The sequence below is a fragment of the Sphingomonas sp. HF-S4 genome, assembly GCF_032911445.1.
Taxonomy (GTDB): domain Bacteria; phylum Pseudomonadota; class Alphaproteobacteria; order Sphingomonadales; family Sphingomonadaceae; genus Sphingomonas; species Sphingomonas agrestis.
This window is the reverse complement of sequence record NZ_JAWJEJ010000001.1, coordinates 1,944,607-1,998,788: the sequence shown is the minus strand read 5'-3', so window position 1 is coordinate 1,998,788 and position 54,182 is coordinate 1,944,607. Positions and strand designations below refer to the sequence as shown.

The following is a 54,182-nucleotide window of genomic DNA, read 5'->3' as shown; positions in this document are numbered from 1 at the left end:
TAAAGTGTCCTCGTTCAACTGAAGCCGCTCGCGCGCGACACCTCCGAACACCATGGCGCCCGCACGGCCATTTCCGACCGGTAGCGCCTCCGTCCATTTCACGGCCGGCTGGCGGTACCAAAGGCGATGCGTATCGGCGTCGTGCGCCTCGCCCGGTGCCGAGGACGCCGGCATGGAAAGGCCGGCTGCCATCGCCGCAGATCCCCCGAGCAGAAATCGACGCGTCACGCCTTCTCGACGCTCGGCTTCTTCCCGAGATTCCATCGACGCTTCCTCTCCGTTTTTCGCAGCCTATCGCACGATTGATAGCGCTACCAGAGCTGGATGCGTCAGGTCAGGCGAGTTCCTCGTCCGGGAAGGTTTCGGTGCTTACCTGCACCTGCATCGGCCGGGGATAGCGCGCGCCACGGATCGCGCCGGAGGCGAAGATCGCCTCGGCCCGCGCCAGCGCCTCGGCGGGCACTACGATCGTTGCGGCGGCGATGTCCTCTTCAAGATGCTCGATACGCGTCGTGCCGGGGATGGGGACAACATGCGGCGCGCGGGCCAGCAGCCAGGCGAGCGCGAGCTGCGCCGGGGTGATGCCAATGTCGCCGGCCAGGGCCTCGAACGATCGCACTGCAATTAGATTGTGCGCAAGCGTGTCGCCGGTGAAGCGCGGCATCGCGGCGCGGATGTCGCCTTGCGCATACGCGTCGTCGCGTACGCTGGCGGCGAGCAATCCTCGCGCGACTGGCGAGAATGCAACGAAGCCGATGCCGAGTTCGGCGCAGGTGTCGAGCACGGCGATCTCGGGATTGCGCACGGTCAGCGAATATTCGGTCTGCACCGCTGCGATCGGATGCACGGCATGCGCACGGCGGATCGTCTCTGCCGACATCTCCGACACGCCGATTGCGCCGATCTTGCCGGCCTCCTTCGCGCGGACGAGCGCGCCGATCGACTCCTCGATCGGCACGGCGGGATCGGGGCGATGGAGATACATCAGGTCGATATGGTCGGTCCCCAGCCGTTCGAGCGACCCTTCGATCGAGGCCGTGATGGCCTCGGGCGATCCATCGAGCACGCGCTTGCCGTCGCGCAGGCCGAGCACGCACTTGCTCGCGAGCGTGAATGCGCCGCGGCGATGCCCGACCGCCGCGCCGATCAGTCGCTCGTTGTTCCCGCCGCCATACAGCGCAGCGGTGTCGAGCATCGTCACGCCAAGGTCCAGAGCGCGGTTGAGCAGGCGCTCGCTATAGTCGGGCGGAGGCGGCGCGGAATACGCATGGCTCAGGTTCATGCACCCGAGCGAGACGGCAGAGACAGTGAACGGACCGAGCGCGCGTTCGGGTAGGCTCAAAGCGGCAATCCCACATAATTCTCGGCGATTACGCGCTGCATCGCCTCGGAAGAGGCGACATAGTCGAGTTCGGCCTGTTGCATGCGATGCTCGAAACGTCCGTCCTCGGGGAATCGATGCATCAGCTTGGTGAGATACCAACTGAAGCGCTCGGCCTTCCAGATCCGCGCAAGCGCCTTCGCCTCGTATCCCGCGAGCGCCGCATCGTCTCCGTGCCGGTAATGCGCGATCAGTGCATCGGAGAGATAGGCGACGTCGGAGGCGGCGAGATTGAGACCCTTGGCCCCGGTCGGCGGCACGATATGGGCGGCGTCGCCGGCAAGGAACAGGCGGCCGTGGCGCATCGTCTCGAATACGTAGGAGCGCAGCGGCGCGATCGACACTTCCAGCGCTGGGCCGCCCGTCACGCCGTGCTCCGAGATCGGGTCGAAACGCTCTGCGAGCTCGTCCCACAGCCGCGCCGCCGGCCATTGGTCGAGCGTGTCGGTCAGCGGCACCTGGATATAATAACGGCTGCGCGTCGTCGATCGCATCGAGGCGAGCGCGAAGCCGCGCGCGCCGTTGGCGTAGATCAGCTCGGGGTGGCAGGGGGGCACGTCGGCGAGGATGCCGAGCCAGCCGAACGGATATTCGCGTTCGAATTCGCGTGCCTGTGCACCCGGTATCGCCTTGCGCGAGGGGCCGTGAAAGCCATCGCAGCCGGCGATGAAGTCGGCCTCGATCCGATGCTCGACGCCGTCCTTCAGATACGTGACCGAGGGTCGATCGCTTTCCAGATCGTGGAGCGCAACCTCCTTGGCCTCATAGACGATCTGCAGCCCGCGCTCGGGCGCCGCGTCCATCAAGTCGCGCGTGACTTCGGTCTGGCCATAGACGACGACATGCTTGCCGGTGAGCCGCGTGATCTCGATGCGGATCAGCCGCTCGCCGTCGGCCAGGTTGAAGCCTTCTTCGAGCAGACCCTTTGCCTTGAGCCCGGCATCGATGCCGAGCTGCTCCATCAGGCCGGTCGTCACCGTCTCGAGCACGCCGGCGCGGATACGGCCGAGCACATAGTCGGGCGATTGCCGTTCGACGATCACGCAGTCGATCCCGGCGGCGCGCAGCAAATGGCCGAGCAGCAGGCCGGAAGGGCCGCTGCCGATGATCGCGACCCGGGTCTTCACGGGGCGAGCTGCTTCTCGAGCGCGTCGAGAACGCGGTAGCAGGGCAGCACCTGCTCGACCGAGCTGTTGGGCTCGCGGCCTTCGCGGATCGCCGCAATGAACTCGCGGTCCTGCAGCTCGATGCCGTTGCTTGATACGGCGACGCCGGAGAGGTCTACCGGTTCTTCCTTGCCGGTCACCAGATCGTCGTACCGCGCGATCCAGGTGCCGTTGTCGCAGATATAGCGGAAGAAGGTGCCGAGCGGCCCGTCATTGTTGAAGCTGAGCGACAGCGTGCAGATCGCGCCGCTCTCGGCCTTGAGCTGGATCGACATGTCCATCGCGATACCTAGCTCTGGGTGGATCGGCCCCTGCAGCGCATTGGCCTGCACGATCGGTCCGGCCTGATAGGCGAACAGGTCGACGGTGTGCGCGGCGTGGTGCCAGAGCAGGTGATCGGTCCACGACCGCGCCTCGCCCTTTGCGTTCATGTTCTTGCGGCGGAAGAAATAGGTCTGGACATCCATCTGCTGGATGGCTGCCTCGCCGTAAGCGAACTTGCGGTGCAGATACTGGTGGCTCGGGTTGAAGCGGCGGGTGTGGCCGCCCATCGCGACGAGGCCGGTTTCTTGCTGCTTGGCGAGCACCGCCTCCGCATCCGCCAGGCTGTCGGCGAGCGGGATCTCGACCTGGACGTGCTTGCCCGCCTCCAGGCACTGGATCGCCTGTTGCGCATGCATCTGCGTGGGCGTGCACAGGATGACAGCGTCTATGTCCAGCGCGAGACTTTCGGAAAGCTGGGTCGTGACATGGTTGATCCCGTATTTGTCGGCGACCGCCTGGGTCGCGTCTAGCCGGCGGCCGACCAAGCTTACCACCTCGACACTGTCGATATTCTTCAGCCCGTCGAGATGCTTTTCGCCAAAGGCGCCCGCGCCCGCGATAGCAATTTTCATTCTGTATCTCCGAGTTCGGTAATGGGTTCGAGCACGATGTGCCCGACCGCGGTATTGCTGGCGGGAACGTGATAGTGGCGATGCAGCGCCCGGGTGGTGCGGCCCAGTGCGCCGCGCATCACCAGCCACATCACCATCTCGATGCCCTCGGAGCCGGTTTCGCGCAGATATTCGATATGCGGGATGTGGCGGAGCGCATCGGTGTTGCCTTCCAGCCGGTCGAGGAAGCGATTGTCCCATTCGGTGTTGATCAACCCGGCGCGCGGCCCCTGCAGCTGGTGGCTCATCCCGCCGGTGCCCCAGACCTGGACGTTGAGGTCCTCCGGGAAGCTTGCGACGGCACGGGCGATCGCCTCGCCGAGCGCCCAGCAGCGGTTGCCCGAGGGCGGCGGATAGGTGACGACATTCACCGCGATCGGGATCACCTTCGCCGGCCATTGATCGGGCTGGCCGAACATCATGCTGAGCGGCACGGTGAGGCCGTGATCGACGTCCATCTCGTTGATGATCGTCATGTCGAATTCGTCGAGGATAAGGCTTTGCGCAATGTGCCAGGCCAAGTCCGGATGGCCATGCACGACCGGGACCTTGCGCGGGCCCCAGCCTTCGTCGGCGGGCTGGAACTCTTCAGCACAACCGATCGCGAAGGTCGGGATGACCCGCATGTCGAATGCCGAGGCATGGTCGTTATAGACCAGGATGACGACGTCAGGCTTCTGCTCGGCCTCCCACGCCTTGGTCCATTCATAGCCGGCAAAGGCGGGCTTCCAATATGCCTCCTCGGTCTTGCCCAGGTCGGTCGCGACACCGAGCGCGGGGATGTGGCTCGTCGCCACGCCTGCGGTGATCCGGGCCATCAATATTTGTCCTTGAGCGAGCGAAGGCCCGTCGGCGAACGGCCGCCGGCGAGCATCATCGCCTGATAGTCTTCGAGGCTCATCCCGCTCATCGTGGAGACCGCCTGGAGGAAACTCTGGCCGTCGGTCGAGAACACCTTGGCCATGAAGTAGATATTGCCGCCCAGATCGAGCAGCCGGTTATAGTCGCGGTCGAGCACCGCCTGCTTCTGCTCCTCGGTGAGCTTCCAGCCGTCGAGATAGGCGCGCTCGTTTGCCTTCCAGCGCTCGCGGTTCTCGGCCTTCATCAGGCTCATCGCGAACTGGTTGAGGTGATAGCCCTGCCGGGCCCGGGCCGCGGTGAACACGCGGGTGCCGGGAATGTCGTCGAACTCGGCGAGATATTGGTGGATGTCGCGGGGCGGTGTCACTGGTTCCTCCGTCACAGGCCGCGGGCCCGAAGCTTGGCGTCGAGGCGCGGGAAGACGCGGCGGGCATTGCCCTCGAAGATCGCATGCCGCTGTTCCTGATCGATCTGCAGCGCATCGACATAGCGTTTGGTGTCGTCGAAATACTGGCCGGTCTGGGGATCGATGCCGCGTACTGCGCCGACCATCTCGCTGCCGAACAGGATGTTCTTGGTGTCGATCACCTCTGCGAGCAGATTCACGCCGGGCTGGTGGTAGACGCAGGTATCGAAGAACACGTTGTTCATTACATGCCCGTCGAGGTTCGGCTGCTTGAGCATGTCGGCCAGCCCGCGATAGCGGCCCCAATGATAGGGCACCGCACCGCCGCCATGCGGGATGATGAAGCGTAGCGCAGGGAAGTCGGCAAACAGATTGCCCTCGATCAACTGCATGAAGGCGATCGTATCGGCGGCAATGTAATAGGCGCCGGTGGCGTGCAAGCCGGGGTTGCAGCTGCCCGAGACGTGGATCATCGCCGGCACGTCGAGCTCGACCATCTTCTCGTAGAACGGATACCAGAAGCGGTCGGTGAGCGGCGGCGCGGTAAAGTGCCCGCCGCCGGGATCGGGATTGAGATTGCAGCCGATAAACCCGAGTTCGTTGACGCAGCGATCGAGCTCCTCGATCGAGCCGGTCATGTCCGCCTTGGGGTTCTGCGGCAGCATGCACACCCCGGCGAAGGTCTCCGGATAGAGATCCACGCAGCGGGCGATGAGATCGTTATTGGCGCGCGCCCAGGCCTTGGCGACACTTTCGTCGCCGACATGCGGCGCCATCGCGGAAGCGCGGGGCGAGAAGATCGTCATGTCCGCGCCACGTTCGCGGATAAGGCGGATTTGGTTCGCCTCCAGCGTCTCGCGGATCTCGTCGTCGGAGATAGCGGGGTAGGGCGGGGGGGCCTCGCCCGCCTTGAACGCAGCCTTCTGCGCCTCGCGCCAATCGTTATGCGCGGCCGGCGCGGTCGTATAATGGCCGTGGCAGTCGATGATCAGGGTCACGCGGCCTTCGCCTTCCTGTCGAGGATGAGGGTGAGTTTGGCGTCGAGGCCGGCGGGGGCGGCATTGGCGATGGCGCCGATTTCCCGCTGGTACGCGATCGTGCCGCGAGTCATTGCAGCGTCGATCCCTAGCGCCTCCAGCGTTCGGGCGGCTTCTTCCATCTCGGCTGCCCGGCGGGCGCCGTGGATCAGCATGCGATTGAGCGCATAGTCGACGCGCTCGGCCCAGCTGCGCCCTGTCTCGCTCGCGTCGAGCGAGGCAAGCACTTGGTCGCGCACGCCCGCGACTTCGGCGGCGAGCATGGACTCGGCGGTGAGCGCCTCGATCCCCTTGACGATCACCGAGCGGATCATCTTGACCGCCGACGCGGCGCCGATCGCGCCTTCGATCGCGCGGACGCTGGTAAAGCCCAGGGTTTCCAGCAGCGCGGTCGCGGCCTCGGCATGCGAGCCGCTCACCAATAGCGGCACGGCACGGCGCGCCGGGTGCACCGGTGCCATCACCGCGACATCGGCATACCGCCCTCCGGCGCCTTCGATCGCGACGGCGGCCGCGCGCTTGGTTTCGGGCGCGACGCTGTTCATGTCGAGCCAGAGCGTGCCAGGCGCCAGATATCGAGCATAATCCCGCGCGGCTGCGAGCGCCTGGTCCGCCGTGACCAGCGACAGTACTGCCTCTGCACCGGCAAGCGCGTCTTCGGGTCGTCCGGCGCCAAGAACAGTTGCCTTAGAGAAGGCAGCGCGCATTGCAGCGTCGGTCTTCAAGTCATAAGCGGAGAAAGCGAAGTCGCAGGGGCGATCAGCCGCGAAGGCCCGCGCGGCCTCGCCAAAACCGATCAGCGCGATTTTTCTCTCCATTGCGCAAGACTGGATCGGTCCGGCGCGCGCATCCAATCGGTTTTGCGGGATAACTATTGATTTTCCGGAATTCCCGACACGCTGCGCAGGAGTTCGAGGAACCGTGCCTGCGCGCTGGTCGGTCGCCAATTCTCCCGCGACGTGACGCCGATCGTGCGGCTGCTCTGTAACAATGGCGTGCCGATCGTGGCTAGCACGCCTGTCGTGACCTCGAGTGCGACCTGATCGGGCGAGAGCAAGGTGAGGAAGTCGCTCTCGCGCAGCACCTCGCGAATTACCATCACCGATCCGCATTCGATCGGCGCGGGCGGTAGCGCATTGTCGGCGAACAGCGCTTCCCAATGGCTTCGCAACGGCGTCCCCGACTGACCCACGATCCAAGGATATGCGGCGAGCTGCACAAGCGTCGGTGCGGGCTCGCGGACGAGCGGATGCCCGGCGCGGCCGATCACCACCAATCGGTCGACGAGCAGCGGCACTTGGCAGGCGCCGCGCGGCGGGTGTTCGCGCAGCGCGCCGACCGTCAGATCGAGCACGCCGTCGAGCAGCGGCTCGATCAGTTCGCGCCAGGAGCCTTCGACCACGTCGATCCGCACCCGCGGATACTCGCGCGTGAAGCGTGCGATGGCGCGCGGCAGGATGAGCGCGCGCGAAAGCGGCATCGCTCCGATCGTGAGGTTACCCTCCTGCGCCCCGGCATTGCTTTCGATCTCGGCAATCGCGGCGGCCAGTTCGCTGCGTGCGAGCCTGATGCCGCGGGCGAGCATGCTTCCAGCGGCGGTCAGCGCGACACCGCGCCCGCGCCGTTCCACCAGCGGATACCCGCAGATCTGCTCGATCTCGCGTGCGGCACGGTGCAGTGCCGGCTGCGATAGCCCCGTCGCTTCGGCCGCGCGTGCGAACCCGCCGGCATCGGCGAGCGCGAGAAAGGCGCGTAATTGCGTGCCGGTCATCAGCAGTTCGGGTCGCGCAAAGCGGCGCCCGCCGCTGCGGACTGCCTGGGAGAGATGCGCGATTGCGGCTTCACTGCGTTCGGCCAGCAGGCGTCCCTCCGGCGTCGGCGACATGCCGTCTGGGTGGCGCTCGAATAGTGTTGCGCCCAGGCGGCGCTCGATCTTGGCGATGCCTTGGGTCAATGCCGGCTGCGAAAGCCCCACCGCTTCCGCCGCGGCGCTCATGCTGCCCCGGCCTATGATCGCCGACAAGGCACGGAGATGGCGCGGATTGAGGTCGAAGGGCCCGGGCTTCATGCCGATCCAATAGCAAAAACTTATCGCTACCCCGCAATCCGAATTGTTGCCGCCGATAGGCTTCCCCTAGCGATGGCCGATCAATGGAGAGAGCGGCATGGCGAGAGTAGTCCAGAACATCGAGCGCGTTGACCCCGCGACGCTCGCCGGGCTCGCGCATGCGGGCGTAGCAACCGTACACGAGGCGCAGGGACGCATCGGCCTGCTTGGCCATTATATGCGCCCGATCTATCCCGGGGCGCGGATCGCGGGCTCGGCGGTTACGATCTCCTCCCCGCCGGGCGACAATTGGATGCTCCATGTCGCCATCGAACAATTGCGCGAGGGGGATATACTCGTTCTGGCGCCCACCTCGCCCTGTTTCGACGGCTATTTCGGGGATTTGCTGGCAACGTCGGCGATGGCGCGGGGCTGTCGCGGCTTGGTGATCGACGCCGGTGTGCGCGACGTGCGCGACCTTACCGAGATGGGCTTTCCGGTGTGGTCGAAAGCGATTTCGGCACAGGGCACGATCAAGGCGACGCTCGGCTCGGTCAATGTGCCGATCGTCTGTGCGGGAGCGGCGATCGAGGCAGGTGACGTGATCGTCGCTGACGACGATGGCGTCTGCGTGGTCAGGCGCGCAGATGCAGCGTCTGTTCTCGAGAGGGCGCAGGCACGCGAGGCGGCCGAGGAAGGCAAGCGCAAGCGGCTGGCGGCGGGCGAACTGGGACTCGACATCTACGACATGCGACCCAAGCTCGAGGCGATGGGCCTGCGCTATGAATGAAGGCGTGCGTTGCATGTGGATGCGCGGCGGCACGTCGAAGGGCGCCTTCTTCCTGGCCGACGACCTGCCGCAGGATACCGCCATGCGCGATGCCTTCCTGCTCCGCGTGATGGGCTCACCCGACCCCCGCCAGATCGACGGCATGGGCGGGGCCGATCCGCTTACTTCCAAGGTGGCGGTGGTGTCGAAATCCGGGCGGGAGGGCGTCGATATCGACTATCTGTTCCTGCAGGTTTTCGTCGACCAGCCGATCGTGACCGATGGCCAGAATTGCGGCAACATGCTCGCCGGGGTCGGGCCCTTTGCGATCGAGCGCGGACTGGTGGCGCCGACCGGCGACGAGACCCGCGTCGCGATCTTCATGGAGAATACCGGCCAGGTTGCGGTCGCCACCGTGCAAACCCTTGGGGGCCAGGTGACCTATACCGGCGACGCAGCGATCAGCGGAGTGCCCGGCACCGCCGCGCCGATCCCGCTGGCCTTTCGCGATACTGCAGGGTCGTCCTGCGGCGCGCTACTCCCCACGGGCAACGGCGTCGATAGTATCGACGGCGTGGCCTGCACATTGATCGACAACGGGATGCCTTGCGTGGTCATTGCCGCGGCCGACGTCGAGATCACCGGCTATGAGGACCGCGACACGCTCGATGCGAACGAGACGATGAAAGCACGGGTCGAGGCGATCCGCCTACGGGCCGGGCCGATGATGAACCTCGGGGACGTATCTGCAAAATCGGTGCCCAAAATGATGCTTGTGGCACCGCCGCGGGAGGGCGGGGCGATCACGGTGCGTTCGCTGATCCCGCATCGGGTCCACGCATCGATCGGCGTGCTCGGCGCCGTCAGCGTCGCCACTGCTTGTCTGATCCAGAATTCGCCTGCTGCGGCGCTCGCGCGCGTGCCGGAAGGCGTGACCAAGACGCTGGGCGTCGAGCACCCGACGGGAGTCACCGAATGCGTGGTGACCGTGGACGGGGAGGGCGGACCGGTGGAGGCCGGAATGCTGCGCACCGCGCGCAAATTGTTCGATGGAGAGGTCTTCGCATGAGCGCTGATGCAGAGGGGCGGATCCGCAGCTGGACGCTGACGCCGTCCACCCCCCGTTTCGTGCCGCCCCCCGGCGCGGTCGACGCCCATTGCCACGTGTTCGGCCCGGCTGATCGCTTCCCATTCAGCCCCAAAGCCAAGTACATGCCTCAGGACGCCGGCCCCGAGATGCTGTTCGCGCTCCGCGAAAGGCTCGGCTTTTCCCGAAATGTCATCGTCCAGGCGAGCTGCCATGGCACCGACAATCGCGCGACGCTCGATGCCATCGCCAAATCGAATGGCACGGCACGGGGCGTAGCGGTGGTCGATCCCGAAATTCCCGACGAGGACCTCGACGCGCTCGACGAAGGCGGCATTCGTGGGGTGCGCTTCAACTTCCTCAAGCGCCTCGTCGAAGATGCGCCGAAGGACAGGTTCCTGGAGCTGTCGCGCCGCATCGCCCGACTGGGATGGCATGTCGTCGTCTATTTCGAAGCGGATATTCTCGCCGAGCTGCGGCCGTTTCTGGATGCGATCCCGGTGCCCGTGGTGGTCGACCACATGGGTCGACCCGACGTCGCCCAAGGCCCGGACGGTGCCGACATGACGGCCTTGCGCAGCTATCTCGACACGCGACCGGACATCTGGATCAAGACCACCTGCCCGGATCGCCTCGATCCCGCCGGCGCGCCCTATGATGGGTTCGTCCACGCAGTGCGGCCGCTCGTCGAAGCCTATTCCGATCGCGTGCTGTGGGGCACCGATTGGCCGCACCCCAATATGGAGAGACTTCTTCCCGACGATGGGGTGATCGTCGACGTCATTCCTCGGATTGCAGTCACGCCTGAGTTGCAGCAGGCGCTTCTGGTCGACAATCCGACACGGCTTTACTGGCACGAAGCGAGGTAAGCGTCCGCCTAGAGCTGCTCGCTGACGCCAGTTACCACCACGCCCTGGGGCGGGGGCAGCTCTGCGGTGTGCGCGGGATTGGGCGCGGTTGCTGGCGGCGTCGCGGGGGAGGCGGCGGCCACCGCTGCGGCGGCGGGGAACGCACGGTCCAGCGCCTGCGCCACCACGTTCTTAAGCGCCGCCTCGTTCTTCACATCGACTCCGGCCTGCTTGAGTGTCGCGGTGAAGCGCTCGGTCATATAGGGGAGCGCCGAGGCGAGCGCCTGGTTCTTGACCTCGATATGGTCCCAGCCCTTCTGTCGGATCGTATCCTGCGCCTGCTGGAGACCATAGGTGACCGACTTCTGCAGCGCGGCTTCCATCGCGCTATTGATCTGGGCGTTGTTCTGCAGGCCCAGCCATTTGGTGAAGCGAGCAATCCCCCAAGAACCTGCGGCGAGCAACACTGCGGCGGCGAGCTGGAGTAGAATTGTTGCGATCGAATCGACTTGGACCGTTTCCATTGTTCGACTCCCCCTGAATGCAATTTACGAAAATTGACCTCGATGCTTTTAGTTGAATGCGGCCCCGGTCGACGACACGTCGATTCGTTACTGGCGATGATGATAGGTTGATTTGCGGGAGTCCAGCCGCTCGCAGAGAGGCGCGGCTTGCCGGCGCCAAAGCATTGCTGTTTGCCCACAGCATTGTGCGGGCGCGGCGCAGCCCCATGTTGCGCGTGGAGACCACCTCCCCCTAGATGCGGCCCTCAGCGACTCCGGAAGACACCATGACTGCCACGCACTCGACTCGCATGCTCATCCTCGGTTCGGGGCCCGCCGGGCTTTCCGCGGCGATCTATGGCGCGCGCGCCGGGCTGTCGCCGATCGTGGTGCAGGGCATCCAGCCGGGCGGCCAGCTGATGACGACCACCGACGTCGAGAACTATCCCGGCTTCCGCGAAGTCATCCAGGGTCCGTGGCTGATGCAGGAGATGCAGGCGCAGGCCGAGCATGTCGGCGCGCAGATGCTGTGGGACACGATCGTCGAGGTCGACGTATCGCAGCGCCCGTTCCGGATGGTTGGCGATAGCGGCACCGTCTATGTCGGCGATACGCTGGTGATTGCCACCGGCGCGCAGGCCAAGTGGCTGGGGCTCGATTCGGAGGAGTTGCTGAAGGGCAAGGGCGTCAGCGCCTGCGCGACCTGCGACGGCTTCTTCTTCCGCGGCAAGAAGGTCGCGGTGATCGGCGGCGGCAACACGGCCGTGGAAGAGGCGCTGTACCTCACCAACCACAGCCACGACGTGACGCTGATCCATCGCCGCGACAGCCTGCGTGCCGAGAAGATCCTCCAGCAGCGGCTGTTCGCCAACGACAAGATCACCACGCTGTGGAACAAGAAGGTCGAGCGCTTCATCGACGGCGGCGGCGTGACCGGCCTGGTGGGCATCGAGCTCAAGGACATGGAGACCGGCGAACTTTCGACGCTCGACGTCGATGGCGGGTTCGTCGCGATCGGGCATCATCCGGCAACCGAGCTGTTCCGCGGGCATATTGCGCTCGACGACGACGGCTACATCACCGTCGAGAAGGGCACGACGCGGACCAACGTCCCCGGCGTGTTCGCGTGCGGCGACGTGATGGACAAGCACTACCGCCAGGCGATCACCGCGGCGGGCACCGGCTGCATGGCCGCGCTCGATGCCGAGCGTTTCCTGGCCGAGGCCGACTTCGAGCAAGTCGCGCAAGCGGCGGAGTAGCCGGAGGGTTAGTAAAGTTTAGGCGAAACGCACTTTTGGCCTCCCCAGCGAATGCTGAGAACAGCTCTCAAAGAGCAGCGCTAACCTGTTCGAATAGCCAATCCTTATCCGATGGCGAGGCGAAGCTGTGGCTGGCGCTGTCGCATAGGCTGACGCTGATCTTATTGCGGACCGCAGCGAAAGCGGGGCCGGCAAAGGCGTCGGCGAAGGCGATCGCGGTGTTGTCGCCCTTAGCGAGGAGGATGGTGGTGGGTACGTGGCTATCGGCCAGTGCGGTAGCTAAGCGACCGGGCAGGCCGCCTGATTGCTGAGGCCGTTTGCGAGAAGCCTTGAGCAAGCCGCTGGCTAGCTTGGAAATGTTAACTCCTCCGCGCAGCAGTCGCAGCCATTCCTTCGGATCGCGCACCCGCTCGGCATAGCGGGCTCGGATCGCGGCGGCGGGGGGCAGGTCGTCGGTCCGCTCGATCACCCAGGGATTGGCGAGGAGCAGCGCGTCGATCCTCGCGCGACCGTGGAAGAAAGCGAGCGCAGTGGCGGCGTCGCAATTGCCATAGCCGACGATCCGAGTGACGCCGGTTTCGACGCGGAAGGCGGCGGTGGCGGCGGCAATGTCTTCCGAGGTGCTTTCGAAGCCGTGATTCTCCCCGGTCGAATCGCCAATTCCGCGGCGATCGTAGCGGAACACCGGATGGCCGGCCTCGGCGATGCGCTGGGCGAGCAGCACCATGCCGCGATGCGCGCCGATGCGAATCTCGTTGCCCCCCGAGACGATCAGCAGGCCGGTGGTGCCCGGCCCCTCGTCGAGCGTGCCGAGCAGCGTCTCGCCGGCGCAGGCGAATTCGATCAGCTTTCGCATGTGCGGATCCAAGCGGCGATGTCGTCGGCGAGCAGCGCGGCAAGCGCGGGATCGTTGTCCGGTTCGGCGCGGCGCCAGAGCGGGCTGCCGGAGACTTTCAGATCGGCGGGCTTGAGATCGCTTTCGAGCCGGACCGTCCGGCCCTCTGCCGCGATGCCTGCGGTGGGAAGCTCGCCGAGCAGTGCCGACGATATACGATTGCCGCCATAGTCGCTGCCGCCGCCGGCCTGGCGCAGCCTTTCGAGCTCGCGGAGAAGCTCTGCGCCGGTGCTGGGTACGAAGTGCCAGCGGCCTGCGGGCAGGGCAGTCGCATCGAGCAGCGCGCCACTGCGGATGCCAAGCGCATACGCTGGGCTGCCGACGTGGCGGGCCGCGGCGGCGAAGGCGTCGCGTAAGTCGCCCAGTTGCACTGCGTCGGTGGGCACCAGGCTCTCGCCCTGTCCGGGCAAATCGGGGAGCGCACCGGCGATGCCGCGTTCGGCGAGCGCGCGCAGGATCGTCACCGTGAACGCGCGGGTGCGATTGGCTTCCTCGAACAATGGAAGCGCCGCGACAACGACCGGGCCGGTGGTGGGGCCGAAGCGAAGCATCGCCTCGCGGCCGCCGGCCCAGTCATAATGATCGATCAAGCGAGCGCCTTGTCGGCGGCGAAGCGGACGAGCGCGCCGAAGCTCTCGAGCATTTCGCCATCGACTTCATCGTCCTCGATCAGGATGCCGAGCCGATCCTCGATCTCGGTGAGCACGCCCGCGACTGCGAGCGAATCGAGTTCGGGCAGCGCACCGAACAAGGGAGTGTCCTCGTGGAACGCAGCGGCGCGTTCCTCGCTCAATCCGAGCACGTCGCGGAGCACCCCGCGGACGGCTTCTTCAACCTTTGCGAACCCTTCGCGCTGCAATGCGTGTCCCCTGCGAGCGATTTTTCGTCTCCCTAAGGGTTGGCGGGTGCGCTGCCAAGGCTAAGGTCCGCGCGATGATTGCCCTCGATCCCATTCCGAAGCCGATCGACACGCTGCCGCTGCGCGGCGCCCCCGACGCCGTGGCGCTGGAGGAGCGTGCCGGGACGCTGACCTATGCCGAGTTGGAGACGCGGGTCGGCGGGATCGCGCATCGGCTGGCGGGGCGGGGGCTCGCGGCCGGGGATCGGGTGGCGACCTGGCTGCCCAAGACGCGCGCGGCGTGCCTGCTGCCGCTGGCGGTGCCGCGGGCGGGGCTGGTGCATGTGCCGATCAACCCGGTGCTCAAGCGCGCGCAGGTGGCGCACATCCTCGCCGATAGCGGCGCGCGGGTGCTGGTGACGCAGGCCGCGCGGATCGCGGCGCTGGAGCCGGGCGACGTACCCGACGGCTGCGCGATCGTCATCGAGGAGGAACTGGCGTCCAGCGATACGCTGCCGCCGTGCCAGGCCGATCCCGAAGCGCTGGCGGCGATCCTCTACACCTCGGGATCGACCGGGCGGCCCAAGGGGGTGATGCTGAGCCATGCCAATTTATGGTTTGGAGCCATCAGCGTGGCGCAGTATCTTGAGATCGTTTCTAAGGATCGTGTGCTCGGGGTGCTGCCGCTGAGCTTCGACTACGGGCAGAACCAGTTGCTCTCGACCTGGGCCGCTGGCGGGCAGGTGACCCCGCTCGACTATTTGACCGCGCGCGACGTGGTGAAGGCGGTGGAGCGTCATGACGTCACCACCCTGGCGGGGGTGCCGCCGCTTTGGGTGCAATTGCTCGAGGCGGAATGGCCGTCGGAAACCGCGGCGCGGCTGAAGCGGCTGACCAACTCCGGGGGCGCGCTGACGCCGAGGTTGGTGCGCGGGCTGCGGGCGCTTTTTCCCAATGCCGATCTCTATCCGATGTACGGGCTGACCGAGGCGTTTCGATCGACCTATCTGGCGCCGGCACTGGTTGATGCGCATCCCGAATCGATAGGGCGGGCGATCCCCTTTGCCGAGATAGTGGTGGTGCGGCCCGACGGGACGCGGGCCGCAGCGGGCGAGCCGGGCGAACTGGTGCATGCCGGGCCGCTGGTCGCGCACGGCTATTGGCAGGATGCCGAGCGGACGGCGCAGCGCTTTCGCCCGGCGCCCGAATTCGCCACAAGCGGAGGCATGGCGGTGTGGTCAGGGGATACGGTGATCCAAGATGGCGAGGGATTGCTTCGTTTCGTCGGGCGCGATGACGAGATGATCAAGAGCGCCGGCAACCGGATCAGCCCGACCGAGATCGAGGATGCCGTGCTGAGCGGCGGCGAGGTCGCGGAGGCGGCGGCGTTCGGCGTGCCGGACGCGCGGCTGGGGCAGGCGATCGTGGTGGTGGCGCGGGGCGATGGCGCGCAGGAGGATGCGTTGCGCGCCCGGCTGCGGCGCGAGCTGCCGAGCTTCATGCAGCCGGCGCGGTATGACTGGCGGGGGGCGTTGCCGAGGAATGCGAATGGCAAGCTGGATCGGACGGCGTTGAGGGCCGATCTCCGTGATGACGATAAGGGGGCGGACGCATGAACCCCAAGGCTTTTGGTCCGATCCCGCCCGAATTCCGCGATCTCTCCGCGCTGCCGTGGGTGAACGAGGCAACCCCGGTCTATGTCTACGACTTCGCCATCGTCGCATCGCGGATCGCGCGGTTGCGGGCGGCGCTGCCGGCCGGGGTAGCGGTGCATTATGCGATCAAGGCCAATCCCTTGCCCGCGCTGCTCGCGGCGGTCGCGCCGCTGGTCGACGGGCTCGACGTCGCCTCGGCGGGGGAGATGGGCAAGGCGCTCGACGTCATGGCGGCGGGCGCGATCAGCTTTGCCGGGCCGGGCAAGCGCGATGCCGAGATCGAGCTGGCGATCCGCGCGGGCGTGACGCTCAACGTGGAGTCGGAAGGTGAGGGCCAGCGCGCGCTGGCGATCGGCGAGCAGCTCGGCATGCGCCCCAGGCTGGCGGTGCGGGTGAACCCCGATTTCGAGCTACGCGGATCGGGGATGAAGATGGGCGGGCGCGCCTCGCCCTTCGGCGTCGAGGCGGCGCAGGTCGCCGGGCTGGTCAAGCGGTTGATCATCGGCGGTGCGGAGTGGCGCGGGCTGCATATCTTCGCGGGATCGCAGTCGCTCGATACTCTGGCAGTGATCGAGACCCAGGCTGCGACGGTGGCGCTGGCCGCGCGCATCGCCGAGGAAGCGCGCCGCGCGCCACCTCTGGTCAATCTCGGCGGCGGGTTCGGCATTCCCTATTTCCCCGGCGACATGCCGCTCGACATCGAGGCGATCGGTGCGGCGCTGGGCGAGGAACTCCACAAGCTGGATACCAACTATGCGATCGAGCTGGGGCGCTGGCTGGTCGGCGAGGCGGGCGTGTATCTTGCGCGCGTGATCGACCGGAAGGTGAGCCAGGGGGAAACCTTCCTGATCGTCGATGGCGGGCTCAACCACCATCTCGCGGCCACAGGCAATTTCGGCACCGTCGTCCGCCGCAACTATCCGGTGGCAGTAGCGCACCGGATGCAGGAGCCGGCGGAAGAAACCGTGACGATCGTCGGGCCGCTATGCACCCCGCTCGACCGGCTGGCCGACCGCGTGGCGCTGCCCAAAGCGGAGGTGGGTGACGTCATCGCGATCTTCGCCTCGGGGGCCTATGGCGCCAGCGCGAGTCCCGCGGCGTTCCTCGGCCATCCGCCAGCGCGCGAGCTGCTGATCGGGCGGGACCACGCCTAACGCTATCTTTACCTCTGAAGACCATAGCTCAGGCTGATCCAGCTGGGAGAGCGGCCGAGGAATCGGTGGCGCTCGACTCCGTTGGGAGGGAGCTCGAACATGGTTTTCAAGTCGTCTGGCAAGGTTTTGGCGGGGGTTGGCGTCATGGCCGTCCTGCTGTCGGGCTGTTCCGGGGGGAGCCGTCCGCAATTGCCGCCTGCAGGCGCCGTGGCGACGCAGGAAGCGCCGAGCGACGAATATGTCATCGGCCCGATGGACCAGCTCAACGTCTTCGTGTGGCGCAATCCCGAGCTGTCGGCCAAGGTGCAGGTGCGCCCCGACGGCCGGATCACCACCCCGCTGATCAACGACATGCCCGCGGTCGGCAAGACCCCGGCGATGCTGGCGGACGACCTCAAATACGCGCTCGGCGAGTATATCAAGGATCCGATCGTATCGGTTATCGTCGAGAACTTCTCGGGCACCTACAGCCAGCAGGTCCGCATCGTCGGCGCGACCGAGAAGCCGGCGTCGATCCCGTATCGCGCCAACATGACGGCGCTCGACGCGATGATCGCCGTCGGGGGGCTCAGCGAGTTCGCTTCGGGCAATCGCGCGCGGCTGGTCCGCTACGACAAGGCAACCGGCAAGCAGCGCGAGTACAAGATTCGCCTGGGGGACTTGCTCAAGAATGGCGACATCTCCGCCAATGTCCGACTCGAGCCGGGTGACGTGCTGATCGTCCCGCAGAGCATGTTCTGATGGACGGCCTTTTCGACGAATTTCGCGCGGCGCTGCACGCGATCTGGATGCGGCGCTGGATCGCGCTTGCCGTCGCCTGGGGGCTGTGCCTCGCGGGCTGGCTGGTGGTGTCGCAGATGCCGAGCAGCTATGAATCACGTGCGCGGATCTTCGTCCAGCTGCGCCAGATCCTGCCGACCGACGGGCTCGCCTCGGCACAGCAGCAGCAGCGCGACATCGATCGAGTCCGCCAGACGCTGACCTCGGCAGTCAATCTCGACAAGGTGGTGCGCGGTACCGACCTGGCCAAGACCGTGTCGAGCGACCGCGACGTGGCCGACCGCGTTGCCGGGCTGCAAAAGGCGATCAAGCTCACCGCGCAGCAGGACAATCTGTTCGAGATCACCGTGACGGCGCCTAGCGGCAAGCTGGCGCAGCAGATCGCGCAGAAGCTGATCGACATCTTCGTCGAGGACAACCTTGCCGACACCCGCGACGCCAGCGGCCAGTCGCTGCGCTTCCTCGACCAGCAGCTCGACGTGCGCCAGAAGGCGCTGCAGGAAGCCGAGGCCAAGAAAGCCGATTTCGCCGCGCGCTATCTCGGCGCGCTGCCGGGCACCGGTTCGCTCAACGACCGGATCGGCGCGGCGCGGACGCAGCTTTCGCAGGTCCAGTCGGACCTTGCGGCGGCGCAGAGCGGATTGAGCGCCGTCAACGGCCAGATGGCGGGGACGCCGATGAATATCGCGGGGCAGGGCAGTGCGGTCACCGGCCCGGCGCGCGCGCGGCTCCAGGCGATCCAGGGCCAGCTTGCCGAAGGCCGCAGCCGCGGCTGGACCGACAGCCATCCCGACATGATCGCGCTCAACAGCCAGCTCGCCGCGGCACAGGCCGCAGCGCGCGCGGAACCGGTCAGCGGCGTGGCGGGGGCGAGCAATCCGCTGTATCTGAGCCTCAAGTCCATGCAGGCCGACAAGGCCGCCACCGTCGCCGCGCTCACCCAGCGTAAGGCCCAGATCGAAAGCGATCTCGACCAGTTCGATGCCAAGATGGCCGAAGCCCCCGGCGTCGCCGCCGAGCAGGGCCAGATAGACCGCGAATATCAGGTCCTCAAGGACCAGTATGACAAGCTTCTCTCGGACCGCGAGCAGGTGCGCATCCGTAGTCAGGCGCAGACCGAGACCGACGCAGTCAAGTTCAACGTCGTCGATCCGCCGACGCTGCCGGCGGCGCCGACCAAGCCCAATCGCCCGCTGCTGCTCGCCGCGGTGCTGATCGCTGGCATGGGCGCGGGCGTCGCCGCGGCGTTCGCCCTGAGCAAGCTGACCACCACCTTCTCGACCGCGTCGCGGCTGGAAAAGGCGAGCGGGATGCCGGTGATCGGATCGATCGCCGAAGTGCTGACCGGCGCCGAAATCGCGCTGCGGCGCAAGCGCGTGCGGATGTTTGCGGGGGCCGCCGCCGGGCTGGCCGTGGCGTTCGTCGGGCTGCTCGGCGTCGAATTTCTGCAGCGCGGCATGGGGGCCTGAGATGAACGACGAAACCCCGCGCCGCTACCGCGGCTCGCTGCTCGAACGGGCGGCGGCTCAATATGGCTATCTGCGCCCGGCAGCGCTGCCGGCGACGCCGCTGACGGTCGCCGAAGAGGCGTCGCTGGACCTGACCGACTGCATTCCCGACGATTTTGCCGAGATGCCGGCGGCCGACTCGCAAGGGCCTTTGCTGCGACGCGAGGTCGAGCCCGAGGTCGCTCCCGATCCGAAGCCCGGGCCGGTCGCCGAAGTCGAGGCGCCTGCGCCCGTCGCGCAGCCCAAGCCGGCACTGCGTCCTGCGCGGCCCTATGCCCCGATCGACCGGATCGCGTTGCGCGAGGGCGGGATGCTGCTCCCCGGTGGGCCGATCACGGCGATGGCGGAGGAATTCCGCATGGTGAAGCGCCAGCTGCTGCTGACCGCGCGTGCGGTTGCGGGTAAGGGCAGCGCCAATGCCGCCGACCATGCCCGGATGATCCTGGTCTGCTCGGCGCAGCCCGACGAGGGCAAGACCTTCTGCGCGATCAACCTCGCGCTCTCGATGGCGGCCGAGAAGGAAATGGAAATCCTGCTCGTCGACGCCGATTTCGCCAAGCCCGACGTGCTGGCGCGGCTGGGCATGCCCGAAGGCCCTGGGCTGCTCGATGCGCTGGCCGGCGCGATCGACGTCGAGGAGTGCATCGTAGAGACCGACGTGCCGCAGCTGCTGGTGCTCCCCGCGGGCACCAGGACCAACAGCGACACCGAGTTGCTGGCGAGCGACCGCGCCCGTGCGGTCCTCGACGGGCTGGCCAAGGCCAATACACGCCGCATCGTGATCTTCGATTCGCCGCCCGCGCTCGCCGCCTCGCCGGCTTCGGTGCTTGCCGCGCATGCCGGGCAGGCGATGCTCGTCGTCCGCGCCGACCGCACCAGCGAAAGCGACCTGCGCGAGGCGGTCGCCGTGCTGGACGGCTGCGAGCAGATCCAGCTGTTGCTCAATTCGGTTTCGTTCCAGCCCGGCGGCCGCCGGTTCGGAAACTATTATGGGGAGGCGGGCGAATGACCCGGCTTGTTCTTGCCACCACCGTCGCGCTGGTCTGCGCAGCGGCGCCGGCGCATGCCCAGCGTACGCGCGTGACGCCGTATATCGAGGCGAGCCAGGTGCTCGTTTCGGACCTGACCGACGGCGGCGACCTGCTGACCTATTCGACGCTCGGCGCCGGCATCGACGCAACGGTGAACACCCGCCGCGTCGAAGTTCAGGTGAGCTACCAATATCAGCACCGCTTCGCCTACGACAAGGATCTGGCCGATGATTCGATGCACAGCGGCCTCGCCCAGGCCCGCGCGCGGATCACGCCCGAATTGACGCTCGAAGCTGGCGCGATCGCCACGCGCGGCCGCTCCGATATCCGTGGCGACGCGCTCGGCACCGCGCAGGGCAATGTCCGCAACAGCAGCCAGGTGTTCTCGGCCTATGCGGGGCCGAGCATCGCGACGCGGGTCGGCCCGATGTTCGCCAACGCCGCCTATCGCTTCGGCTATACCAAGGTCGAGGCGCCCAATGCCGGCACCGGCGTGCCCGCGGGCGCGCCGCCGCTCGACCGCTATGACGATTCGACCGTCCATGTCGCGACGGCAAGCGTCGGCGCCAAGGCGGGCACCGTGCTCCCCGTCGGCGTCACTGCCAGCGGCTCGTTCACGCGCGAGGATGCCGGGCAGCTCGACCAGCGCTTCGAGGGCAAGTTCGCGCGCGGCGATGTGGTGGTTCCGGTCAGCCGTGGCGTCGCGATCGTGGGCGGCGTCGGCTATGAGAAGATCGAAGTCAGCCAGCGCGATGCGCTGGTGAGCGGCGGACGGCCGGTGATCGACGGCAATGGCCGCTTCGTCACCGATCCCAATTCGCCGCGGCGGCTCGCCTACGATTTCGACGGCGTGTTCTGGGATGCCGGGGTGATCTGGCGGCCGAGCAGCCGCACGTTCCTGGAAGCACGCGCAGGCCGCCGCTACGGCTCGATGAGCTACACCGGCTCGGCGACCTATCAGATCGGGCCGGGCAGCGGCATCCAGATCGGCGTGTACGACAGCGTCGAGACCTTCGGCCAGCAGCTCAACGGCTCGCTCACGCGGATGCCGGCCAGCTTCGCCACGACAACCGATCCGTTCGGTAACCAGTTCAGCGGCTGCATCTACGGCACCACGGGCGCCGCGGCGGGCGGCTGCCTCAACCAGGTGTTCGCATCGACGGTGACCTCGGCCTACCGCTCGCGCGGCGTGACCGGCGTCGCAGTGCTCAACCGCGGCGGCACGCGGATCGGGATGGGCGGCGGCTATGCCCGGCGCACCTTCCTGACGCCGCAGACCGTCGGCGGCGTGAGCATCGACGGCACGTCGGACGAAAGCGTGTTCGGCCAGTTGTTCGCGTCGAGCGATGTCGGCCGCAACGGCCAGGTCAGCACCAGCGTGTTCGCGAGCTGGTACAATAGCGACCTCACCGGTGCCCAGGGTATCCTCGGCTATGGGGCGAACACCGCGTACACGCACAGTTTCGGACCGCTCGGCGCGACCGCGTCGCTGGGGCTGTTCGGTTTCGACAGGGAAGGCGACAACAATGCCAGCGCGCAGGCGCAGGCGCTGGTCGGCCTTCGCTACGGTTTCTAAGGGACGCAGGCAGATGTACGACGACCATTATGGACTGAGCGGGCGGCCGTTCCAGCTCACCCCGGATCCGCGCTTCTGGTTCGACACCGCGACGCACCGCAAGGCGATGGCCTATCTCGGCTATGGGCTGAGCCAGGGCGAAGGCTTCGTCGTGATCACCGGCGATCCCGGCGTGGGCAAGACCACGCTGATGGGCCATTTGCTCGGCGAGATCGACGAGCAGCGGCTCAACGTCATCAAGATCGTCTCGACCCAGCTCCGCCCGGAGGACCTGCTCCAGACCGTGTGCGCGGGGCTCGAGATCGATGCGACCGGCGCGAGCAAGGCGGCGATGCTCGCGGCGATCGAGCACGGCCTGCACGACGTGGCCCGCAGCGGCCGCCGCACGCTGCTGATCATCGACGAGGCGCAGGCGCTTCCGGCCGAGAGCCTGGAGGAGTTGCGCATGCTCTCCAACTTCCAGGCCGGCGGCTATCCGCTGCTCCAGATCTTCCTGCTCGGCCAGCCCGAATTCCGGCTGACCCTGCAGGACGGTACGCTCGAGCAGTTGCGCCAGCGGGTGATCGCGATGCATCATCTCGCCCCGATGGATCCGGGCGAGCTCGAACCCTATCTGCTCCACCGCCTGTCGTGCGTCGGCTGGCGGGGCAAGCCGCGCTTCACCAACGATGCGCTGGCGGCGATGCACCTTTGGTCGGGCGGCATCCCGCGCCGGGTCAACCAGCTCGCCGGCCGCGTGCTGCTGTTCGGCTCGATCGAGCAGCTCGATACGTTCGGCGCGCCCGAGCTGGCGACGGTGATCGCCGATCTCGAAAATGATAGTGCCCCGGCACCGGCCAAGCGCGATGCGTTCGTCGAGCCGCTCGAGCTGCGCGACATCGCGCCGATCGCAATGGGCACGCCGACCCCGTCGGCCGCGAGCCCGCTGATCGCCGAAGAACCCGAAGTGCCCGAGGCGCCCGCACCGGTCGCCGAGGCGCCGCTCGACCTGCGTATCGCGGCGCTCGAAAGGCAGATCCTCGAACAGGACGCGGCGCTGCGCCGCGTGCTGACCTTGCTCGTCGACTGGGTCGAGAGCAGCGATGGCGAACGCCGTCCGGACCTGTCGGCGCTGCGCGGGCATGCGGCCGCCTGAGGACATGCTGATCAACGGCCTCTCGGTAGACGTCGAAGACTGGTTCCAGGTCGGGGCGTTCGAGAAGACGATCGCGCGCGAAGATTGGGACGGGCTCGAGCATCGCGTCGAGGCCAATACCGATCGCGTGCTGGCGTTGTTTGCCGATGCGGGCGTCCAGGCGACCTTCTTCACCCTGGGTTGGGTGGCGAAGCGCTATCCCGCGCTGATCCGCCGCATCGCCGAGGCTGGCCACGAAGTCGCCAGCCACGGCTGGGCGCACCAGCGCGTGTTCACGATGGAGCCCAAGGCGTTCCGTGCCGACCTGGCCGGCGCGCGCGCGGCGCTGGAGGATGCGGGCGGGGTCTCGGTCACCGGCTATCGCGCGCCGAGCTTCTCGATCGACAAGCGCACCCCCTGGGCGCATGCCGAGCTCGCCGAGGCGGGCTACAGCTATTCGTCGAGCATCGCGCCGGTCCGCCACGATCATTATGGCTGGCCCGAAGCGCCGCGTGGCGCTTTCCGGCCGATCGCGGGGACGCCCTTGATCGAACTGCCTGTCACCATCGCCAGGTTCGCGGGACGTGAGATCACCGCGGGAGGCGGCTTCTTCAGGCTGTTGCCCAACGGGGTGACCGATCGCGCGGTGCGTAGCGCCAATGCCGCAGATACCTCTGCGATCTTCTATTTCCACCCCTGGGAAGTCGATCCCGGCCAGCCGCGCGTCGCCAATGCGCCGCTCAAGTCGAAGCTGCGGCACTATGCCCGATTGGGCGCGATGGCGGGGAAGCTGGAAAAGCTGATCGCCAGCCATTCGTGGGGGCGGATGGACGCGATCGCCGCGCGCGAGGCGGGGCGGCTGCAATGAACGCGCCGCTGCTGGTGCGGCCGGTCGGGCTGCGCGTGGCCGATTTGAATGATACGGTCGAGCGCGCGCGGATCGGTGCGTTCGTTCACGAACATGCCGAGGGTACGCCGTTTCACTTGCCTGCCTGGAGCGTGGCGGTGGCGCGCGGCTGCCGGCAGAAGAGCCATTATCTCGTCGCCGAGCGCGGCAACGGCATCGGCGGGGTGCTGCCGTTGACCGAGATGCACTCTCCGCTGTTCGGGCGGGCGCTCGTGTCGGCAGGATTCGGCGTCGGCGGAGGCATTCTCGCCGATGACAAAGCGACGGTGCGCGCCCTGGCCGAGGCGGCGTGGACTCTGGCTGGACGGCTGAGCTGTCCGAGCGTCGAACTGCGCGGTGGGGCGTCTCCTGGCACCGGCTGGCATGTCGACGACACGAGCTATCTCGGCTTCGTCCGCGATCTCGCCGCCGACGACGAAGCCGAGCTGCTCGCGATACCTCGGAAACAGCGCGCCGAAGTGCGGCGGTCGTTCGGCAATGATCTCGACATCGAGACCGGCACCGATGCCGCCACGCATTATGCGCTCTATGCCGAAAGCGTGCGCAATCTCGGCACCCCGGTATTCCCGCGCGCGCTGTTCGGGGAAGTGCTCCGGGAGTTCGGAGAGGCGGCGGACGTGCTGACGGTGCGCCATCGCGGCGTCGGGGTGGCGAGCGTGCTGAGCCTCTACTGGAAGGATGCCGTCTATCCCTATTGGGGCGGCGGGGGCGACGCCGCGCGTGCGCTGCGCGCCAACGATGCGATGTATTTCGCCCTGATGCGCCAAGCGCGCGAACGCGGCTGCCGTCGCTTCGATTTCGGGCGCTCCAAGACCGGGACGGGCGCTGCGGCGTTCAAGAAGAATTGGGGTTTCGAGCCGCAGCCGCTGACCTATTTCGCGCGTGCCGCCGACGGCGCGGCGCCGCGGAAAGTCAATCCGCTCGATCCCAAATACAGCCTCCAGGTCCAGGCGTGGAAGCGGATGCCGCTATGGCTCGCCAACCGCGTCGGGCCGTGGATCGCGCAGGGGCTGGGGTGATGGGCGATGTCCTGTTCCTCGCGCACCGCGTGCCGTTTCCGCCCGATCGCGGCGACAAGATCCGCAGCTTCCATCTGCTGCGGCATCTGGCCGGGCACCGGCGTGTGCATCTCGCCGCGTTCGCCGATGACTCGCGCGACATCGACCGGCCTGAGCTGGCGACGGTCACCGCGAGCCGAGCGATCGTGCGACGGGGCAAATCGCGGGCGGTGGCCGCAGTCCAGTCGCTGGTTTCGGGGCGACCGGTCTCGCTCACTGCATTCGACGACGCGGCAATGCGTCGCGCAGTGTGCGAGGTGCTGGCGCGCGAGGATATCGAGACGATCTTGGTCTTCTCCAGCCAGATGGCGCAATATCTCCCCGCCGACACCAGGGCGCGGGTGGTGATGGATTTCGTCGACATGGATTCGGCGAAGTTCGCTGCCTATGCCGAAGCGGCAAAGGGGCCGATGCGCTGGATGCTCGCGCGCGAAGCGCGGTTGCTGGCACGCTTTGAGGCCGAGGTCGCGGCGCGCGTGGACGCGAGCCTGTTCGTCAGCGCGGCCGAGGCCGGGCTGTTCCGCCGCACCACGGGTGCCGAACGGGTCCAGGCGATCGAGAACGGCATCGACACCGCGCATTTCGATCCGGCGGCGGGCTTCGCACCGGTAGCTGCCGACGGCGCGCTGATCGTGTTCACCGGGCAGATGGACTATCGCCCGAATATCGAGGCAGTGACCTGGTTCGCGCGGGACATCCTGCCGCGGGTGCGCGCGGCACATCCCGAGGCGCGCTTCGCGATCGTCGGACGCAATCCTGGTGAGGCGGTGAAGGCATTGGCTTCGCCCCATGTGATCGTCACCGGCGAAGTCGCCGACGTGCGCGGCTGGCTCGCCGCCGCGGCGGTGGTGGTCGCGCCGCTCAAGCTTGCGCGCGGCGTCCAGAACAAGGTGCTCGAGGCTATGGCGATGGCGCGGCCCGTGGCCGCGTCGTCCGCGGCTGCGGAAGGCATCGACCATGCCGGCACGATCGCGGTCGGCGCAACTGCGGCCGATCTCGTCGAAGCGGTGACGATGCTGCTGTCCGATCGCGCCGCTGCCGCAGCCCTTGGCTGCAACGCGCGGGCGCGGGTGATCGCGCGCTATGGCTGGGACGCCCGGCTGGCGCCGCTTGACGACCTGATGGGGCTGTTGGCGCAGCTCGGAGAGGCGGCATGACGGTCGCGATGCCCCAGAGCGAATTCACGCCCAGCGGCACGCTGTTCGACGCGCGCTGGCGGCGGCACGCCGCGATCCTGGCGGGCACCTGGGCGGTGCTGCTGATCCTCTTCCGCCGCGACACGATCGACCTCGCGACGATCTATTGGACCAATACCACGTTCGGGCATTGCCTGTTCGTCGCGCCGGTGATCGGCTGGCTGGTCTGGCAGCGGCGGCGCGAGCTTGCGCTGGTGGCACCGCAGGGCTGGTGGCCGGGGCTGGCGCTGGTCGGCGCGGGCGGGCTTGGATGGCTGCTCGGCGATGCCGCGGGCGTGGCGCTGTTCCGCCATGCCGGGCTGGTGCTGATGCTGCAGGGCACGGTGGTGAGCGTGCTGGGCCCCAATGTGAGCCGCGCGCTGCTGTTTCCGATTGCATACATGGCATTCCTCGTGCCGTTCGGCGATTTCCTAGAAGGTCCGCTCCAGGACATCACCGTCGCGCAAGTGATGCCTTTGCTCCATCTGTTCGGCGTGCCGGCGAGCGTGGACGGGGTGCTCATCACCACCTCGAACGGCTATTTCGAAGTCGCCGAGGCGTGTTCGGGCGCCAAATTCGTCATCGCGATGATCGCGTTCGGCGTGCTCGTCGCCAATGTGTGTTATCTCTCCTGGACCCGACGCATCGCGTTCCTGGCGATGGCGCTGGTCGTGCCGGTCCTCGCCAATGGCCTCCGCGCGTTCGGGACGATTTACGCCGCGTGGTGGACCTCGGTCGAGGCGGCTACAGGGATGGACCATATCGTCTATGGTTGGTTCTTCTTCGCCGCGGTGATGGCGGCGGTGCTGGCGATCGGCTGGAAATGGTTTGATCGCGACCCCGATGCTGCCTGGTTCGATCCGCTCAAGCTCCCGGCGCCGGTGCGCCAGCGCGCCGAGGCATCGGTGACGGCGCTGCTCGCGTTGACGGTGGCCAGCCTGTTCCTCGGCTGGTCGAGCCTGATCGCCGCGCGCGCCGCGCCGCTGCCGGCCAGGATCGAATTGCCCGAAGTGCCCGGCTGGCATCGCGTCGGCCCGAGCGCCGTCGCGGCCTGGTCGCCCCATTTCCCCGGCAACGACCATTTCCTGATCGGGCACTATGCCGATGCGCAGGGCCGCACGGTGGACCTGTCGGTCGCAGTCTATGCCGGGCAGCACGAGGGCAAGGAACTGGTCGGCTTCGGCATCGGGCCGATCCGCGAGAACGACCGCTGGGTGCGCATCGCCGATGTGCCCGATCTTTCGCGTGGGCACGCATTGCGCATGACCGGTCCCGGACGGGTGGAACGCGTCACGGTTAGTTGGTACCGCGTCGGCGATACGCTGACCGGGAGCGACAAACGCGTGAAGTTCGAGACGTTGAAGACCAAGTTGCTGGGGGGAAACCAGGCCGCGGTGGCCATGCTGGTATCGGCCGAACAGGGCGGGGATGCCGGCGCGCAGGCGACGATCCGCGACTTCCTGACCGCGCTCGGCCCCGTCGATGCGCTTGCCGACCGCATGGCTGGTCGCTAGCCGATGTGCGGCATTGCGGGGCTTTATTACCCTGCCATCGCGAAGCCGATCGATCCTGCCCGCATCGTCGCGATGAGCGACGCGCTGGCGCATCGCGGGCCCGACGGGGCAGGGGTATGGACCGCGCCGGGGGTAGGGCTCGGGCATCGCCGGCTGTCGATCATCGATCTCGAAGGCGGCGTTCAGCCGATGGCGACGCCCGACCAGGGCGTGGTCGTCAGCTATAATGGCGAGATCTACAATTTCCGCGAGGTCCGCGCCGAGCTCGAAGCCAAGGGCGCGCGGTTCAAGACCGAAAGCGATACCGAGGTGCTGCTCCATGGCTGGCGCGCCTGGGGGCCTGCGATGCTTGGCAAGCTCAACGGGATGTTCGCCTTTGCGCTCTACGACGCCGAGAAACAGAGCCTGTTCCTGGCGCGCGACCGCTTCGGGGTGAAACCGCTGGTCTATACCAAGCTCTCCGACGGCGGGGTGGCGTTCGCGTCCGAGATCAAGGGACTGCTCGCGCATCCCTCGTTCCGGCGGCGGCCCGATTTCCGCGCGGTCGAGGATTATCTGGGCCTGGGCTATGTACCCGACGATGCCTCGCTGCTGGTCGGCGTCAAGAAGCTGCCGGCGGGGCACTACCTCCTGCTCCAGCGCGGCAAGCGGATGCCGCAGCCGATGCGCTGGTGGGATATCGACTTCTCCAACCGTGCCACCGGCAAGGTCCGCGATCTCGAAGCCGAGCTGATCGAGCGGATGCGTGCCGCGGTGCGGTCGCGAATGATCGCCGACGTGCCGCTCGGCGCGTTCCTTTCGGGCGGCGTCGACAGCAGCGCGGTGGTCGCCTTGATGGCCGAGGCGAGCAAGGCCGCGGTCAAAACGTGCACGATCGGTTTCGACGAGGCCGGGCTCGACGAGACCACGTACGCCCGGCAGGTCGCCGAGCGCTTCGCCACTGCGCACCGCTCGCGGACGGTCGGATCGGACGATTATGCGCTGATCGACACGCTGGTCGCAGCGTTCGACGAGCCCTTTGCCGACGCTTCGGCGCTGCCGACCTATCGGGTGTGCGAGTTGGCGCGCGAGAGCGTGACGGTGGCGCTGTCGGGCGACGGTGCCGACGAGGCGTTCGCGGGCTATCGGCGCTACAAGTTCTTCGCCGCGGAAGAGCGCGTGCGGAGCCTCTTTCCCGAGAAACTGCGCCAGAACGTGTTCGGGACGCTCGGCCGGCTCTATCCCAAGGCCGACTGGGCGCCGCGCGCCTTCCGCGCCAAGACAACCTTGCTCGCGCTCGCCGAGAATGGCGAGTTCGCGTATCCCAAGGCAGTGGGCGTGACGACGCCTGCGCTGCGCGACCGACTCTACACCAGCGCCGCGAAGCATACGCTCGCCGGGCACACCGCCGAGCAGCGCTATGTCGATGCAATGCGGCGCGCCCCGGCACGCGATGCGCTCGATCGCGCGCAATATGCCGATATCCAGCACTGGCTGCCCGGTGACATCCTGACCAAGGTCGATCGCACTAGTATGGCGGTGAGCCTCGAGGCGCGCGAGCCGCTGCTCGATTACGAGCTGGTCCAGTTCGCCGCCACCTTGCCACCCGCGTTGCGGATCAAGGCGGGGCAGGGCAAGTGGCTGATGAAGAAGGCGCTCGAGCCCTATCTGCCCAAGGACATCCTCTATCGGCCCAAAATGGGGTTCGTGACTCCGATCAGCGCGTGGTTCCGCAACGCGCTGGCCGAGGAGGCTGCGGGGCTGGCCCGGTCGCGCGTGCTGGCCGGCACGGGCTGGTTCGAGCCCGCCGAGATCGAGCGGCTCGCGGCCGAGCACAAGGCAGGGCGCGGCGAGCATGGCCGGACCTTGTGGCAGCTGCTGATGCTCGAACGCAGCCTGGAGCGGCTGTTCGGCTGAGCGGTTGCCGTCCGCCGTCCCGCGTGGGACAGTGTCCCATGTCCGCCGAGAGCCCCAATCGCGACTATGCCGCCGGACTGGCGCGGGCGTTCGGCGGGTCGGTGCTGTTCGCGCTGCCGCTGTTGATGACGATGGAGATGTGGGCGCTCGGGCTGCACATCCACCCGCTACGGCTGTTGCTGTTCCTTTTCGCGAACTTCGTTGTCCTGGTCTTCCTGTCGCGCTTCGGCGGGTTCGAGCGGACCTCCAACATGCGCGAAGACGCGCTCGACGCGCTCGCCGCCTATGCGGTGGGGGCGGTCACCGCGGCCGCGATCCTGCTGCTGTTCGGCCTGCTCCCTGCCGATATGCCGCTCGACGAGTTGGTCGGGATGATCGCGATCCAGGCAGTGCCCGCCAGCTTCGGCGCGATGATCGCGCGAAAGCAGTTGAGCGGCGACGATCCGGAAGACGAAGAAGATGAGGAGCGCGCCGCGCGGTCGTCGGGCTATCTCGGCCAGCTCTTCCTGATGCTGGCAGGCGCGCTGTTCCTAGCGTTCAACGTCGCGCCGACCGAGGAGATGATCCTGATCGGGTACAAGATGACCGCGTGGCACAGCATCGCGATGATGCTCGTGTCGATGCTGCTGCTCCACCTGCTGGTCTTCCGCGTCGGCTTTGCCGGGCAGGAAGAAGCGCCCGAGGGCTATGGCGTGCTTCGGCGCTTCCTCGCCTTCACCGTGCCCGGCTATGCGATCGCGCTGGTGGTGAGCTTCTACGTGCTGTGGACGTTCGGGCGGGTCGATGGGAATGCGATGGCGGCGGTGGCGGGGACGGTAGTCGTGCTCGGATTCCCCGCGGCGATCGGCGCGGCGATCGCGCGGCTGGTGGTATAGGAGGCCCGATGGCGAAGCAGAAGAAGCAGCCTGCCCCGGAGCCGTTGCTCGAATGGATCGCGGCGGGGCTGGGGCTCGCGGCGATCCTGTTCGTGATCGGCGTGATCGGCCGCGAGGCGATCTCTGCCGAGCCCGACCAGCTCCCCGCATTGGAAGTGCATGCAACGCGGGTGTCGCCTGCCGCGGCGGGCTTCGTCGTCGCGTTCGAAGTGATCAACCTGTCGAGCGGCACCGCCGCCGCGGTCGAGATCGAAGGTACGCTGGGCGACGAGACCAGCAGCGCGACGATCGACTATGTCGCGGGCGATGCGCGCGCGCAGGGCGGGCTGTTCTTCGCGAACGACCCGCGTGGGAAGAAGCTCGAACTGCGCGCGCTGGGCTTTCAGACGCCCTAGTGGAGCAGCGCGATCCCCGCGTGCAGCGTCAGCGCGATCAGCGCGACGGTCGACAGCACGAACAGGCCGAAGCGGATTGCCACCTTGTTGATCGTCGCCTGGACGAGGCTGTGGGCGATGCGCAGGCCGACATATCCCCAGGCGATCCACGCATTGATCCCGTCGCCCTGGCCCATCAGCGCGAGCGTCAGCGCGATCGCATAGAACAACGTCGGCTGCTCCATCAGGTGGATGTAATTGTGCGCGGGCCATTGCGCGCGTTCCTCGACCATGCCGTCGAGGATGCCGGGGCGCCCGCCGCGCGCCTTCGACATGTCGACCCCCGCGCGCTTGAGCGCCGGCATGCGGACCAGGAACATCCACACCAGCATGACCAGCGACCATGCGACCAGCGCCACGACGGGCCCGAGAATTGGACTGTGCATTGCGGCTCCCCCTCCGATTATCGGCCGAGGCTGCCTCAATGGGTTTGCAGATGCAACTTAATGGGTTGCGGTCCAGCGCGCGAAGATGTCGGGCCACAGCCGGCCCGGCGCGTCCTTGGGCAGATGAAGCCCGCCAAAACCGTGGCCGCCCTTCTCGAGGATATGCGCCTCGACTGGAATTTGGTGCATCCGGCAATGGTCGATCATCGCCAGCGTCTGCTGGATCGGGACGGTGCCGTCGTCGATCGCGTGGACGAGGAAGATCGGCGGGGTATCCGTGCCGACGCGATTGAGCGGCGTGTGGCGGGCGATCGTCGCGGCATCGGCGGCCTCGCCCCACAGGCCGTTGCTGCGGCGTGCCTCGAAGCCCGCGCTGGTGAAGGAGACCACCGGATAGACGAGCCCCGCATATGCCGGACGCGCTGATGTGGTGTCGGCGGCATCGACCGGCTGGTACACCCGATCGGCATGGCCGACCGCGACCATCGCGCCGAGATGCCCGCCCGCCGAGAAACCGACGAGCCCCAGCTTGGCGGGGTCCACGCCGTATTTGCTCGCATTGGCGCGGATCAGCCGCATCGCGCGCTGGGCATCCTGGAGCGGCACGTCGGCGCGCTGCGCCCAGCCTTCGCCGGGGAGGCGATAGGCGAGGACGAACACGGTGATGCCGTGCGGGGTCAGCGCCTTGGCGACATCGACGCCCTCGTTCTCGACCGAGACGAAGCCGTAACCGCCGCCGGGGATCGACAGGATGGCGCGGCCATCAGGCCGGGCGGGGCGATAGACCCCGACCATCGGCTCGGAGACGCCGCGCAGCCACAATTCCTTGAAGCTGCCGTTGATCGTGAAGTTGTTCGCCGGGAGCGACGAGGGCGCGCCTGGGGGAGAGCCGGGCCATAGCTTGAAATGCTCGCGCGGCGGCCAGGCCGCGGTGCCGGTGCCGAGGACATAGGGGACGGCATCCTGCGCGCGGGCGGCGGGTGCGAGGGCGAGTCCCATCGCGCCTCCGATCAGGCTGCGTCGGTCGATCGGCATGGCATCCTCCCTCTTGTCGGCGGCAGTTTGTCCTACTTGGCGACTCGCTGGAAGATGGAAACGCGCCGCTTAACTTCGCACTTTGCGCGTAGAATCGTAATTCCGTTGCGCGCTGGTGAAACTTTGTTTCGCCGAAAGTTCCTACACACTATGTCAAAGAGCGGCGTTACCCTAGCAGAATCCGGCGCTGTAGGACAGCGAGTCAGCATCCGTCGAAGGCAGCTCGCGCTGCCTCGATCTCTTCGAGATTGGCCTCGGCCCAGAGCCACACGCCGCAGAATGCCGCGCCGAGGCTCTCGCCGAGCGCGGTGAGGCGATAGTCGACGCGCGGCGGGATCACCGGGTGGACCGTGCGCGTGACGAGGCCATCGCGCTCCATCTGGCGCAGCGTCTGAGTGAGCATCTTCTGGCTGATCCCCGGCACCAGCCTGCCGATCTGGGTGAAGCGAAGATGCTCGTGCCCGGCCAGTTCCTCGAGGATCAGCATCGTCCATTTGTCGGCGACGCGGCCGATCACCTCGGTGACCAGCGCGTCGACGCGCGGATCGGCATCGGGCCAGGGCTTGGTCCGTTGGGAGGCGGGAGCCGGTTTGGCCAAGGTACACTCTCCAAAGGGTGCGTATAAATCTTTTGGGTGCCTTCTGTCCAAAGGAGAGTACCGGCCTAGATTGGCCGGAACAAGAGGAGCAATGCGATGAAGACCAGCGGCAACACCATCCTGATCACCGGCGGCGGTTCGGGGATCGGCGCGGCGCTCGCGCAGCGCTTCCACGCGGCGGGCAATCGCGTGATCGTCGCGGGGCGGCGGCAGGACGCGCTCGATGCGGTGGTGGCCGGGCGCGAGGGCATGTTCGCGATGACGCTCGACGTCGAGAGCGCCGAGGGCGTCGAGGATTTCGCGCGGCGCGTCATGCAAGCGCATCCCGAACTCAACGTGCTGATTAACAATGCCGGGATCATGCGCTTCGAGGATCTGGCGGCGCGGCGCGACCTGGCCGATGCCGAGGCGACGATCACCACCAACCTGCTCGGCCCGATCCGGCTGAGCAATGCGCTGATCGACCATCTGGCCGCGCAGGCCGATGCGGCGATCGTCAACGTGACCTCGGGCCTGGCCTATGTGCCGCTGGTCGATACGCCAACCTACAACGCCACCAAGGCGGCGATCCACAGCTACACCGTCTCGCTGCGCGAGGCGCTGAAGGGCAAGGTGGACGTAATCGAGCTGGTCCCGCCCGCGGTGCAGACCGGGCTGACCCCCGGGCAGGAGAACCGGTCGGGCTATATGCCGCTCGACGACTTCATCGACGAAGTGATGGCGCTGTTCGGCCAGTCGCCGACGCCGGGGGAGATATTGGTCGAGCGGGTGAAGTTTCTGCGCGATGCCGAGGGCGAGCGGCGCTTCGATGCGACGCTGGCGCAGCTCAACGATTTCGCGCGGAAAGCGCGGGAGGGGTGAGGGGAAGCGATCAAGAAGCGTCCAGATCACAGGGTCAAATCGTAACGCCCTTGATCTTCGGAAATGACTTTTGGAGCGTCCAGTTCTCGAAGAAGCCCGAAAAGAGACTCCATTCGGTATTCGCATTCATCCAGTTCGCCATGGGGACGTCGCCGGTCGGCGTCTTCACGGTGGTCCCCCTGATTTCCGCGGTGAAAGCCTTCACTTCGGCCGGACCCGCTTGCTGCGCCAGCTGAAAGATTCCGATCGCGACGGCACCGGAGAGAACCGGTCCGATGGAGAGATAATTGGCCTTGAACCAAGTGCGGGCGTCGGCGATTTCCGCGGAGGTCGGCGGGCTGGAGATCGACTTCAGGTTCGCGAAGCCTGCTTTTGGCCGGACCGATCCCATCGCGCCCTGCACGGTCGGATCGAAGCCGAACTTCTTACTTTTGATATCGGCGGCGATCGCAGGCGTGGCATCCGCGCTGTGTTTCAATCGGGAATGCAGCAGAATGGAGTCATCGTTGCTCGTCGTTCCACCTTTCACCGTCGCTTCGACGTCAGCCTGTGTCTTGCCCTTTTCCCAGTCCTTCGAGTCGACGGTGACGCCTTCATAGTCCGGGCCCAATTTCGAGAGCTCAGTCGTCTTCAGTGGCCGTAATCCCGTTGCGGCCAAGACCTGATTTGCGGAATCGATCGCTGCCAGCGTGGTGATGCCGTCTGGGTCCCACGGCTTGCTCCGGAACCCCGGGGTGCGGAACCTGCCGGTGCCGTGCGCAATGACGTCGTTGATTTGGTCGCGGTGGGCTGAAGGGATGCTTGCCCAGGTATTGGCGGTTTGGGCATCGGCGCGTCCGGTGATCAAGGCATCGCGGATCGACCATTCCGTCTGAAGTATTTTCTCCGCGCGCTGCTGCGCCGTCCCCTGCAGGAAGATATGATTGTCGGTGGCGTCGTTCCAGTCATAGGCATGATTCCCCAGCCAATGCCCGGCCGCCGCGATATCGAAGACGACGCGCCAATTGTCCCCCTGTGCGACACGTTTGCCGACCAAGTAGAACGTAGCCTTCGCACTCGCGGCATTCAGTGCGTTGAGGACGAGGCGCGTATTTCCGGCACTGTCGGGCCCGTCATCGTAAGTGAGCTGGACCCTTTGAATACTGGCGTCTGCCGCCGACAGATTTGGCGAAAGCTGCCTCGACGGCGCCGATCCGGCCGCTACCGAATATGCAGCGACGTCGGGATATCGGGCATGGAGACCTCCCCAGCCCATTGCATTGGCGGCGGTATCGGCTTCCGCTTCGGATCGTGATCCGCGGGATGACAGCACACGATCGGATGCCTGCCCTTTGCGCTGCTGGACGACATGCGCCAATTCGTGCGCAAGCAGCCGCTGGCCCGACGCACTGCTCGGCTGATACTGGCCGGAACCAAATATGATCGCGCCGCCATGCGTGTAGGCGCGCGCGCCCAATTGGTGCGCGGCGCCGGCGCTGGCGGAATCGCTGTGGACCCGAACGTCGGCGAAGCTGGTGCCGAACGCCCGTTCGAACGGCGCCTTCAAATGGCTCTCCAACGGCCTGCCGCCGACGCTTGGCCGTTCGCCCGAAAGGACCGAATGCGCGTCGGTCTTGGCCGGCAATTGCGCGACGGAGATGCGCGAACGTCGATTCGGGCCGCCGGCCTTTTCTTGTGTTGGGGCGGTCGTGCCCGCTGCGTGTGCGGCATGGTTTGCCATCAGCGACGTACGCGTTCGAGCGCGGCGATGCGCTGTCCGGCGATTCTTGGGTCCTGATCGCTCGGGGCGTCTTGCGTTAGGTTTGGCGCCGCGCTCGGCACTGCGGCCAAAATCAGCGCCAGATTCGAACGCGAAGGCATGAAGCACTCTCCCAAGCACTTGTCCGGGAGCGAGGGTATCACGAAGTCGCATAAAGCAAAACGGCCGGGGATCGCTCCCCGGCCGTTCGGTTTTCGCGTGCTGGAAGGGCTCAGCCGAACAGCTTGGCCCAGCCGCGCTTGGCGCGATCCTTCCAGTGGCCGCGGTGATACGCGTCGCTGGCGAGGAGCGGCATCACGCTGCCGGCCTCGGCGAACACCATCTGCTCGATGCCGGTGTTGACCTTGCCCCACGATGCCGCCTCCTGCAGCGTCGAGGACGAGCAGGCGCCGTCGCGAACGTCGGCGACGGTGATCTGCACCGCGTACTTGTGCACGGCGACATCCTCGTGGCCGAGGATCTCGGCGCAGACGACGGTGTCCTGGATGAAGTTCTTGGGCACGCCGCCGCCGATCATCAGCAGGCCGGTGGTGCCCGCCGCGATCTTGATGTCGGTCAGCTCGCGGAAGTCCGCGACCGCGTCGATCATCAGATAGGGGCGGCCCTCCTTGGCGGCGTCGACCTGGTGCTTGACGAGGCCGAAGCCGGCCGAGCTGTCCACGAACGCGGGGCAGAAGATCGGCACGTCATGCTCGTAGGCGAGCTTGACGAGGCTGTTCTCCTTCTTGCCGTGCTCGACGAGATACTTGCCCATTTCGCGGATGAACGCGCGCGAGCTGTAGGCCTTGGGCTCGAGCGATTCCGCGATCTCGAAGATCGTGTGATCGACGTTCTGGAGGTCGGTCTCGTCGATGTACGTGTCGTAGATGCGGTCGATATAGAGCGAGCGCAGCGTGTCGTCGTCGGGGATCTCGAGCGCCTGGTAATGCTTGTGGCCGAGGCCCTCGAAGAAATCCATGTCGACGATCGTGGCGCCGGTGGCGACGATGCCGTCGACCATGTTGTTGCGCACCAGTTCGGCATAGAGGTCCATGCAGCCGCCGGCCGAGGTCGAGCCGGCGATCACCAGGAAGATCGTGCAATCCTTGTCGGCGAGCATCTGGTTGTAGATGTTGGTCGCGCGGCCGAGGTCGCGGCTGGTGAAGCTCATGTCGGCCATCGCGTCGACGATCGGGCGCGCATCGAACTTGGTGATGTCGATATGCTTCACTTCCTTCGAGAGAAGCTCCGCCTTGCGGGTGTCGTTGATCGGCGGGTTCGCCGCGGCGGTCTTGGTGAGGGTGTCGGTCATGGGAGCTCCCATTCAGCATGGCCGTCGTCGTTCAGGGGACGCGGAAACCCGTGAGGAAGCGGGGCGCATAGAGCACCCCGCTTCCAAATTCAAAGACTGCCGTCTGGCTAGGTCTGGTTACAGCTTGACGACGTTCGAGGCCGTCGCGCGTTCCTCGGCCTGCTCGATATAGAGCGAGGTCATCGGCTCGTCGTCGACGATCACCGTCTCGTCCGATCCGAAGCCGTTGAACGCGGTGCGCATGGCCGAGCCATAGGCGCCGAGCATGCCGATCTCGATATAGTCGCCTGCACCGATATCGGCGGGTAGCGGGAACGGCCCCGCCATGTGGTCGAGATCGTCGCAGGTCGGCCCGTAGAAGCTGAACTCGACATCGCGGGCGTTCGAATCCGGCTCGCGGAGGAGACGGACGGGGAAGCGCCAGCCGATATGCGCGGCGTCGAACAGCGCGCCATAGGCGCCGTCGTTGATGTAGAGCTCACTGCCGCGGCGCTTCTCGACGCGAACGATGATCGAGCTGTACTCGGCGCACAGCGCACGGCCCGGCTCGGCCCAGAGCTCGGCCGAATAGGAGATCGGCAGGCTCTCGAACGCGCGGTGGATCGTCGCGAAATAATGCTCGAGCGGCGGCGGCTCCATGCCGGGATAGGACGAGGGGAACCCGCCGCCGACGTCGATCACGTCGACGGTGACGGCTGCCTCGACGATCGCGGCGCGGACGCGCTCCATCGCATTGCCATAGGCCTCGGGCGACATCGCCTGGCTACCGACATGGAAGCAGATGCCCAGGGCATCGGCGACCTGGCGGGCGGCCATCAGCAATTCCTTCGACTCGCCGGGGGCGGCGCCGAACTTGGAGGCGAGGCTGAGCTTCGAATGGTCCGACGAGACACGCAGGCGGACGCACAGCGTGAGGTCTTCAGCGCCCTTGGTGGCCGCGACGATCTTCTCCAGCTCTTCCAGGCTGTCGAGACTGAACACGCGGACGCCGTGCGTGAAATACGCTTCCTCGATCGCTTCCTCGGCCTTGACCGGGTGCATGAAGCACAGGGTCGCTTCCGGGAGCGTGCGGGCGACGAGGCGAACCTCGGCGATCGACGCCACGTCGTAATGCGTGATGCCGCTATCCCAGAGGATCTGGAGCAGATCGGGAGACGGATTCGCCTTCACGGCATACATCGAGCGGCCCGGAAACTTCTCGACGAAGAAGCGGGCGGCACGCGATGCGGCGTGCGGACGAGTCAGCGTGACCGGCTGAACCGGTCGCTGGCTGGCGATGTCGATGCCGAGAACGGCGTTCGATCGGGGAGACGCTAACCCCAGCGCGCGATGATGCTTGTGCAACTCAAGGGACCTCCAAATGCCTTGCGGCAAACATTGACGAAAAGCTGCCTTGCGGTTGGAAGTCCCATGGGGCAGCGGAAGGCGGCATTTAGGGGCGAGGTTCCCCCGTGTAAAGTGATTCGGTATCCGGAATTGTACGGCGGGGATGAACTGTGACGATTGTACGACAGCCTACGCGGGCCGGGGTGCGGGACGCTGCAGCGAAGGTTGCAGCAATCCTGCCGCAAACGCCTCTTTTGACAGCGGAAATTCGCGGCGTGCCGGTCTGTTTCAAGGCCGAATCGCTGCAGCCGATAGGCGCTTTCAAGATCCGCGGGGCGTGGCATCGGCTGACCGCATTGGACGCCGCGGCACGCGAACGCGGAGTCGTCGCCTTCTCGTCGGGGAATCATGCGCAGGGAGTCGCCTGGGCGGCGAAGAAGCTCGGTATCCCGGCGGTGATCGTGATGCCGGCCGATGCGCCTAAGGTGAAGCTCGACGCGACGCTGGCATTGGGCGCGGAGGTAGTGAAATACGACCGCGCGACCGAGAGCCGCGAGAAGATCGCCGCGCATCTCGCGCATGCCCGCGGCGCCGCGCTGGTGCCGAGCTTCGACGATGCGTGGATCATCGAGGGGCAGGGCAGCGCGGGAATCGAGGCGATGACCCAGATGGTCGAGATGAAGCTCCCCGATCCTTCGAACGTGGTGATCCCGTGCGGCGGCGGTGGGCTCGCGGCGGGGCTCGCGCTGGCGCTGCCCGAGGCGGCGATCACGGTCGCCGAGCCCGAGGGCTGGGACGATATGCGCCGCAGCCTGGAGGCCGGGTGGATCGAGGCGGTGGGGGACAATCCGCCGCTGACCGCGTGCGACGCGCTGCAGACCAGGCAAGTGTCGCCGCTGACCTTCGACGTGCTCAGCCGGCGCGGCGCCAGCGGCGTGGCGGTGAGCGAGGCGGAGATCCGGCACGCGCAGCGCTGGGCGGCGGCGAAGCTGCGGCTGGTGGTCGAGCCGGGCGGGGCGGTGGCGCTCGCGGCGGTGCTTGCGGGCAAGGTCGAGGCGCAACCGGGCTTGCTCGTCCTCCTCTCCGGGGGCAATGCCGATCCCGACGCCTATGCGGCGGTGCTGGGATCGAACGACTGATGAGGGAAACGCAGCTGGGCGGCGTACTGGCCAATGTGCTGAGCGTGGCGACGCGCGGGCTGGGGCTGTTCCTCTGGTATTTCCTGCGGCTGATCTATCGCGGTGAGCCCAAGGTGATTGCCGGGTTCGTCGGCGTGGCGCTGGCGATCGTGGCGCTGGTGTGGCTGGTGGTGCGATGATCGATCCCACGCTGAACCCACTGCTGTTGAGCATCGTCGTGGTGGCGATGTTCGCCTTGGTCTGGGGCGCGGTACGTACCTGGCGCGGCGGCGACCGCTTCAAGGGTGTGCTGATGCTGGTCGCTGCGCTGGTGCTGCTGGGGAATCTGCTGATCTGGTCGATCTAGGCGGCGGACCTGCAAATCGCGAACGTCCGCAACTAGGGCGTTTGTGGTCTTCCGTATCAACGCGTTCGGTCCACGCCTGACGCGCTAACTACCTCATCGTAACCCCGGCACAAGGCCGGGGTGACGGGCAGGGGCGTGGCGGCCCGACATATCACCGAATCGGCGAGTTGGGATCCAGCCGCATGTCGAGATACGTGTCCACCGAGCCCATCAGCTGCTCCATCTCGTCCTGGAAGAAATGGTTGGCGTGCGGGATCGTGTCGTGGTGGATCGTGATGTGCTTCTGCGTGCGCAGCTTGTCGACCAGCTTCTGGGTCGCGGCCGGGGTCGCGACTTCGTCGCCTTCGCCCTGGATGATGATGCCCGAGCTGGGGCAGGGCGCCAGGAAGCTGAAGTCGTACATGTTCGCTGGCGGCGCGACCGAGATGAAGCCGCGGATTTCGGGGCGGCGCATCAGCAGCTGCATGCCGATCCACGCGCCGAAGCTGACGCCCGCGATCCAGGTGGTCGAGGCTTCGGGGTGGAAGCTCTGTACCCAGTCGAGCGCGCTGGCGGCGTCAGACAATTCGCCGATGCCGTTGTCGAACGTGCCCTGGCTCTTGCCGACGCCGCGGAAGTTGAAGCGCAGCGTCGCGAAGCCGCGGCGCTGGAAGGTCTTGTAGAGCTCCTGGACGATGCGGTTGTTCATCGTCCCGCCCGCATTGGGATGCGGGTGGAGGATCATCGCGACGGGCGCGCGCGGCTTGGGAGCGGGAGCGAAACGGCCTTCGAGGCGGCCTTCGGGACCGGGGAAGATGACTTCGGGCAATGTAGGCCTGCCTTGAAAATGGGGCGCGCAGTGGAGCGCGGGGAGTTGGGCGCTATATAGGCAGCGCTGCCCTTCACGCAATTGGAACCGCCTTGGCCGATCGTATCTATCTGGATCATGCCGCAACCACGCCGATGATCGACGCCGCCAAGGCCGCGGTGATCGAGGGCATGGCGCGCTGGGCAAACCCCTCTTCGCCGCATGCCGAGGGGCGCGCCGCACGCGCGGCGCTGGAGGATGCGCGGGCGCGGATCGCCGCGGCCTATGGCTGGGCGCACGAGCTGGTGCTGACTTCGGGCGCGAGCGAATCGCTCCATCTGGCGCTGACCCGCTCGGTCGCCGAGCGCCGCGTCATCACCGCGGTCGAGCATGATTCGGTGCTGCGTCATGCCGAGGGCGCGAAGGTGCTGCCGGTGCTGGCCGACGGGACGCTCGATCTCGATGCGCTGCGGGCCGCGATGGGCCCGCGCGTGCTGCTCTGCGTCCAGCGGACCAACAGCGAGACCGGCGTGATCCAGCCGGTCGAGGCGATCGCGGCGATCGTGCATGAGGCCGGTGGCATCCTGCTCGTGGACGCGGCGCAGATGCCGGCGCGCGCCTCTGCGGCGGTTCTGCGGCACGCCGATCTGGTCGCGGTCTCTGCGCACAAGCGCGGCGGGCCGCCGGGGATCGGCGCGCTGTTCGTCCGCGACTTCGCCACGCTGCTGCCGATGGGTGGACAGGAAAAGGGGTATCGCGCCGGGACGGAGAACCTGCCGGGCGCGCTGGGCTATGCCGCGGCGGTCGAGGTGCCCGAGGAGTTGCATAGGCTCGCCGCATTGCGGGCGCGGCTCGAGGCGGCGCTGGAGGGGGCGGAGATCGTCGGGGCGGCGAGTTCCCGGTCGCCGCTGATCGGCGCATACCGGATGCCGGGGGTTTCGGCCGCGGCGCAGTTGATCCGATTCGACATGGCGGGGATCTCGGTCTCGGCCGGCAGCGCCTGCTCGTCGGGAAGCCTCCGCCCGAGCCATGTGCTGACCGCGATGGGCTGGGCCGAGCCAGCACTGCGCGAAGTCGTGCGGGTGAGCTTCGGGCGCGCGACCACCGAGGCGGAGGTCGACGCCTTCGCGGCATTGTGGTGCGCAATCGCTGCCGATGCACGGGCGCGCGCAGCATGACCTATCTCGATTATCAGGCGACCACGCCGCTCGCGCCCGAGGCACTCGCCGCGATGCTCCCATGGCTGGAGAGCCAGCACGCCAATCCGCATTCGGCGCACGCGGCGGGGCGCAAGGCCAAGGCGGCGGTCGAGGTCGCGCGCGACGATGTCGCGGCGCTGATGCCCGCGGGCGGCACGCTGAGCTTCACCAGCGGCGCGACCGAGGCGCTCAACTGGGCGATCAAGGGGACGAGCGGGCCGATCGTCACGGTCGCGACCGAGCATGCCGCAGTGCTCGACGCCGTCGCGGCCCAGGCGCGCAAGGGCAGGGCGGTGACCGTGCTGCCGGTGGGCAGCGACGGGCTGGTCGATTTCGCCGCCGCCCGTGCGGCGATCGGGCCCGGCACCGGGCTGGTCGCAGCGATGCTGGTCAACAACGAGATCGGAACGATCCAGCCGATCGAGCAGCTCGCCGAGCTGGCGCAGGCCGCCGGCGCGCGCTTCCTGTGCGATGCGGTGCAGGGCTATGGCCGCGTGCGGATTCCGGAAGAGTGCGACCTGGTCGCAGTGTCGGCGCACAAGATCCACGGGCCAAAGGGCGTCGGCGCGCTGTGGATCCGCGACGGCGTGACGCTCGAACCGTTGCTGCACGGCGGCGGGCAGGAGCCGGGTGGGCGTTCGGGGACGCTGTCGCCGGCGCTGTGTGCGGGGTTCGGCGCGGCGGCGCGGCTCGCCAAGCAGCGCTTCGGCGCGGATCATGCCCATGCCGAGCAGCTCTTCCGCGCGGCGCTGGCGCATATCGGCGGCGACTGGCAGCTCAATGGGTCGCAGGGCGAGCGCTATCACGGCAATCTAAACCTGCGCCGCGAGGGGCTCGATGTCGCGCGGCTGATGTCGGACGTGCGCGACATCGCATTCTCGGCGGGGTCGGCCTGTGCGAGCGGATCGGGGCGGCCCAGCCATGTGCTGCAGGCCATCGGGATGAGCGATGCGCAGGCGCGGTCGAGCATCCGGCTCGGCTTCGGGCGCATGACTACGGAGGAAGAATTGTTGACTGCGCTCGACCGGATCACTGCAGCGGCGCGTGCGCAGAAGGTCGCGGCATGATCCGGGTGCGTTTCGTCAGCGCCGGCGAGGGCGAGACTCGCGAAGTCGAAGCCGCCGACGGTGCGATCCTGCTCGAAGTCGCGCAGAATGCCGGGCAACCGCTGGAGGGGACGTGCGAGGGGCAGATGTCGTGCTCGACCTGCCATGTGATCGTTGCCGCGGAGGATTTCGCCAGATTGCCGCGCGCAAGCGAGGAGGAAGAGGATATGCTCGACCTCGCCTTCGGCGCGGCGCGGACCAGTCGGCTCGCTTGCCAGATCGTGCTGACCCCCGATCTCGACGGGCTCACCGTGCGGATGCCGAGCGAGCATCGCGACATGCAGGGACGCTGAGCCGGAACCAACCCGCCGTGCCGGAATTGCAACGGCAGCAGGATCGCCCTGCATCCGGGAGATTATCGATGAAGCTTCTCACTCTCGCCGTCGCCGCAGCGGCTGCGCTGTTCACCGTGCCCGCGGCTTCGGCAACGACGGCGCCGGCGGCGCCCGCTGCCATCACGGCCGCTTCGTTCGCCGCCAGCTCGGCCACCGCGCTCGTCGAGCAAGACCGGCGCCACTATCGCCGCGACCGCCGCCAATACCGTCGTCATTATCGCAATAACCGCCGCGCCTATACGCGCACGGTCTGCCGGCGCGAGTGGCGGCGTGGGGACCGCGTCCGCATTTGCCGCAAGGTCCGCTATTATCGTTGAATGAGGGGCGGGGCGTCCGATGCGGGCGCCCCTTGCCTCGCGGCGGGAGTTCGCCCATATGCGCCGCGGGAGTCGGGCGGACGTGGTCGTCGCCAACCTGGTCAGATCCGGAAGGAAGCAGCCACAACGATTTCGCCGCGGGTCGTTCCGGCTCCCACCTTCCTCCATTGACAGCGTTTAGGCTTGGGCGGAAACTCCGCGCATGACGAAGATCAGCTTCCATCTGCCCGATGAGTTCAAGGACGGGGTGGAATTGCGCGTCCGCGAGGGGGCGTATCCTGATGTCGAAGCCTATTTGCGCGCCTTGATCCGCGCCGATCTCGAACAGGAAGATCGCTGGGAGATGACGCCGGAACTGGCGGCAGCCTTGGCGGAAGGCGATGCAAGTGGCGACGAAGGTCGCTCCATTGCCGACATAATCGCGGACGGCCGTAAGCGTTGGAACGCCTGAGGCTCGTCATCTCGGTAGCTGCCGATCACGATCTAGATGCCATTTACGATTATACCGCTACCCATTGGGGCGCCGCTCAGGCGAGCCGTTACGTGGGGTCATTTGACGTCGCATTCACTGGCTTGCTGGATCAACCGGAGATGGGGCGACCGGTAAGCTCTTCCTCAGGCCATTGGCGATTTCGCCACGAGAGCCATTTCGTCTACTACAGGATTCTGCCCGGCACACTCCGCATCGTTCGTGTGCTGCATCCGCGCATGGATGCGCCGCGACACTTGTCCTGATCCTTCGACAAGCCGCGCATGCCCGCCTACATAGGCTGCGATGTCCGATTCCCTCCTTGGCCTCGACGAACCGCCCCAGCCCAAGCAGGAGGCGTATCGCGTCCTTGCGCGGAAATACCGGCCGCAGACCTTTTCCGAACTGATCGGGCAGGATGCGATGGTCACCACGCTGGGCAATGCGATCAAGCGCGACCGGCTGGCGCATGCCTTCCTGCTCACTGGCGTCCGCGGAGTCGGCAAGACCTCGACCGCGCGGCTGATCGCCAAGGCACTGAACTGCATCGGGCCGGACGGGCACGGCAGGCCGACGATCGACCCGTGCGGGGTCTGCGAGCCGTGCCGTGCGATCGCCGAGGGTCGCCATATCGACGTGATCGAGATGGACGCCGCGAGCCATACCGGCATCGACGATATCCGCGAGATCATCGAGGCGTCGCGCTATTCGGCGGTGTCGGCGCGGTACAAGATCTACATCATCGACGAAGTCCACATGCTGTCCAAGGCCGCGTTCAACGGCCTGCTCAAGACGCTCGAGGAACCGCCGGCGCACGTGAAGTTCCTGTTCGCGACGACCGAGGTCAACAAGGTGCCGGTGACGGTGCTGTCGCGCTGCCAGCGCTTCGACCTGCGGCGGATCCCGGCAGAGTTGCTCGCCGGGCATTTCGCGCATGTCGCGCAGGCCGAGGGCGTCGAGGCCGAGCCCGACGCGCTGGCGCTGATCGCGCGCGCCGCCGAAGGATCGGCACGCGACGGGCTGTCGATTCTCGACCAGGCGATCGCGCATGCCGGGCTCGAAGGCGGCGGGGTGCGCGCCGAGGCGGTGCGGGCGATGCTCGGCCTGTCCGATCGCGGGGCGATCCGCGCACTGTTCGGGTTGCTGCTCGCTGGCGACGCGCTGGGCGCGCTCGCGGCGTTGCGCGGGCAATATGATCTGGGCGTCGATCCCCAGGCGGTACTGCGTACGCTGCTGGAAACCGTCCACGGCGTGACTTTGGCCAAGCTCGGCACCGATTCGGGTGCGGGCCAGTCGGCCGAGGAACTCAAGGCGTTGCAGGACTGGGCGGCCGGTCTCTCTTTCCCGGCGCTGCACCGGCTGTGGCAATTGGTGCTGCGCGGGCATGACGAAGTCGCCAAGGCGGCGCTGCCGATCGAGGCGTGCGAGATGGCGCTGCTCCGCGTGATCCACGCGTCGCAGCTTCCCGATCCGGGCGAGCTGGCGCGGCAGATCGCCAGCGGCAGCGTGACCGTCACGGCGTCCGCTCCCGCCGCGGCGCCGTCTGCGCCTGCCGAGCCGGCAATGCCGTCGAGCATCGCCGAACTCGCGATCTGTTTGGAGGCAAGCAAGCGCTTCCAGCTCGCCCAGCAAGTGCGCGACTATCTGCGTCCGGTGAAGTTTGACGGCTCGGAATTTGAATTCGGCGCGGCACGCGAATTGCCGCAGGATTTCCTGCGCGAGCTGGGAGCCGCACTGCGCGAGGCGACAGGGGTCAATTGGCGGCTCAAATGCGTTGAGGACGCGGGCGCGCCGACGATGCGCGAGCAGGCAGTCGCCAACGAGGCCGCAGAGCGCAACGCGGTGCTGGCCTCGCCGGTGGTCGCCGCTGCGATGCACGCTTTTCCCGATGCCGAGCTGATCGGCTGGAACAACCTACGGAGTAACCAGGCATGAGGAGCCTCGAAGACATCATGGCGATGGCGCAGAACGTCCAGGAAGAGCTGACCAAGGCGCAGGCGAACCTCGACACGATCGAAGTCGAGGGCGTTTCGGGTGGCGGGCTGGTCAAGGTCAAGGCAAGCGCCAAGGGTCGGATCATCGCCGTCGACATCGACGATTCGCTGCTCGCACCGAGCGAGAAGGGCATGCTCGAGGACCTGGTCGCGGCAGCGTTCAACGATGCGCGTGCCAAGGCCGATGCGGCATCGGCTACCGAGATGTCGAAGATGAGCAGCGGGCTGCCGCTGCCGCCGGGGTTCAAGCTGCCGTTCTGATCTACGACCGTTTCGGAACCTAAATGGGCACTCCTCTGTTGCTGCCGGACACAATCGAGGAGTGCAGGTTCATGGCTGATCGTATTGTCGAGCGTACCGACGGCGTCACGTCCGAGCGGGTCACGGAGACGAGCAATCCGAGCACCGTCGTGGTCGAGCGCCGCGGCGGGAGCGGTGGCGCCCTGCTGATCGGGCTTGCCGTGCTCGTGCTGGTGGTGCTGGGCGGGCTGTATCTGGTCAACCAGAACCAGCGCGAGAATGTGAAGACCGACGCGATCACCAGCGCGGCGAAGGACGTCGGCGATGCCGCCAAGGATGTCGGCGGCGCGGCGAAGGACGCGGCCAAGAAGGTCGACTGATCCGCGGCCGGATCACGTTTAGGGCCCTGGAGCGGCGATGCGCGGCTCCGGGGCCTTTTCGTAGGCAGGCAACGCGCGCGCGATCGGCAGGATATGGTCTCGCGTCAGGGGCGCGAGCGGAAGCTCGCCCGCTGCCTTAATCGCAACCCACCGGGCCTCGGCGATCTCCGCGGCGACGATCGGGGGATGGGCGGCGGTGAGGCGGAAGATTTCCGCCTCGACGATGCGGCCGGGCTCGTTGGCAGCCGGCGCGCGGAACCGGCCGAGATAGGCGGGCGCGGTTGCCGGAACCAAGCCGATCTCCTCGAGCAGTTCGCGGCGAAGCGCATCCATCGCGGTCTCGCCGGGTTCGATCTTGCCGCCGGCCTGCATATAGGCCTGGGCACCGTGCTTCCGAACCAGCAGCATATGGCCCGCGCCGTCGTCGATCAACGCCGCGGCGATGCGGATCGGGTGCGTAGTCACCGCAGGCAGGCGTCGAGGCCGTCGCCTGCCACCACGCCGATCCGGCGGCTGATCGAATTGCCGTAGCGCCTGGTGAAGCCCCTGGGGTCGATCGCCGCGCGCTTCTTGGGCAGCGGCAGCACCGCGGCGATCAGCGCGGCCTCGCGCTGGCTGAGCCGCGAGGCGTCGTGCTTGAAATAGCGCATCGCGCCGGCATTGACGCCATAGGTGCCGATCCCGGTCTCGGCGACGTTGAGATAGACTTCCATGATCCGCCGCTTGCCCCAGATATTCTCGATGAGCAGCGTGAAATAGGCTTCCAAGCCTTTGCGGAAATAGCCGCCGCCCTGCCAGAGGAACACGTTCTTGGCGGTCTGCTGGCTGACGGTCGATCCGCCGCGGATGCGCTTGGTGCCGGTGGCGTTGCGTGCGGCGGCGGCGGCGATGGCCTTGTAGTCGAAGCCGTGATGCTCGCAGAAGCGGGAGTCCTCGGCGGCGATCACGGCGCGGGCCATCGTCGCGTCGATCCGGTCGATCGACATCCAGCGCTTGGTGACGCCGTGGCCGGCGACCGCGTCGCCGATCATCGTCCAGGTGATCGGCGGATTGATGAAGCGCAGCGCCGCGACCCAGAGCAGCGAGCCGAGGATGAACGCCAGCACTGCCATCACCAGCCAGCCGAGAAGCCGGCGCAGCAACGGTTTGCGGGGCCGGGCCGGCTCGGCGGGGGGCTCGATCCGCGTCGTCGCCTGCGGGGCGCGGGGGGTGGGGGCGGCGTCGTCACTCATGCGGACACGAATGACGACACCACACCGTCAACGCAACGGCTTCAATAGGCCGCGAGCAGTCGCTTCTCGCCGGCGAGGCGCATCATCGCCTTTTGGAGCTTCTCGAAGGCGCGAACCTCGATCTGGCGGACGCGCTCGCGCGACACGCCATAGACCTGGCTCAGTTCCTCGAGCGTCTTGGGATCGTCGGTCAGGCGACGCTCGGTGAGGATGTGCTTCTCGCGCTCGTTGAGATCGTCCATCGCATCGACGAGCATCTCGTGGCGGACGTCCGCCTCCTGCGCTTCGGCGACGACTTCGTCCTGGAGCTGGCTGTCGTCCTGCAGCCAATCCTGCCACTGGCCCTCGCCATCCTCGCGCATCGGCACGTTGAGCGAGGTATCCCCGCCCATCGCCATGCGGCGGTTCATCGAGGTGACCTCGTCCTCGGTCACGCCCAGATCGGTGGCGATCTTGGCGAGATGCTCGGGGGACAGGTCGCCATCCTCGAACGCATCGAGCTTGGCCTTCATCCGGCGCAGGTTGAAGAACAGCTTCTTCTGCGCCGCCGTGGTGCCCATCTTCACGAGCGACCACGAGCGCAGGATGAATTCCTGGATCGACGCGCGGATCCACCACATGGCGTAGGTTGCCAGGCGGAAGCCGCGATCGGCCTCGAACTTCTTCACGCCCTGCATCAGGCCGATATTGCCTTCCGAGATCAGCTCGGAGACGGGCAGGCCATAGCCGCGATAGCCCATCGCGATCTTGGCGACGAGCCGCAGGTGCGACGTGACCAGCTGCGCCGCCGCATCGGCGTCGCCATGCTCCTCGAAGCGCTTGGCGAGCATATATTCCTGCTCGGGCGCGAGGATCGGAAACTTCTTGATCTCGGACAGATAGCGGTTGAGGCTCGCCTCTCCGCCGAGCGCAGGAATCGTCGCGGGGACGTTGCTGCCATTTGCCATGATCAATCTCCCTTCACTGGGCGCAAGGCCGCGCGGGCTGCGCCACGAACTTCATACGATAAGCTTGTTGAACAGTTCCTGCATGTCTGCAGGCATTTCGCTATCAAATGCCAAAGCGTGGCTTTTCACGGGATGAATGAACCCGAGATGGGCCGCGTGCAAGGCCTGTCGCCGGAAATCCAGGGTTTCCAGAATCTCGCGATGCGCCTTCCTGGCACTGCCATAGACCGGATCGCCGACAAGCGGATGCCCGATCGATGCCATGTGGACGCGGACCTGGTGGGTACGCCCCGTTTCCAGCCTGCATTCAACGAACGAGGCGTCGAGAAGTTGACGAACTTGACTCGAATCGCGGTTTTTCCCGTCCGCTTGACTCGCGCCGCCCAACTGACGCCAGTGGGTGACGGCGCGCTTGCCGTGCGGCTGGATCGCCATCTTCTTGCGGTTCGCCGGCGAGCGCGCGAGCGGCGCATCGACGCTGCCCTGGAGCGTGCGCAGATGCCCGTTGACGATCGCCTTGTAGCGCCGGTCGATCGAGTGGTCCTTGAACTGCCTGGCCAGCCCGACATGCGCGCGATCGGTCTTGGCGGCGACCATCAGCCCCGACGTGTCCTTGTCGATGCGATGGACGATCCCCGGCCGCGCCACCCCGCCGATCCCTGACAGGCTCCCGTCGCAATGGTGGAGCAGCGCGTTGACCAACGTCCCGTCGAGATTGCCGGCGGCAGGATGGACGACCAGCCCGGCCTGCTTGTCGATCACGATCAGATGCTCGTCCTCGAACACGACGTTGAGCGCGATATCCTGCGCTTCGTTATGCGCGGGGGCTGGCACCGGCACCGCGATCTGGAACAGCGCGCCGCCGGGCGCCTTCTTGGCGGGATCGCGGATCAGCCCGGCGGGGCCGGTGACCGCGCCGCTCGAGATCAGCGCCTTGACGCGTTCGCGCGAGAGCGTGGGAAGGGCATCGGCGAGCGCCCGATCGAGCCGCCATCCGTCCGCGGCCTCGGCAATCCGCGCTTCAAGTGTGGTAACCCCCCGGTCCATTCTGTAGGTGTAGATGGGGATGGCGATACGCGTTTCAAGATCTGTACCGATCGGTATTCGGCGGATTTCCGCCGATTGTGCGCCGCGCGAGGCATGCGGACTGCTGTTCGGCGACGGCGATACGATCACCGGCTTCCAAGCAACTGAAAACGTGGCCGAAGACCCCGGGCGGCACTTCGAGATCGACCCTGCGGCCCTGTTCGCGGCGTTGCGTGCCGAGCGGGCGGGCGGGCCGAAGATCATTGGCTATTGGCATTCGCACCCGAGCGGCGCCGCGACGCCTTCGGTCACCGACGCGGCAATGGCGGCGCCCGACGGGAAGCTGTGGCTGATCGTGGCGGGGGAAGTGATGACGCTGTGGCGGGCGAGCGAGGCCGGGACGCTGCACGGGCGGTTTGATCCAGTGAATCTCGGTGAGAGCTTGGATCCCTAGGCGCGAAAGCCGGAAATTGGTGAATGGCTAGTCTTGGGTGGTTTGCGGCCCGTCCGCTTTCAGGCCCGACATTGGATGAAACCGGCGTTGCGATGGCCGACTTCAACATCTGCAAAGCGTTGCGCCCGGGCAACGATTGTGTGAGTGCGCGATGGCAGCCGCAGCGACAGGCTGCGTCCCAGTCCGCCCCCCACCGCTGTGGTAAAACTTTCATGATGCGACTCTTCCTGCTGCCTTGCGCAACATTCCTGCTGTGGGGCCAAGGCGCGCAAGCTCAGTCAATGTCAGCGACAACCGTCGATGAAGCCACACCATCGACCGTCCAAGCCAGTATCGCGCGGGTCGAGCTCGGACTCTCCACGCCCGTCGTGGTGAAAGGCGCGCCCGAGCAGAAGATGTCGCTGATAGAGCGTATGGCTTTCTACCAAGTCCCCGCCGTCAGCATTGCCCTGATCAACAAGGGCCGCATTGAGTGGGCTCGGGCTTATGGCGAAGCCGATATCGCCAGCCATCGCCGAGCTACCGTGAGAACCCTTTTCCAGGCAGGCTCGATTAGCAAGTCGCTCACGGCCATCGGCGCCTTGCGCCTAGTCGAGCAAGGCAAGCTCGCGCTGGATGGAGACGCGAACCGCCAGCTCTCGTCCTGGAAAATTCCGCAGAACGAATACACCCGCCTCAAAGCGGTCACCCTGCGCATGCTACTCAATCACAGCGCGGGCATGACGGTGCACGGATATTCCGGATATGCGCAGGGGCAGCCGGTGCCGAGCCTGTTGCAGGTGCTGGACGGTGTTGCGCCCGCGAATTCGGAGCCGGTTCGCGTCGATCTGGCGCCGGGAAGCGCATGGCGCTACTCCGGGGGAGGCTATGAGATCGTCCAGTTGATGGTGAGCGAGGCCAGCGGCCAGCCCTTCGACCGTTACATGAAGACCGCCGTTCTGGATCGGATGGGAATGGACCAGAGTAGCTTCGCGCCGCTGCCCGCCGCCCAACGCAACCTGACGGCGACGGCGTATCACGGCGATGGCAAAGCTGTCACAGGTGAATGGCATATCTACCCGGAATCTTCGGCTGCCGGACTTTGGAGCACGCCCACGGACCTGGCGCGGGTTGTACTCGAAGTTCAGCAGGCCGAGGCTGGGAAATCCGACAAAATCCTGTCCCAGAAAACAGCGTCTTCGATGCTGATGCGTGGCTTGGGCCAATATGGCCTGGGCTTCTTCGTCGACAAGGTTGGCGACCGCACGAGCTTTGGCCACAGCGGGGGCACAGCAGGTTTCCGGTCCCAGCTATATGGCTATACGCGCTCCGGCCAAGGCGTCGTCATCATGACCAACAGCGACAATGGCGCGGCCCTGATCGACGAAATCCTGGGAAGTGTCGCCGCCGAATACGGATGGCCCGAGTTTAAAGTCATTGAGAAGGCTGCGATTCCTGGTGATGCAGCCGCTAACGGACAGGTCGCGGGCGACTATCAATTGCTGGACAAGCCAGCCCATATCGTCGCCGAAGGGGATCGACTGTTTTTCCAAAGCGACTTGTTCGGTGCTGGGCGTATGGAGCTGTTTGCGGAATCGAAGTCTGAATTCTTCATGACGGCGCAAGACATGACGATACGGTTCGAACACGGCGATGATGGCGAAGTCGTTGGGTTCAGCCTTCTTCGCGGAGGGAATGCTTACCCAGCCCAAAAGGCCCGTTAAGGGCAGGCGAACCGAAGCGCCTCTGCTTCTCCATCTGGATATCGCGGCTCCAGTCTGTCGCAATTGATTGATGCAGGTCCGTTTCCGGGATTGAAATCGAACAGGGCCGATGGCCGAGAGCGGGCGAGAGCGGATATTCGTTAAGCCCTAGCCGTCGAGGCCGCGCCGGTCTTTCCAGCGGCAGCGCGAGGCGGATCGCCACGCACGCCGGGGACGGGGCTATCGGCGCCGCCTGACGATCCTCACTGTACCGATCGGCAATCCTTGAGCAGCAGCAGGTGGTCGCGCGCGTCGAATGCTTCGAACATGCCCTGCAGCTTGACCTTCTTGCCCGGCTTGAGCTGGAGGGTGAACGCCGCCTGCCCCTTGGCCATCACGCAGCCGATATCGGTCTTGAACTTCGCCTCGCCGGGCAGGCGGATCGCCTGCTCCCACGGGTTCGGGATCTTGTAGGTGACGATATAGTCGCTGCCCTGCTTGGTGGCCTGTTCGACCAGACCGTCGATGATGAAGCTCTTGTTCTCATAGCGCAGCGGAATCGCCGCGGCGTTGCGCTCGGTATCCTTCGACACCTGTTGCGAGAGCGAGAGCGCGCTGATCTCCAGCGGTGCCCCGTTGCTCACTGCCTTCATGCCGCTGTTCGCCGCGGCGAGGCCGGCCTTGCCGCCCTTGATCGCGCCGAGCATCGCGCATAGCTCGGTCTTGGCCGCGTCCGAGCCGACGCTCTGGCCGGCGCGGAGCTTGGCCTCCATTTCGACCATGCCCGACTTGCCGCTGCTCGTCGCGGTGATCGTGATCGGGAAGGCGCGTGCCTTGCCGGTCTGCGGCTGCTCGATCAGCATGCTGCCGTCCTCGGCCTCGGCGACGAGGATGTCATAGCCCTTGCCGGCTGCGATGCCGCGCATCTGGCCGATCGCGCTCGCCGGGGTGAGGTCTGGTACGGTGACCGAGGCGCGGAACTTCAGCCCGCTGATGAACGACCCGGACTTGGTGAAGCTTTCCTCGCAGCCCGCGGCATGCGCCGTTGCCGGGAGAAGAAGAGCCGCCGACATCAGCCAAAGACCACCGCGCATATTGCCCCTTTTACGCTAACCACAATTTGTAATATAAATAACCGTAGTCGGATCGGGATTCGAGTCAAGCCGCTCGCGCCGACACCTTTCGGTGCCGGCGCGGCCAAGCATCAGAACCGGAACTGCGCGCCGAGATAGAATTGCGCGCCGGTGTGGCTGTAGACGAAGGTGCTGTCGCGATCGGAGTCGATATACTGGCGATAGGCCCGGTCGAAGATGTTGAGCCCTTCGAAGCTCAGCTTGATCTTGTCGGTCAGCTGGTACGACAGCGAGAGATCGAAGATCAGCGACTTGTCGACGCCTTCGAGATCCTGGAGCGGATTGTTGGCCGGCAGCGCGATGATGTACGGCCCGCGATACGATCCCGAGATGCGGGCGCTGAGCTTGCTGTCCTCATAATAGACCGTGCCGTTGAACGCGTCGCGCGACAGGCCGAGCAGGTCGCGGCTGGTGGTGTTGGCCGAACTGGCGGCGAGGAAATAGGTGATCGTCGACTTCACATGGGTGTAGTTGGCGAGCACGCCGAGGTTCTTGAGGAAGCCCGGCAGGAAGGTCAGCGAATGCTGGTAGTTGATCTCATAGCCTTCGAGCGGGCCGCCGGGCGTGTTGCGCGCCTGGTTGACCGTGAACACCGAGACGTTGGGATCGAGGCCGCTGTTCGGATCGAACAGCGAGGCGGGCAGGCCGGTCTGGTTGAAGGTCTGCTGTAGCGCCTGGTTCTGGATGTAGGACTGGATGTCCTTGCGGAAATAGGCGGCCGAGAGCAGCGAGTTTCGGGTAAAATACCATTCGATCGCGGCGTCATAGGTGGTGGCGCGGATCGGCTCGAGCAGCGGATTGCCGCTGTTGATGTTCGGCGTGCCGCTGAACACGATGTTGGCGCCGGGGCTGAGGAAGCCGAGCTCGGGGCGGGTGATCACCTTTGCCACCGCGCCGCGGATCAGCAGGTTCGGCGTCAGATCGGCGACGACGTTGAGCGAGGGCAGCCAGTCCTCATAGGAATTCTCGACCGTCACGAACTGCGCGATCGCAGGCGAATAGCCGGTCGAATCGAGCGTGGTCTTGGCATAGCGCATGCCGACATTGCCGCGGATCGGCGCGCCTGCTGACGACAGATCGAAATCGACCTGGCCGAAGGCCGAGACGACGTCCTCCTGCACCCGGCGGGTGCCGCCGAGATTCTGGATGAGCGCGAAATCGCCGGTGTAATCGTCGAGGCCGTAGCGCTCGGCGAATTGCTTGTAGTTGATCGCGACCCACGAGGTCGGGAACACGCCCTCGCGCATGCCCTTGCCGAAGCCCTCGACCAGATGCGTCATGCCCGCCAGATCGGCCGCGCTGACCGTCGGCACGGTGAAGTTGTTCGGGCGCTGATACGGCGTGATGCTGAAGTTGAAGCGGTCGTAATGGACGCCGCCCTTGAGCGTGAAGCCCTCGGTCGCCTTCCAGACGAAATTGCCCTCGACCATC

The 54,182-nt window shown here is 66.5% G+C and carries 59 protein-coding genes and 1 other RNA gene (2 of these 60 only partly in view); 34 read left to right on the top strand and 26 right to left on the bottom strand.

Annotated elements, in window-relative coordinates:
• From RZN05_RS08800 to RZN05_RS08760, 9 genes are all read right to left on the bottom strand, one after another.
• Positions 1-192, bottom strand: the beginning of a protein-coding gene (locus RZN05_RS08800) for a glycoside hydrolase family 95 protein (RefSeq protein ID WP_317226241.1). 2,121 nt of this gene lie to the left of the window's left edge; 192 of the gene's 2,313 nt are visible here — the first part of the coding sequence; the start codon lies at positions 190-192; its stop codon lies beyond the left edge, outside the window.
• A 142-nt stretch (positions 193-334) separates the two neighbouring features.
• Positions 335-1,342, bottom strand: coding sequence for an aldo/keto reductase (locus RZN05_RS08795; RefSeq protein WP_317226240.1), 1,008 nt, complete (start codon positions 1,340-1,342; stop codon positions 335-337).
• Positions 1,339-2,508, bottom strand: a complete 1,170-nt coding sequence (pobA, locus tag RZN05_RS08790) for a 4-hydroxybenzoate 3-monooxygenase (protein ID WP_317226239.1) — start codon at positions 2,506-2,508, stop codon at positions 1,339-1,341. Before pobA ends, RZN05_RS08795 begins: the two co-directional genes overlap by 4 nt.
• The gene (locus RZN05_RS08785) at positions 2,505-3,443 is read right to left on the bottom strand and encodes a Gfo/Idh/MocA family oxidoreductase (protein ID WP_317226238.1); all 939 of its coding nucleotides are present in this window, start codon (positions 3,441-3,443) and stop codon (positions 2,505-2,507) included. Before RZN05_RS08785 ends, pobA begins: the two co-directional genes overlap by 4 nt.
• Complete coding sequence (locus RZN05_RS08780) at positions 3,440-4,300, bottom strand: class III extradiol dioxygenase subunit beta (RefSeq protein WP_317226237.1); 861 nt, start codon at positions 4,298-4,300, stop codon at positions 3,440-3,442. The genes RZN05_RS08785 and RZN05_RS08780 overlap by 4 nt, the downstream gene beginning before the upstream one ends.
• Positions 4,300-4,710, bottom strand: coding sequence for a protocatechuate 4,5-dioxygenase subunit alpha (gene ligA / locus RZN05_RS08775; protein WP_317226236.1), 411 nt, complete (start codon positions 4,708-4,710; stop codon positions 4,300-4,302). Before ligA ends, RZN05_RS08780 begins: the two co-directional genes overlap by 1 nt.
• Before the next feature lie 11 nt (positions 4,711-4,721).
• Positions 4,722-5,747, bottom strand: coding sequence for an amidohydrolase family protein (locus RZN05_RS08770; protein ID WP_317226235.1), 1,026 nt, complete (start codon positions 5,745-5,747; stop codon positions 4,722-4,724).
• The gene (locus RZN05_RS08765) at positions 5,744-6,604 is read right to left on the bottom strand and encodes an NAD(P)-dependent oxidoreductase (protein WP_317226234.1); all 861 of its coding nucleotides are present in this window, start codon (positions 6,602-6,604) and stop codon (positions 5,744-5,746) included. The genes RZN05_RS08770 and RZN05_RS08765 overlap by 4 nt, the downstream gene beginning before the upstream one ends.
• Before the next feature lie 53 nt (positions 6,605-6,657).
• The gene (locus tag RZN05_RS08760) at positions 6,658-7,854 is read right to left on the bottom strand and encodes a LysR family transcriptional regulator (RefSeq protein WP_317226233.1); all 1,197 of its coding nucleotides are present in this window, start codon (positions 7,852-7,854) and stop codon (positions 6,658-6,660) included.
• Positions 7,855-7,951: 97 nt separating this feature from the next.
• Here RZN05_RS08760 and RZN05_RS08755 point away from each other — a divergent pair, with 97 nt between their 5' ends.
• Genes RZN05_RS08755 through RZN05_RS08745 form a run of 3 tightly spaced genes read left to right on the top strand, consistent with a single transcriptional unit; the run spans position 7,952 to position 10,558 of the window.
• A complete protein-coding gene (locus RZN05_RS08755; protein ID WP_317226232.1) occupies positions 7,952-8,623 on the top strand; it encodes a 4-carboxy-4-hydroxy-2-oxoadipate aldolase/oxaloacetate decarboxylase in 672 nt (223 codons plus the stop codon).
• A 13-nt stretch (positions 8,624-8,636) separates the two neighbouring features.
• On the top strand, positions 8,637-9,671 hold the full coding sequence (locus RZN05_RS08750) for a 4-oxalomesaconate tautomerase (RefSeq protein WP_394804797.1): 1,035 nt from the start codon (positions 8,637-8,639) through the stop codon (positions 9,669-9,671).
• Positions 9,668-10,558, top strand: a complete 891-nt coding sequence (locus tag RZN05_RS08745) for an amidohydrolase family protein (protein WP_317226230.1) — start codon at positions 9,668-9,670, stop codon at positions 10,556-10,558. Before RZN05_RS08750 ends, RZN05_RS08745 begins: the two co-directional genes overlap by 4 nt.
• 8 nt (positions 10,559-10,566) lie before the next feature.
• Here the strand turns inward: RZN05_RS08745 and RZN05_RS08740 are convergent, their stop codons facing one another.
• Positions 10,567-11,061 (bottom strand): hypothetical protein, encoded by a 495-nt coding sequence (locus RZN05_RS08740; RefSeq protein WP_317226229.1) that lies wholly within the window; start codon positions 11,059-11,061, stop codon positions 10,567-10,569.
• Between the two features lie 266 nt (positions 11,062-11,327).
• On the opposite strand from RZN05_RS08740, the gene trxB reads away from it, so the two are divergent.
• Positions 11,328-12,299, top strand: a complete 972-nt coding sequence (trxB, locus tag RZN05_RS08735; RefSeq protein WP_317226228.1) for a thioredoxin-disulfide reductase — start codon at positions 11,328-11,330, stop codon at positions 12,297-12,299.
• A 67-nt stretch (positions 12,300-12,366) separates the two neighbouring features.
• Here trxB and RZN05_RS08730 read toward each other — a convergent pair whose 3' ends face one another.
• From RZN05_RS08730 to RZN05_RS08720, 3 genes are read right to left on the bottom strand one after another with little or no spacing between them, the layout of a single operon-like run.
• Positions 12,367-13,155 (bottom strand): hydrolase 1, exosortase A system-associated, encoded by a 789-nt coding sequence (locus RZN05_RS08730; protein WP_317226227.1) that lies wholly within the window; start codon positions 13,153-13,155, stop codon positions 12,367-12,369.
• Entirely contained in the window at positions 13,143-13,784 is a 642-nt protein-coding gene (locus RZN05_RS08725) for an alpha/beta fold hydrolase (RefSeq protein WP_317226226.1), read from the bottom strand. The genes RZN05_RS08730 and RZN05_RS08725 overlap by 13 nt, the downstream gene beginning before the upstream one ends.
• Entirely contained in the window at positions 13,781-14,053 is a 273-nt protein-coding gene (locus RZN05_RS08720; protein WP_317226225.1) for an acyl carrier protein, read from the bottom strand. Before RZN05_RS08720 ends, RZN05_RS08725 begins: the two co-directional genes overlap by 4 nt.
• Before the next feature lie 74 nt (positions 14,054-14,127).
• On the opposite strand from RZN05_RS08720, the gene RZN05_RS08715 reads away from it, so the two are divergent.
• From RZN05_RS08715 to RZN05_RS08650, 14 genes are all read left to right on the top strand, one after another.
• Positions 14,128-15,648, top strand: coding sequence for an acyl-CoA ligase (AMP-forming), exosortase A system-associated (locus RZN05_RS08715; RefSeq protein WP_317226224.1), 1,521 nt, complete (start codon positions 14,128-14,130; stop codon positions 15,646-15,648).
• The gene (locus RZN05_RS08710; RefSeq protein ID WP_317226223.1) at positions 15,645-16,841 is read left to right on the top strand and encodes a pyridoxal-dependent decarboxylase, exosortase A system-associated; all 1,197 of its coding nucleotides are present in this window, start codon (positions 15,645-15,647) and stop codon (positions 16,839-16,841) included. The genes RZN05_RS08715 and RZN05_RS08710 overlap by 4 nt, the downstream gene beginning before the upstream one ends.
• A gap of 99 nt (positions 16,842-16,940) precedes the next feature.
• Positions 16,941-17,582 carry an XrtA/PEP-CTERM system exopolysaccharide export protein gene (locus RZN05_RS08705; RefSeq protein WP_317226222.1) on the top strand — a complete coding sequence of 214 codons (642 nt, stop codon included), beginning with the start codon at positions 16,941-16,943 and terminating at the stop codon, positions 17,580-17,582.
• Positions 17,582-19,090 (top strand): XrtA system polysaccharide chain length determinant, encoded by a 1,509-nt coding sequence (locus tag RZN05_RS08700; protein ID WP_317226221.1) that lies wholly within the window; start codon positions 17,582-17,584, stop codon positions 19,088-19,090. The genes RZN05_RS08705 and RZN05_RS08700 overlap by 1 nt, the downstream gene beginning before the upstream one ends.
• A gap of 1 nt (position 19,091) precedes the next feature.
• Positions 19,092-20,138 carry an AAA family ATPase gene (locus RZN05_RS08695; RefSeq protein WP_317226220.1) on the top strand — a complete coding sequence of 349 codons (1,047 nt, stop codon included), beginning with the start codon at positions 19,092-19,094 and terminating at the stop codon, positions 20,136-20,138.
• Positions 20,135-21,736 carry a hypothetical protein gene (locus RZN05_RS08690; RefSeq protein WP_317226219.1) on the top strand — a complete coding sequence of 534 codons (1,602 nt, stop codon included), beginning with the start codon at positions 20,135-20,137 and terminating at the stop codon, positions 21,734-21,736. The genes RZN05_RS08695 and RZN05_RS08690 overlap by 4 nt, the downstream gene beginning before the upstream one ends.
• A gap of 13 nt (positions 21,737-21,749) precedes the next feature.
• On the top strand, positions 21,750-22,871 hold the full coding sequence (locus tag RZN05_RS08685; protein WP_317226218.1) for an AAA family ATPase: 1,122 nt from the start codon (positions 21,750-21,752) through the stop codon (positions 22,869-22,871).
• Positions 22,872-22,875: 4 nt separating this feature from the next.
• Positions 22,876-23,718 carry an XrtA system polysaccharide deacetylase gene (locus RZN05_RS08680; protein ID WP_317227593.1) on the top strand — a complete coding sequence of 281 codons (843 nt, stop codon included), beginning with the start codon at positions 22,876-22,878 and terminating at the stop codon, positions 23,716-23,718.
• Positions 23,715-24,776 carry a FemAB family XrtA/PEP-CTERM system-associated protein gene (locus tag RZN05_RS08675; protein ID WP_317226217.1) on the top strand — a complete coding sequence of 354 codons (1,062 nt, stop codon included), beginning with the start codon at positions 23,715-23,717 and terminating at the stop codon, positions 24,774-24,776. Before RZN05_RS08680 ends, RZN05_RS08675 begins: the two co-directional genes overlap by 4 nt.
• The gene (locus RZN05_RS08670; protein WP_317226216.1) at positions 24,776-25,972 is read left to right on the top strand and encodes a TIGR03087 family PEP-CTERM/XrtA system glycosyltransferase; all 1,197 of its coding nucleotides are present in this window, start codon (positions 24,776-24,778) and stop codon (positions 25,970-25,972) included. The genes RZN05_RS08675 and RZN05_RS08670 overlap by 1 nt, the downstream gene beginning before the upstream one ends.
• Complete coding sequence (gene xrtA / locus RZN05_RS08665) at positions 25,969-27,504, top strand: exosortase A (RefSeq protein WP_317226215.1); 1,536 nt, start codon at positions 25,969-25,971, stop codon at positions 27,502-27,504. The genes RZN05_RS08670 and xrtA overlap by 4 nt, the downstream gene beginning before the upstream one ends.
• 3 nt (positions 27,505-27,507) lie before the next feature.
• Positions 27,508-29,400: an XrtA/PEP-CTERM system amidotransferase gene (locus RZN05_RS08660; RefSeq protein ID WP_317226214.1), complete on the top strand. Its 1,893-nt coding sequence runs from the start codon at positions 27,508-27,510 to the stop codon at positions 29,398-29,400.
• 38 nt (positions 29,401-29,438) lie between these two features.
• Complete coding sequence (locus tag RZN05_RS08655; RefSeq protein ID WP_317226213.1) at positions 29,439-30,275, top strand: TIGR02587 family membrane protein; 837 nt, start codon at positions 29,439-29,441, stop codon at positions 30,273-30,275.
• Positions 30,276-30,283: 8 nt separating this feature from the next.
• Positions 30,284-30,670, top strand: a complete 387-nt coding sequence (locus RZN05_RS08650; RefSeq protein ID WP_317226212.1) for a hypothetical protein — start codon at positions 30,284-30,286, stop codon at positions 30,668-30,670.
• On the opposite strand, the gene RZN05_RS08645 is transcribed toward RZN05_RS08650, so the two are convergent.
• From RZN05_RS08645 to RZN05_RS08635, 3 genes are all read right to left on the bottom strand, one after another.
• On the bottom strand, positions 30,667-31,095 hold the full coding sequence (locus RZN05_RS08645) for an MAPEG family protein (protein WP_317226211.1): 429 nt from the start codon (positions 31,093-31,095) through the stop codon (positions 30,667-30,669). The genes RZN05_RS08650 and RZN05_RS08645 overlap by 4 nt on opposite strands.
• A gap of 57 nt (positions 31,096-31,152) precedes the next feature.
• Positions 31,153-32,130: an alpha/beta hydrolase gene (locus tag RZN05_RS08640; protein WP_317226210.1), complete on the bottom strand. Its 978-nt coding sequence runs from the start codon at positions 32,128-32,130 to the stop codon at positions 31,153-31,155.
• Between the two features lie 202 nt (positions 32,131-32,332).
• Positions 32,333-32,728: a winged helix-turn-helix transcriptional regulator gene (locus RZN05_RS08635; RefSeq protein ID WP_317226209.1), complete on the bottom strand. Its 396-nt coding sequence runs from the start codon at positions 32,726-32,728 to the stop codon at positions 32,333-32,335.
• 96 nt (positions 32,729-32,824) lie between these two features.
• On the opposite strand from RZN05_RS08635, the gene RZN05_RS08630 reads away from it, so the two are divergent.
• Positions 32,825-33,589 carry an SDR family oxidoreductase gene (locus RZN05_RS08630; RefSeq protein WP_317226208.1) on the top strand — a complete coding sequence of 255 codons (765 nt, stop codon included), beginning with the start codon at positions 32,825-32,827 and terminating at the stop codon, positions 33,587-33,589.
• 34 nt (positions 33,590-33,623) lie between these two features.
• On the opposite strand, the gene RZN05_RS08625 is transcribed toward RZN05_RS08630, so the two are convergent.
• From RZN05_RS08625 to RZN05_RS08615, 3 genes are all read right to left on the bottom strand, one after another.
• Positions 33,624-35,309, bottom strand: a complete 1,686-nt coding sequence (locus tag RZN05_RS08625) for an eCIS core domain-containing protein (RefSeq protein ID WP_317226207.1) — start codon at positions 35,307-35,309, stop codon at positions 33,624-33,626.
• 250 nt (positions 35,310-35,559) lie between these two features.
• Complete coding sequence (locus tag RZN05_RS08620) at positions 35,560-36,639, bottom strand: 1,9-bis(guanidino)-5-aza-nonane synthase (protein ID WP_317226206.1); 1,080 nt, start codon at positions 36,637-36,639, stop codon at positions 35,560-35,562.
• Positions 36,640-36,756: 117 nt separating this feature from the next.
• Positions 36,757-37,983: a type III PLP-dependent enzyme gene (locus RZN05_RS08615; protein ID WP_317226205.1), complete on the bottom strand. Its 1,227-nt coding sequence runs from the start codon at positions 37,981-37,983 to the stop codon at positions 36,757-36,759.
• Between the two features lie 152 nt (positions 37,984-38,135).
• On the opposite strand from RZN05_RS08615, the gene RZN05_RS08610 reads away from it, so the two are divergent.
• The 3 genes from RZN05_RS08610 to RZN05_RS08600 are packed head-to-tail and all read left to right on the top strand — an operon-like array spanning position 38,136 to position 39,450.
• Positions 38,136-39,104 carry a threonine ammonia-lyase gene (locus tag RZN05_RS08610; protein WP_317226204.1) on the top strand — a complete coding sequence of 323 codons (969 nt, stop codon included), beginning with the start codon at positions 38,136-38,138 and terminating at the stop codon, positions 39,102-39,104.
• Positions 39,104-39,283: a hypothetical protein gene (locus RZN05_RS08605; RefSeq protein WP_317226203.1), complete on the top strand. Its 180-nt coding sequence runs from the start codon at positions 39,104-39,106 to the stop codon at positions 39,281-39,283. The genes RZN05_RS08610 and RZN05_RS08605 overlap by 1 nt, the downstream gene beginning before the upstream one ends.
• Complete coding sequence (locus RZN05_RS08600) at positions 39,280-39,450, top strand: hypothetical protein (protein ID WP_317226202.1); 171 nt, start codon at positions 39,280-39,282, stop codon at positions 39,448-39,450. The genes RZN05_RS08605 and RZN05_RS08600 overlap by 4 nt, the downstream gene beginning before the upstream one ends.
• Positions 39,451-39,601: 151 nt before the next feature.
• On the opposite strand, the gene RZN05_RS08595 is transcribed toward RZN05_RS08600, so the two are convergent.
• Positions 39,602-40,258: an alpha/beta hydrolase gene (locus tag RZN05_RS08595; protein ID WP_317226201.1), complete on the bottom strand. Its 657-nt coding sequence runs from the start codon at positions 40,256-40,258 to the stop codon at positions 39,602-39,604.
• Positions 40,259-40,350: 92 nt separating this feature from the next.
• On the opposite strand from RZN05_RS08595, the gene RZN05_RS08590 reads away from it, so the two are divergent.
• The 10 genes from RZN05_RS08590 to RZN05_RS08550 all read left to right on the top strand — a co-directional run bounded on the left by RZN05_RS08590 (position 40,351) and on the right by RZN05_RS08550 (position 46,277).
• On the top strand, positions 40,351-41,415 hold the full coding sequence (locus tag RZN05_RS08590) for a cysteine desulfurase family protein (RefSeq protein ID WP_317226200.1): 1,065 nt from the start codon (positions 40,351-40,353) through the stop codon (positions 41,413-41,415).
• Complete coding sequence (locus tag RZN05_RS08585; RefSeq protein WP_317226199.1) at positions 41,412-42,503, top strand: cysteine desulfurase family protein; 1,092 nt, start codon at positions 41,412-41,414, stop codon at positions 42,501-42,503. Before RZN05_RS08590 ends, RZN05_RS08585 begins: the two co-directional genes overlap by 4 nt.
• Positions 42,500-42,835 (top strand): 2Fe-2S iron-sulfur cluster-binding protein, encoded by a 336-nt coding sequence (locus RZN05_RS08580; protein WP_317226198.1) that lies wholly within the window; start codon positions 42,500-42,502, stop codon positions 42,833-42,835. Before RZN05_RS08585 ends, RZN05_RS08580 begins: the two co-directional genes overlap by 4 nt.
• Positions 42,836-42,903: 68 nt before the next feature.
• Positions 42,904-43,194: a hypothetical protein gene (locus RZN05_RS08575; protein ID WP_317226197.1), complete on the top strand. Its 291-nt coding sequence runs from the start codon at positions 42,904-42,906 to the stop codon at positions 43,192-43,194.
• A gap of 64 nt (positions 43,195-43,258) precedes the next feature.
• Positions 43,259-43,356: signal recognition particle sRNA small type (gene ffs / locus RZN05_RS08570), an RNA gene on the top strand.
• A 40-nt stretch (positions 43,357-43,396) separates the two neighbouring features.
• The gene (locus RZN05_RS08565; protein ID WP_317226196.1) at positions 43,397-43,645 is read left to right on the top strand and encodes a ribbon-helix-helix domain-containing protein; all 249 of its coding nucleotides are present in this window, start codon (positions 43,397-43,399) and stop codon (positions 43,643-43,645) included.
• Positions 43,633-43,929, top strand: coding sequence for a type II toxin-antitoxin system RelE/ParE family toxin (locus RZN05_RS20660; protein WP_394804796.1), 297 nt, complete (start codon positions 43,633-43,635; stop codon positions 43,927-43,929). Before RZN05_RS08565 ends, RZN05_RS20660 begins: the two co-directional genes overlap by 13 nt.
• 40 nt (positions 43,930-43,969) lie before the next feature.
• Positions 43,970-45,598 (top strand): DNA polymerase III subunit gamma/tau, encoded by a 1,629-nt coding sequence (locus tag RZN05_RS08560; protein WP_317226195.1) that lies wholly within the window; start codon positions 43,970-43,972, stop codon positions 45,596-45,598.
• Entirely contained in the window at positions 45,595-45,918 is a 324-nt protein-coding gene (locus RZN05_RS08555) for a YbaB/EbfC family nucleoid-associated protein (protein WP_317226194.1), read from the top strand. Before RZN05_RS08560 ends, RZN05_RS08555 begins: the two co-directional genes overlap by 4 nt.
• A gap of 71 nt (positions 45,919-45,989) precedes the next feature.
• Positions 45,990-46,277 carry a hypothetical protein gene (locus RZN05_RS08550; RefSeq protein WP_317226193.1) on the top strand — a complete coding sequence of 96 codons (288 nt, stop codon included), beginning with the start codon at positions 45,990-45,992 and terminating at the stop codon, positions 46,275-46,277.
• 18 nt (positions 46,278-46,295) lie between these two features.
• Here RZN05_RS08550 and RZN05_RS08545 read toward each other — a convergent pair whose 3' ends face one another.
• The 4 genes from RZN05_RS08545 to RZN05_RS08530 form a co-directional block, all read right to left on the bottom strand.
• Entirely contained in the window at positions 46,296-46,742 is a 447-nt protein-coding gene (locus RZN05_RS08545) for an NUDIX hydrolase (RefSeq protein ID WP_317226192.1), read from the bottom strand.
• The gene (mtgA, locus tag RZN05_RS08540) at positions 46,739-47,416 is read right to left on the bottom strand and encodes a monofunctional biosynthetic peptidoglycan transglycosylase (protein WP_317227592.1); all 678 of its coding nucleotides are present in this window, start codon (positions 47,414-47,416) and stop codon (positions 46,739-46,741) included. The genes RZN05_RS08545 and mtgA overlap by 4 nt, the downstream gene beginning before the upstream one ends.
• Before the next feature lie 134 nt (positions 47,417-47,550).
• A complete protein-coding gene (gene rpoH / locus RZN05_RS08535) occupies positions 47,551-48,456 on the bottom strand; it encodes an RNA polymerase sigma factor RpoH (RefSeq protein ID WP_317226191.1) in 906 nt (301 codons plus the stop codon).
• Between the two features lie 51 nt (positions 48,457-48,507).
• Positions 48,508-49,503, bottom strand: coding sequence for an RluA family pseudouridine synthase (locus tag RZN05_RS08530; protein WP_317226190.1), 996 nt, complete (start codon positions 49,501-49,503; stop codon positions 48,508-48,510).
• Between the two features lie 19 nt (positions 49,504-49,522).
• On the opposite strand from RZN05_RS08530, the gene RZN05_RS08525 reads away from it, so the two are divergent.
• Positions 49,523-49,936: a M67 family metallopeptidase gene (locus RZN05_RS08525; RefSeq protein ID WP_317226189.1), complete on the top strand. Its 414-nt coding sequence runs from the start codon at positions 49,523-49,525 to the stop codon at positions 49,934-49,936.
• A gap of 92 nt (positions 49,937-50,028) precedes the next feature.
• Positions 50,029-51,639, top strand: coding sequence for a serine hydrolase (locus RZN05_RS08520; RefSeq protein ID WP_317226188.1), 1,611 nt, complete (start codon positions 50,029-50,031; stop codon positions 51,637-51,639).
• A gap of 242 nt (positions 51,640-51,881) precedes the next feature.
• On the opposite strand, the gene RZN05_RS08515 is transcribed toward RZN05_RS08520, so the two are convergent.
• Both RZN05_RS08515 and RZN05_RS08510 read right to left on the bottom strand, forming a co-directional pair.
• Positions 51,882-52,712: a hypothetical protein gene (locus RZN05_RS08515; RefSeq protein WP_317226187.1), complete on the bottom strand. Its 831-nt coding sequence runs from the start codon at positions 52,710-52,712 to the stop codon at positions 51,882-51,884.
• A 110-nt stretch (positions 52,713-52,822) separates the two neighbouring features.
• Positions 52,823-54,182: the final stretch of a TonB-dependent receptor gene (locus RZN05_RS08510; RefSeq protein WP_317226186.1), read on the bottom strand. 1,562 nt of this gene lie beyond the right edge of the window; the window shows 1,360 of its 2,922 coding nt (coding positions 1,563-2,922); its start codon lies beyond the right edge, outside the window; the stop codon is at positions 52,823-52,825.

What these genes read in the sequence shown, in the direction of transcription:
- RZN05_RS08785 (WP_317226238.1), bottom strand. Translation starts at nt 3,443, where the DNA reads ATGAAAATTGCTATCGCGGGCGCGGGCGCCTTTGGCGAAAAGCATCTC.
- RZN05_RS08640 (WP_317226210.1), bottom strand. Translation starts at nt 32,130, where the DNA reads ATGCCGATCGACCGACGCAGCCTGATCGGAGGCGCGATGGGACTCGCC.
- RZN05_RS08555 (WP_317226194.1), top strand. Translation starts at nt 45,595, where the DNA reads ATGAGGAGCCTCGAAGACATCATGGCGATGGCGCAGAACGTCCAGGAA.
- RZN05_RS08715 (WP_317226224.1), top strand. Translation starts at nt 14,128, where the DNA reads ATGATTGCCCTCGATCCCATTCCGAAGCCGATCGACACGCTGCCGCTG.
- RZN05_RS08750 (WP_394804797.1), top strand. Translation starts at nt 8,637, where the DNA reads ATGTGGATGCGCGGCGGCACGTCGAAGGGCGCCTTCTTCCTGGCCGAC.
- RZN05_RS08515 (WP_317226187.1), bottom strand. Translation starts at nt 52,712, where the DNA reads ATGCGCGGTGGTCTTTGGCTGATGTCGGCGGCTCTTCTTCTCCCGGCA.
- RZN05_RS08625 (WP_317226207.1), bottom strand. Translation starts at nt 35,309, where the DNA reads ATGGCAAACCATGCCGCACACGCAGCGGGCACGACCGCCCCAACACAA.
- RZN05_RS08530 (WP_317226190.1), bottom strand. Translation starts at nt 49,503, where the DNA reads ATGGACCGGGGGGTTACCACACTTGAAGCGCGGATTGCCGAGGCCGCG.
- RZN05_RS08650 (WP_317226212.1), top strand. Translation starts at nt 30,284, where the DNA reads ATGGCGAAGCAGAAGAAGCAGCCTGCCCCGGAGCCGTTGCTCGAATGG.
- RZN05_RS08755 (WP_317226232.1), top strand. Translation starts at nt 7,952, where the DNA reads ATGGCGAGAGTAGTCCAGAACATCGAGCGCGTTGACCCCGCGACGCTC.
- RZN05_RS08780 (WP_317226237.1), bottom strand. Translation starts at nt 4,300, where the DNA reads ATGGCCCGGATCACCGCAGGCGTGGCGACGAGCCACATCCCCGCGCTC.
- RZN05_RS08655 (WP_317226213.1), top strand. Translation starts at nt 29,439, where the DNA reads ATGTCCGCCGAGAGCCCCAATCGCGACTATGCCGCCGGACTGGCGCGG.
- RZN05_RS08620 (WP_317226206.1), bottom strand. Translation starts at nt 36,639, where the DNA reads ATGACCGACACCCTCACCAAGACCGCCGCGGCGAACCCGCCGATCAAC.
- RZN05_RS08695 (WP_317226220.1), top strand. Translation starts at nt 19,092, where the DNA reads ATGAACGACGAAACCCCGCGCCGCTACCGCGGCTCGCTGCTCGAACGG.
- RZN05_RS08630 (WP_317226208.1), top strand. Translation starts at nt 32,825, where the DNA reads ATGAAGACCAGCGGCAACACCATCCTGATCACCGGCGGCGGTTCGGGG.
- RZN05_RS08575 (WP_317226197.1), top strand. Translation starts at nt 42,904, where the DNA reads ATGAAGCTTCTCACTCTCGCCGTCGCCGCAGCGGCTGCGCTGTTCACC.
- RZN05_RS08565 (WP_317226196.1), top strand. Translation starts at nt 43,397, where the DNA reads ATGACGAAGATCAGCTTCCATCTGCCCGATGAGTTCAAGGACGGGGTG.
- RZN05_RS08560 (WP_317226195.1), top strand. Translation starts at nt 43,970, where the DNA reads ATGTCCGATTCCCTCCTTGGCCTCGACGAACCGCCCCAGCCCAAGCAG.
- RZN05_RS08710 (WP_317226223.1), top strand. Translation starts at nt 15,645, where the DNA reads ATGAACCCCAAGGCTTTTGGTCCGATCCCGCCCGAATTCCGCGATCTC.
- RZN05_RS08605 (WP_317226203.1), top strand. Translation starts at nt 39,104, where the DNA reads ATGAGGGAAACGCAGCTGGGCGGCGTACTGGCCAATGTGCTGAGCGTG.
- rpoH (WP_317226191.1), bottom strand. Translation starts at nt 48,456, where the DNA reads ATGGCAAATGGCAGCAACGTCCCCGCGACGATTCCTGCGCTCGGCGGA.
- RZN05_RS08760 (WP_317226233.1), bottom strand. Translation starts at nt 7,854, where the DNA reads ATGAAGCCCGGGCCCTTCGACCTCAATCCGCGCCATCTCCGTGCCTTG.
- RZN05_RS08660 (WP_317226214.1), top strand. Translation starts at nt 27,508, where the DNA reads ATGTGCGGCATTGCGGGGCTTTATTACCCTGCCATCGCGAAGCCGATC.
- RZN05_RS08745 (WP_317226230.1), top strand. Translation starts at nt 9,668, where the DNA reads ATGAGCGCTGATGCAGAGGGGCGGATCCGCAGCTGGACGCTGACGCCG.
- RZN05_RS08765 (WP_317226234.1), bottom strand. Translation starts at nt 6,604, where the DNA reads ATGGAGAGAAAAATCGCGCTGATCGGTTTTGGCGAGGCCGCGCGGGCC.
- RZN05_RS08670 (WP_317226216.1), top strand. Translation starts at nt 24,776, where the DNA reads ATGGGCGATGTCCTGTTCCTCGCGCACCGCGTGCCGTTTCCGCCCGAT.
- trxB (WP_317226228.1), top strand. Translation starts at nt 11,328, where the DNA reads ATGACTGCCACGCACTCGACTCGCATGCTCATCCTCGGTTCGGGGCCC.
- RZN05_RS08600 (WP_317226202.1), top strand. Translation starts at nt 39,280, where the DNA reads ATGATCGATCCCACGCTGAACCCACTGCTGTTGAGCATCGTCGTGGTG.
- RZN05_RS08525 (WP_317226189.1), top strand. Translation starts at nt 49,523, where the DNA reads ATGGCGATACGCGTTTCAAGATCTGTACCGATCGGTATTCGGCGGATT.
- RZN05_RS08550 (WP_317226193.1), top strand. Translation starts at nt 45,990, where the DNA reads ATGGCTGATCGTATTGTCGAGCGTACCGACGGCGTCACGTCCGAGCGG.
- RZN05_RS08730 (WP_317226227.1), bottom strand. Translation starts at nt 13,155, where the DNA reads ATGCGAAAGCTGATCGAATTCGCCTGCGCCGGCGAGACGCTGCTCGGC.
- RZN05_RS08645 (WP_317226211.1), bottom strand. Translation starts at nt 31,095, where the DNA reads ATGCACAGTCCAATTCTCGGGCCCGTCGTGGCGCTGGTCGCATGGTCG.
- RZN05_RS08580 (WP_317226198.1), top strand. Translation starts at nt 42,500, where the DNA reads ATGATCCGGGTGCGTTTCGTCAGCGCCGGCGAGGGCGAGACTCGCGAA.
- RZN05_RS08585 (WP_317226199.1), top strand. Translation starts at nt 41,412, where the DNA reads ATGACCTATCTCGATTATCAGGCGACCACGCCGCTCGCGCCCGAGGCA.
- xrtA (WP_317226215.1), top strand. Translation starts at nt 25,969, where the DNA reads ATGACGGTCGCGATGCCCCAGAGCGAATTCACGCCCAGCGGCACGCTG.
- RZN05_RS08680 (WP_317227593.1), top strand. Translation starts at nt 22,876, where the DNA reads ATGCTGATCAACGGCCTCTCGGTAGACGTCGAAGACTGGTTCCAGGTC.
- RZN05_RS08685 (WP_317226218.1), top strand. Translation starts at nt 21,750, where the DNA reads ATGTACGACGACCATTATGGACTGAGCGGGCGGCCGTTCCAGCTCACC.
- RZN05_RS08700 (WP_317226221.1), top strand. Translation starts at nt 17,582, where the DNA reads ATGGACGGCCTTTTCGACGAATTTCGCGCGGCGCTGCACGCGATCTGG.
- RZN05_RS08705 (WP_317226222.1), top strand. Translation starts at nt 16,941, where the DNA reads ATGGTTTTCAAGTCGTCTGGCAAGGTTTTGGCGGGGGTTGGCGTCATG.
- RZN05_RS08675 (WP_317226217.1), top strand. Translation starts at nt 23,715, where the DNA reads ATGAACGCGCCGCTGCTGGTGCGGCCGGTCGGGCTGCGCGTGGCCGAT.
- RZN05_RS08740 (WP_317226229.1), bottom strand. Translation starts at nt 11,061, where the DNA reads ATGGAAACGGTCCAAGTCGATTCGATCGCAACAATTCTACTCCAGCTC.
- RZN05_RS08690 (WP_317226219.1), top strand. Translation starts at nt 20,135, where the DNA reads ATGACCCGGCTTGTTCTTGCCACCACCGTCGCGCTGGTCTGCGCAGCG.
- RZN05_RS08520 (WP_317226188.1), top strand. Translation starts at nt 50,029, where the DNA reads ATGGCCGACTTCAACATCTGCAAAGCGTTGCGCCCGGGCAACGATTGT.